The sequence below is a fragment of the Streptomyces sp. NPDC050806 genome, assembly GCF_055586425.1.
This window is the reverse complement of sequence record NZ_JBVJIF010000009.1, coordinates 57,672-115,342: the sequence shown is the minus strand read 5'-3', so window position 1 is coordinate 115,342 and position 57,671 is coordinate 57,672. Positions and strand designations below refer to the sequence as shown.

Sequence of the window (57,671 nt, the reverse complement as noted above, 5' to 3'; positions counted from 1 at the left end):
TGAACTCCTCGGGCGTGCCGACCAGATCGGCGTCACTGCCGTTCTTCACGGTCTGCTTCTGCATGTACAGGAAGAAGGCGTCCAGCGCCGTGCCGGGGTCGGTCATCGTCCCGTAGGAGCCCTGCAGCACCAGGCCGTTCTTCGGGTTGGCGCCGGGGGAGTAGACGCCCTGCACCGACGTCGGGTCCTTCATCGGCAGGCTCTTGGACATGCCGTCCTTGCCGGCGGAGGTCCGGCCCGAGCCCGGCACCAGCGTGTAACCGGCCGCCTGGCCCGGCGTCGAGAGCTTGTGCGGACCGTCGTTCTCCAGGCCGCCGCCCCCGCCGAAGACCGCGACGGCACCGCCCGCGATCGCGCCCACGACCACGACCGCGCCGATGATCAGCGCGATCTTCTTGCCGTTGCCGCCACCGCCGCTCTCGGGCTGCGGCGGCGGCACCTGGCCGTACTGCGGCTGCTGCTGGCCGTACGGGGCCTGCTGCGGGAACTGGCCGGGCTGCTGCCCATAAGGGGCCTGCTGCTGTCCGTACGGCGTCTGCGGCTGACCGTAGGGCTGCTGCTGTCCGTACGGCTGCTGCGGAGGCTGGCCGTACGGCGCCTGGGGCTGGCCGCCGTAACCCTGCTGCGGGGGCACCGGGCCGCCCTGCTGCGGGTAGCCGTAGCCCGGCTGCGGGCCCTGCGGCTGCTGCGGCTGCCCGTACGGGCCCGGTTGCGGGGGCTGCCCGTACGGGCCGGGTGGCGGCTGGTTGTAACTCATGGAGCGGTTTCCCCTCGTGACAACAGAACAACGGTGAGCTTTATGCGTTGCTCACATCCTGTACGACTCCGGACACCACCGGTGCCCCGGGGGCCAAACCGATTCGAGACTGCTACATCCGCGCCCGTACACTGAGCGACGTGACCGAGACGACTCACCAGAGCCCCCTTGCCGGGCCGAACAGCACCCCCACCGAACTGCCGACCCAGTACGCGCCGGCCGACGTAGAGGGGCCGCTGTACGAGCGCTGGGTAGAGCGCGGTTACTTCGAGGCCGACGCCAAGAGTGAGAAGCCTCCGTACACGATCGTGATCCCCCCGCCGAACGTCACGGGCTCCCTCCACCTCGGCCACGCCTTCGAGCACACGCTGATCGACGCCCTCACCCGCCGCAAGCGGATGCAGGGGTACGAGACGCTGTGGCAGCCCGGCATGGACCACGCCGGCATCGCCACCCAGAACGTCGTCGAGCGCGAGCTCGCCAAGGAGGGCAAGTCCCGCCACGACCTGGGCCGCGAGGCGTTCGTCGAGCGGGTCTGGCAGTGGAAGGCCGAGTCCGGCGGGCAGATCGCCGGGCAGATGAGCCGCCTCGGTGAGGGCCTGGCCTGGTCCCGCGACCGCTTCACCATGGACGAGGGGCTGTCCAAGGCCGTCCAGAACGTCTTCAAGAAGATGTACGACGACGGCCTGATCTACCGCGCCGAGCGCATCATCAACTGGTGCCCGCGCTGCCTGACGGCCATCTCCGACATCGAGGTCGACTACCAGGACGACGACGGCGAGCTCGTCTCCATGAAGTACGGCGAGGGCGACGAGACGATCGTCGTCGCCACCACCCGCGCCGAAACCATGCTCGGTGACACCGCTGTCGCCGTTCACCCCGAGGACGAGCGGTACGCGCACCTCATCGGCAAGCGGATCAAGCTGCCGCTGACCGACCGCACGATCCCGGTCGTCGCCGACGCGCACGTCGACCCCGAGTTCGGCACCGGCGCCGTCAAGGTGACGCCCGCCCATGACCCGAACGACTTCGCCATCGGGCAGCGCCACGACCTGGAGACCATCCAGGTCCTGGACGAGCGTGGCGTCATCACCACCCCCGGCCCCTTCCAGGGCCTGGACCGCTTCGAGGCCCGTGCCGCGATCGTCGCCGCCCTGCGCGCCGACGGCCGGATCGTCGCCGAGAAGCGCCCGTACGTGCACTCCGTCGGACACTGCTCCCGCTGCAAGACCACGCTGGAGCCGCGGCTGTCGATGCAGTGGTGGGTCAAGGTCGAGACGCTCGCCAAGGCCGCCGGTGACGCGGTCCGCGACGGCCGCGTCACCATCCACCCGGCCGACATGACCCAGCGCTACTTCGACTGGGTCGACAACCTCAACGACTGGTGCATCTCCCGCCAGCTGTGGTGGGGTCACCGCATCCCCGTCTGGCACGGCCCCGACGGGCAGATGGTCTGCGTCGGCCCGGACGACGAGGCGCCCACCGGCGAGGGCTGGCACCAGGACACCGACGTCCTCGACACCTGGTTCTCCTCGGGCCTGTGGCCGTTCTCCACGCTCGGCTGGCCGGAGCGTACCGAGTCGCTGGAGAAGTTCTATCCGAACTCCGTCCTGGTCACCGGCTACGACCTGATGTTCTTCTGGGTCGCCCGGATGATGATGTTCGGCCTGTACGCCATGGACGACGTCCCCTTCCGCACGATCGCGTTCCACGGCATGGTCCGGGACGAGAACGGCAAGAAGATGTCGAAGTCCTTCGGCAACGTCGTCAACCCGCTCGACTGGATGGACAAGTACGGCTCCGACGCCCTGCGCTTCACCCTGGCGCGCGGCGCGAACCCGGGAGTCGACGTGCCGATCGGCGAGGACTGGGTCCAGGCGTCCCGCAACTTCGCCAACAAGATCTGGAACGCCACCCGCTTCGCGCTGATGAACGGCGCCACGGTCGAGGGCCCGCTGCCGGACGCCGCCGCGATGTCCGCCACGGACCGCTGGATCCTCTCCCGCCTGAACTCGGTGGTCGCCGAGGTCGACGCGTACTACGAGGACTACCAGTTCGCCAAGCTCTCCGACGCCCTCTACCACTTCGCGTGGGACGAGGTCTTCGACTGGTACGTCGAACTGTCCAAGACCACCTTCATGGCGGGCGGCGAGGGCGCCAAGGTCTCGGCCCGTGTCCTCGGCGAGGTCCTGGACGTCACCCTGCGCCTCCTCCACCCGGTCGTGCCCTTCGTCACCGAAACGCTCTGGACCACGCTCACCGGCAAGGAGTCCGTCGTCATCGCCGACTGGCCCTCGGACAGCGGTTTCCGTGACCAGAGCGCCGAGAAGGAGATCGAGACGGTCCAGCAGGTCGTCACCGAGGTCCGCCGCTTCCGCTCCGACCAGGGCCTCCAGCCCGGCCAGCGGGTCCCGGCGCAGCTGGACCTGACCGGCACGGAGCTCGCGGCGCACGAGGCCGCGATGCGTTCCCTGCTCCGCCTCCAGCCCGCCGGCGAGGACTTCGCCGCCACCGCTTCGCTGCCGGTGGCCGGGGCGACCGTCGCGCTGGACCTCTCCGGCACGATCGACGTCGAGGCCGAGCGCAAGCGCCTGGCCAAGGACCTCGCCGCGGCCGAGAAGGAGAAGGCACAGGCGACCGGCAAGCTCGGCAACGAAGCGTTCCTCGCCAAGGCCCCGGAGAAGGTCGTGGACAAGATCCGCACCCGGCTGGAGACCGCCGAGGCGGACATCGTCCGCATCACCGCCCAGCTGGAGCGCCTGCCGAAGGCGTAACCGCACCGCTCCAACCGAGGCCCCCGGCCCCTGTCACAGGGACGGGGGCCTCGCGCATCGCCGACGAGCGGCAGGCGTGCCGTCTCGGTGCCTCGTGTAGCCGGCGAGTGGCACACAGTGTGCCGATTGTCGATATATGCGTACTGTTTTCTCATCCGCCTCTCATCGAGCGGAGTGACGCTGGGGGCCATGAACAAACCCCTGCGACGCGTCTCCGTCTTCTGCATCGCCTTGGTCCTCGCCCTGATGGGCTGGGTCACCTGGATCCAGGGCGCCAAGGCGGACTCCCTCGCGGACGACGAGCACAATCCGCGGGTCACCATCCAGAAGTACTCCCGCCCGCTGGGCAACATCCTCGTCGACGGCCGCCCGGTCACCGGCTCCGCACGGACCGACGGCCCCCTCGCCTACAAGCGGACCTACACCGACGGCCCGCTGTACGCGCCCCTCACCGGCTACTCCTCCCAGATCTACGGCTCCACCCAGCTCGAAGCCCTCTACGGCGACGTACTGGACGGCTCCGACACCCGGCTCCAGTCCCCGGAGAACCTCGTCTCCCGCGAACGCGCCAAGGGCGGCGACGTGGCCACCACCCTCGACACCAAGATCCAGAAGGCCGGCTACCGGGCACTCGGCAACAAGACCGGAGCCGCCGTCGCCCTCGACCCGGCCACCGGCCGCATCCTCGGCATGGTCTCCACCCCCTCCTACGACCCCGGCAAGTTCGCCGGCCAGTCCGGCACCGACCAGAAGGCATGGGCCGCCCTCACCGGCGACAAGGCGCAGCCGCACCTCAACCGCGCGCTCCGCCAGACCTATCCGCCCGGCTCCACCTTCAAGCTCGTCGTCGCCGCGGCCGCACTGGAGAACGGCCTCTACTCCTCCGTCGACGAACGCACCGACAGCCCCAACCCCTACCGGCTCCCCCACACCCGCACCGACCTCACCAACGAGAACCCCGCAGCGCCCTGCAAGGACGCCACCCTCCGCACCGCGCTCCAGTACTCCTGCAACAACGTCTTCGGCAAGCTGGCCGCCGACCTCGGCGAGAAGAAGGTCAAGGAACAGGCCGAGAAGTTCGGCTTCAACGACGCCAAGATCGACGTACCCGTCCGCGCGGGCAAGAGCATCTACCCCTCCGGCATGGACTCCGCGCAGACCGCCCTCTCCGGCATCGGCCAGTTCGACGACCAGGCCACCCCGCTGCAGATGGCCATGGTCGTCTCCGCCATCGCCAACGACGGCGACCTGAAGGCCCCGTACGAGGTCGACAAGATCACCGACGGCGGCGGCAACACCGTCCAGGAGTACGGCCCGAAGACGTACCGGACCGCGATGTCCCAGGAGAACGCCGAACAACTGCAGTCCGCCATGCAGACCGTCGTCGAGAAGGGCACCGGCTCCGGCGCGAAGATCGACGGACTCACCGTCGGCGGCAAGACCGGCACCGCCCAGCACGGCGTCGACAACAGCGGCACACCGTACGCCTGGTTCGTCTCCTACGCCGAGGACTCCCAGGGCCACCAGGTCGCCGTGGCCTCCGTCGTCGAGGACAGCGACGCCGCCCGCAACGAAATCTCCGGCGGCGGCCTGGCCGGCCCGGTCGCCAAGGCGATGATGGAGGCGGCGCTCAAGAAGTGAGCCGGGGGTGACGGGGGCGTCGGGCGGGACGGTGGCGTTGGGCGGGGCGGTGGCGTCGGGCGGGACCGGATCGGGGCTCCGGGTTCCGGGTTCCGGGTTCCGGGTTCCGGACGACGCGGCTCGCGGGCCGGGGGCCGGGGCCGGAGGCCTGAGGTCTGGGGCCCTGGACGTTACGTCCCCCGGCGGGCCGCTCAGGACGTGACGCCGCTCGCCGGGGCCCGGCCCGCATCCGCGCGGCCCGCCGGCGCCGCCGCACGGCCGCCGCTCAGCAGCTGCGCACCCACCGTCACCACCAGATTCGGCACCAGCGACAACAGCCCCGCATCCACCGTGCCCACGTCCACACCCCCGAACGTCAGCCAGGCCAGCGTCCCCACACCCGCGAGAATGCCGAGCAACGCCGGCACCGCCCGCAACCGCACCCGCCGCGCCAACCCCGCCACCGTCGCGGGCGCCAGCTGCGCCAGCCCGCCGTACGTGAGCAACAGCAGGTTGGCCAGCAGCGCCGGCCGGCTCAGCCCGAGCACCAGCGCAAGCCCCGAAGCGAGCACCACACAGCCGTGATTGATCCGCATCGTGGCCCGCTCGCTGCGCGCCGGCAGCAGGTTGCGCGAGATCAGCGTCGAGATGCCGAGCAGCAGCGCGGCGGACGGCACCATCGCGGTCGCCGCGGCGGCCACCGCCACCACACCGACCAGCCACCCCGGAAGCGCACCCCCGGCCACGGTGAGCAGCGCGGCCTTGCTGTCGGTACCGGGGGCGAGCGTCATCGCGCCGGCGAAGCCGATCACCACCGGTACGGCGATGGCGACCTGGTACAGCGGCAGCCAGATGTAGTTCCGGCGCAGCGCACGGGAACTGCTCGCCGAGAGGATCGCGGACCACAGATGCGGCATGGTGTTCAGCCCCGCACCGATCGAACTGATCAGCATCGCGGTGGTGAACCACGTCGCGTCCGTGCCACCGCCGTGCAGGGTGAGCAGATCCGGACGGCTCTCCCGTACGGCGCTGAACAGGCCACCGAGCCCGCCGTCGAGCGCCAACGGCACGGCGATCACCAGGATCAGCAGCGCGACGACCATCAGGACGTCCTTGAAGTACGCGGTACGGGCGATCCCGCGGATCCCGGACCACAGGACGAAACCGACGGTGAGCACCGTCGCCAGGATCATCGAGCCGGTGGCCCCCGTCTCGCTGCCCGTGGCCAGCTGCACGATCAGGCCCAGCCCGGTGATCTGCAGCTGGAGGTACGGCAGCAGGAAGACCGCGCCCACCACCGCGACGACCTTCCCCAGCAGCGGACTGCGGAACCGGTCCGCGAAGAAGTCGGCCTGCGTGAGGTACCCGTTCTCCTTGCCGAGCCGCCACAGCCGGGGCCCGGTCAGGTACTGCCCGATCAGACACAGCGACAGATAGCCCAGCGCGTAGGTCGCCGCCACCCCGTCACTGAAGGCGAGGCCCGCCAGCCCCAGGAAGCTGAACGTCGTGAACGACTCGCCGGCCTGCAGGAACCACATCGTCACGGCCCCGAAACGCCGCCCGCCCACGGCCCATTCACCGAGGTCATGGCCCGTGTTGCGACGCCCGGACAGACCGACGGCGGCAATCGCGAGGATGCCGGCCAGGGTGACCACCATGGTGATGCTCATGCCGCGGCCCCCTCTTCGGCGTCCTGGGCGTCTTGGGCGTCCTGGGCGTCTTGGGCGTCCTCGGGGTGCGGAGCACGCGCCTCGTACCACGCGAGCGCGACGGTCGTACCCACCGTCCACACCACGCTCCACACCAGAACGGCGGGCAGACCCAGCCACAACCGGGTCGTATTGACGAAGGGCAGGAAGGGCGTGGCGAAGAACCCGGCCGTGGGCACGGCAAGGAACGCCAGATGACGCTGGCTCATGACGTTCATGACGCTCATGACGAAGTCCCGTCGAAGGAGGGGAGGGGAGGGGAGCAGAACAGCAGAACAGCGGTGCGGAAGGGGGCGCGGTGGGCGCGGGGGAGGCCGACGTACGGGGAGCGGGGCCTTCGAGCCCGGAGGGAACCCTGGAGGGGACCCGCAGGGAACCTGGAGGCGACCTGGTGCCTTCGAAACCGAGGCCCTGGGAGGGCTCAGCCGCGGGGGAGTACGGGGCGGCGCAGACCGTGCCCGGTCGCGGCCTCGTACGCGGCTCCGGCCTGCAGAACGGTCAACTCGGCCCGCGGCGCGGCGACGACCTGCAGGCCGACCGGCAGGCCGCCGGGCGTGAACCCGGCCGGCACGGACAGCGCGGGCGCGCCGAGAACGGTGACGAAGTACGCCGAACGCATCCAGTCCAGATAGGTCCGCTGCGGCTGCCCGGCGATCGAGGCCGGGTACTCCAGGTCGATGTCGAACGGCACGACCTGGCTGACCGGCGCGAGCAGCACGTCGTACCGCGAGAAGAAGTCCACGGCGGCGAGGTGGATGCGGGCGTGCGCGGCGGTGGCACGCGCCAGGTCGGCACCGGTGAGCCGGCGCCCCTCCTCGATGTTCCACACCAGGCTGGGCTTGAGCGCGCCGGGATGCGCGTCGAGAAGCCCGCCGAGCCCCAGCGCGAACTCCTGCGCCCGCAGCGTACGGAAGACCTCCTCGGCCCCGTCCAGGTCCGGGCAGTCCTCGGTGACCCGGCAGCCCAGCTCCTCGAAGACCTGGACCTGCGGCTCCAGTACCGCCGTGACCTCCGGATCGACCGGCACCCGGCCGCCCAGATCGGGCGTCCACGCGACCCGCAGTCCGCTCAGGTCCCGCTCCAGCGGCGCGCGGAAGGCGGCGCCCGGCGTCTCCAGCGTGAGCGGACAGCGCGGATCGGGCCCGGCCATCACCGAGAGCAGCAGCGCCGTGTCCGCGACGGTACGTCCCAACGGCCCCGCGACGGCCATGGTGTCCCAGGGATTGCCCTTGGGCAGGGCCGGCACCCGCCCCGGCGTCGGCCGCAGCCCGACCACGTTGCAGAAGGAAGCGGGGTTGCGCAGCGAGCCGCCCATGTCGGAGCCGTCGGCGAGGGGGTGCAGCCCGGCGGCGAGCGCGGCCGCGGCGCCGCCGCTGCTGCCGCCGGCCGTGCGCGTCGGGTCGTACGGATTCCGGGTGGCGCCGAAGACCGGGTTGAAGGTGTGCGAACCGGCCGCGAACTCCGGCACGTTGGTCTTGCCGATCCGGATCGCACCGGCCGCCTGGATGCGCTCCACGAGAACTTCGTCCTCGTCGGGCACATGATCGGCGAAGAGCGGCGACCCGTGAGTCGTCCGCATACCGCGCGTCAGGTGCGTGTCCTTGAAAGCGATGGGCAGCCCGTGCAGGGGCCCCGGCTCGTCGCCCCGGGCGAGCCGGTCGTCGGCGTCGCGTGCGGCGGCCAGCGCACCGTCGGGGTCGACCGTGACGACGGCATTGACCTGCGGGTTGACGTGCTCGATCCGGTCCAGATGGGCCTGCACGACCTCCCGGGCCGACAGCTCGCGCTTACGGATCCGGGCAGCGAGTTCGGTGGCCGGGGCATACGTGATCTCGTCCGTCATGACCGTCCTAGACGTCCTGGAGCAGCGGCGTGGATGGTGGCTCATCCTGAAGTCACCTGCCGGAAACGGTCAAGAGTCATGCTGCAATGAACTTTCCAGACACAGCACCCGCCTTACTGACGCTTACAGTCGCCCCTCCACTGCCCACCACTGCCGCCGCCCCGGCGAAACGCCCACGCTCGCCTGTTCAACGGACGGGCAGGGCCTGCTCGGTGGACTGACCTGGCAGTGCCTGCCCGGCGGACTGGCAGCGGGATGAGCGAGGGGCATACGGGTGCAGTGGAGGGGCATACGGGTGCAGCGATCGCGACCGTGACCGCAACTGAGGAGGCGAGCCGCGCCCGAACCACTCGTTCCTCGCCAGCCCCGCCAGCCCCGCCAGCCCCGCTCGTCCGCAACTACGCGGACAACGACCGCATCAGCGGCTACGCGGACAACGACCGCATCAGCGGCGTGGGCGTGGCGCTCCGCTTCATGGCCGCCACCACCAGGTGCGAGCTGACCGCCTCGACGTGGCGTACCCACGGCTCCTCGGTGAGGAAGGCGTGCAGCGCCGTCATCGACGGCTGCGTGACGTCCACCAGCAGTTGGTGCTCGCCCATCACCACCGCCGCGTACCGCACCAGCGGCGACTCGGTCAGCAACCGGCCCACGGCCTCGACCGCGTCGGGCCGGGTCCGGATCCACAACAGCGCCTCGACCGGCAGCCCCAGCAGGGCCGGCTCCACGGCGGCCCTGATCGACACCGCGCCCGAGCGGGTCAGCGCCTCCACCCGGCGCCGCGCGGTCGCCTCGGACACCCCCGCGAGCGCCGCCAACTCCTCGTGGGTGCGCCGCCCGTCCTCGGCCAGCGCCTCCACGATGCGCCGCTCCTCGGGGCTCAGCTCCTCGGCCGGCGCCCCCGCCTCCTCGGGGCGGGCCGGGAACCGCGCCAGCGTCGCCACCTCCGCCTCGTCCAGGATCCCGGGGTGCCAGTCGTGGACCGTACGGAAGTACCGCAGTACGGGGGAGACGCGCTGGGCGAGCAGGCCCGGTACCGGCGGGGCCTCGTCCAGCATCAGCGCGGCGAGCCGGCCCGGCGGGCACTGCACCTCCGCCACGCAGTCCGGCGGCCCGGACAGTACGTAGCTGAAGATCGTGTCGGCCCGGCCCGCCATGGCCAGCGCCGCGTCCCGGGCCGTACCCGGCGGGCAGCCGAGGCGGACGATCGCGGTCTCGCCGCGTGCGACCAGGCCGGTGACCGTCACCTGTCCGCTGTCCAGCAGGTGCAGGCCGCGGCGTGCGACGGTGCGCTCGGGCTCGCCCAGCGCGGCGGCGATGCGGCGCCAGGAGGCCCGGCCGTCGATCTGCAGCGCGGCGATGATCCGGCGGTCCAGGGCGTCGGGCCCTTGGCCCGTGTCGGCAGCGGTCACGCGTTCACAGTAACGAGAGCGGTGATGACAGTAACGAGGACGGTGATCACAGTGACGGGGGCGGTGATGACAGTAACGAGGGCGGGGATGGGGGTGATGGCGGCGTCGGGGCGATGGGCGAAGCCCGAGCCGGCGATGCGGGATGGGGTGCTCTGCGGTCGGGGCGCGGGGCGGTCGGCGTGCGATTGCGATGTGGTCGGGGTGCGGGGTGCGTGGGGTGTGGGCCGCGTGGGTCCTCTTTTTACGGCAACGATTACCGAGGGTCAGATCGTGCCCCGAGTCAACTACGCATTGTGATTGTACGCCCTGTGAGGTAAATACGGCCTCTCTCCTAGACTGGTGGCGTGAGCGAGCGCCCCCAGAACGACGACCCCGACCCGATCCCGGACCCGGACGAGGTCTCCGACGCCTTCGAGGAGATGGTCGGAGCCGAGACCGACCGGGACCCCGACCTCGCGGTGATCGAGGCCGGCAGCCGCACGTTGCGGGCCCAGGCCGGACCGCCGACGAGCGACATCCCCGCGCGCCCCGAGGACCCCGAGGTGGACCGCGCGCTGCGCGCCGTGGAGACCGAGCTGGCGACCCGGTGGGGCGAGACCAAGCTCGACCCTTCGGTGCAGCGCATCGCGGCCCTGATGGACATCCTCGGGGAGCCGCAGCGTTCGTACCGTTCCATTCACATCACCGGGACGAACGGCAAGACCAGCACGGCCCGCATGGTCGAGGCGCTGCTGGCCGCCTTCGACCTGCGTACCGGGCGCTACACCAGCCCGCACGTGCAGTCGATCACCGAGCGGATCAGCCTGGACGGCGCCCCGATCTCCGCCGAGAAGTTCATCGAGACGTACGAGGACATCAAGCCGTACGTGGAGATGGTGGACCAGCGCGAGGACTACCGGCTGTCCTTCTTCGAGGTGATGACCGGCATGGCGTACGCCGCGTTCGCGGACGCGCCGGTGGACATCGCGGTCGTGGAGGTCGGGATGGGGGGCAAGTGGGATGCCACGAATGTGATCGATGGTGACGTCGCCGTCGTGACGCCCATTTCGCTGGACCACACCGACCGGCTGGGCGATACGCCGGAGGCGATCGCGGGCGAGAAGTCCGGGATCATCAAGAAGGACGCCACTGTTGTGCTCGCGCAGCAGCCGGTGGAGGCGGCGTCGGTGATGCTCAAGCACGCCGTCGAGGTGGATGCCACGGTGGCCCGCGAGGGCATGGAGTTCGGCGTGCTGCACCGCGAGGTCGCGGTCGGCGGGCAGATGCTGACGCTGCGCGGCCTGGGCGGCGAGTACACCGACATCTTCCTGCCGCTGTACGGCGCGCACCAGGCGCACAACGCGGCCGTCGCGCTCGCCGCGGTGGAGGCGTTCTTCGGGGTCGGTACGCAGCACTCCCGCACGCTGGACATCGACACCATCCGTACCGCGTTCGCCGCGGTGTCCTCGCCGGGCCGCATGGAGGTCGTGCGCCGGAGCCCCACGGTGGTGCTGGACGCGGCGCACAACCCCGCGGGCGCCCGCGTGACCGCCGAAGCGGTGACCGAGGCGTTCGGTTTCAGCCGTCTTGTGGGCGTGGTCGGCGCGAGCGCGGACAAGGACGTACGAGGGCTGCTGGAGGCGTTCGAGCCGGTCTTCGCGGAGATCGTGGTGACGCGGAACAGCACGCCCCGTTCGATGGACCCGGACGAGCTGGCCGGTATCGCGGTCGAGGTGTTCGGCGCCGAGCGGGTCCAGGTCGAGCCGCGGCTCGACGACGCCCTGGAGGCGGCCATCACGCTGGCCGAGGAAGAGGGCGAGTACAGCGGCGCCGGTGTGCTGGTCACCGGCTCCGTGATCACGGTCGGCGAGGCCCGGCTGCTCCTGGGGAGGAACTGACATGCGCACCTTGTGTGCGAGCACCCTGATCGGCGAGTTCTTCGTGATCGGCTTCGCGGCGCTGGTCGCGATGCAGACCTCGGATCTGTCCGCGGTCACGGTCTGGACGGTCAGCGGCATCGCCATGCTGGTGTCGCTGCTGCTGTGCGGCATGATCTCCCGGCCCGGCGGGGTGGCGCTCGGCTGGGTGCTGCAGATCGCGCTGATCGCCAGCGGTGTGGTCGTGCCGACGATGTACTTCCTCGGCGCGGTCTTCGCCGCCCTGTGGTGGGCCTCGGTCCACTTCGGCCGCAAGATCGACGAGGCGAAGGCCCGCTGGGCGGCCCAGGCGGACACCACGGCCCAAGCGGCCACCACGGACCGGGCGGCCGGCGCGGAGCCGGACCCCGCCTGAGCCCGGTAACCGCCCGAGGGCCGGGTCGGTTCCCTTCGGGCCCGGCTCCGGTTCCGGTTCGGTTCCGGACCTGAGTCCGTACGCGGTCTCTCACCTGAGTCCGTACGCGGCCTTCCCGCCTTGAGTCCACCCGAGTCCGTACGCGGTCTCTCCGCAGCCTCCCGACCCTGGCCCGCCCCCCCCGGCCGGCCCCGGGCCCGCCCCCCGGTCCGGGCGGGCGGCCCATGTAGCCTCCTCGGCACACCCGTAACTCTCTGTACTGCAAGGAGCCCCACCGATGAGCCAGCGCACCCTCGTCCTTCTCAAGCCGGACGCCGTCCGGCGTGGCCTGGTCGGCGAGATCCTGGGCCGCATCGAGCGGAAGGCGGGCTGGACGATCGGCGCGCTGGAGCTGCGCACCCTCGACCGCGCGGTGCTGGAGCAGCACTACGCCGAGCACGTCGGCCGGGATTTCTACGAGCCGCTGGTGGCCTTCATGTCCTCCGGTCCGGTCGTTTCTCTGGTCGTGGAAGGCGAGCGGGTGATTGAGGGCGTACGCCAGTTGGCTGGTCCTACCGACCCGATCAAGGCGCCGAGCGGGTCCATTCGGGGCGACTTCGGGACAATCACCCGGGAAAATCTCATTCACGCGTCCGATTCCGAAGAGTCGGCGGAGCGCGAGATCAAGATTTTCTTCCCCGGCCTGTCCTGACGGGGCGTCAGGGGGAAACCCGCTGCCACCTGGGGCGACCGAAGAAATTCGGTCGCCCTTCGGCATATGTACAGCCATCGGGGGAACGCATCACCCCGACACGACGTCACCATTAAGGGGGGCGGGTACGTGTTCCGCTGACAATGGCGGAGGAACCCCGCACCGCGTTCGAGCGGACGGGCCTTCCCGGACTACCATGAAGGCTTCCGCGCGTCAGCGCATCACCTCCTGCCGACCTCCAGTAAGCATTCGCTCCAGTTGGGAAGGCCAGACGTATCCTCATGGGGAACAACATGTCGTTCATCGGCCGTGACATGGCTGTCGACCTCGGCACCGCCAACACGCTGGTGTACGTCAGGGGTCGAGGGATCGTTCTCAACGAACCGTCGGTCGTGGCCATCAACACCAACACCGGCGGGATCCTCGCCGTGGGCGCCGAGGCCAAGAAGATGATCGGCCGCACCCCTGGCAACATCGTGGCCGTCCGCCCGCTCAAGGACGGCGTGATCGCCGACTTCGAGATCACCGAGCGGATGCTCCGCTACTTCATCCTCAAGATCCACAAGCGCCGGTACCTCGCCCGGCCGCGGGTCGTCGTCTGTGTGCCGTCCGGCATCACAGGTGTCGAGCGCCGTGCCGTCATCGAGGCGTCCACCCAGGCCGGCGCCCGACAGGTGCACATCATCGAGGAGCCCATGGCCGCGGCCATCGGTTCCGGGCTGCCGGTCCACGAGGCCACCGGCAACATGGTGGTGGACATCGGCGGCGGCACGACCGAGGTCGCCGTGATCTCGCTCGGCGGAATCGTCACGGCGCAGTCGATCCGGGTGGCCGGCGACGAGCTGGACAACGCGATCATCCAGCACATCAAGAAGGAGTACAGCCTCCTCCTCGGTGAGCGGACGGCCGAGAGCATCAAGATCACGATCGGTTCGGCGTACGACCTCGACCAGGACGAGCACACCGAGATCCGCGGCCGTGACCTGGTCTCGGGCCTGCCCAAGACCGTGGTGATCTCCGCGGCCGAGGTCCGCAAGGCCATCGAGGAGCCGGTCAACTCCATCGTCGATGCCGTGAAGACGACCCTCGACAAGTGCCCGCCGGAGCTGTCCGGCGATGTCATGGACCGCGGGATCGTGCTCACCGGCGGCGGGGCCCTGCTCCGCGGCCTGGACGAGCGGCTCCGCCGGGAGACCGGCATGCCGATCCACATCGCCGAGGACCCGCTGGACTCCGTGGCGCTCGGTTCGGGCAAGTGCGTGGAGGAGTTCGAGGCACTGCAGCAGGTGCTCGACTCGCAGCCGCGCAGATGACCACGATCGGCGATCCGCCGTACGGCCACCTGCCGGTCCCGTACGGCGGATCGCTGATATACAGACAGCACACACTCACCGCACTTCCGTAGCACCCCCCACCCCTCCGCTCCCGCCTCCCGCTTTTCCGCAGTACCGGTAGTACAGGCACCTTCGGTACCGCCCTCTCGCGGCGGTCCCGCGCACAACTGCAATACAGGCACAACCCAGATCCCCAGCGAGACCGGCGCGGGCCCGCAGCCGGCCGGTCCTACGAGGAAGGACACGGCCGCCGCACGTGAGGGACACACGAGAGAGCCGGCTCCTGCTGGTGCTGCTGGTCGCGATCGCGTTCGCACTGATCACGGTGGACATCCGCGGCGGCGAGCAGTCCCCGCTGCAGGGTGCCCGGCAGGTCGCGGCCTCTGCCTTCGGGCCGGTCGAGACCGGTGTCGCCTCGGTCGTGGACCCGGTCGGCAACGCCGTCGACGCGGTACGCGACTCGGACGGCCGGCACAGCCGAATCGCCGAACTGGAACGCCAGAACGCCGCCCTGAAGTCCAAATTGGGCTCCTCCGACCGCGACCGGGTGCGCGCCGCCGAGCTGGACAAGATGCTCAAGACCGCCGGCGCCGGCCAGTACGCCATCAAGGGCGCCCAGGTCATCGCCATAGGAGCCACGCAGGGCTTCTCCTGGACCGTCACCGTCGACGCCGGCACCAAGGACGGCATCGCCCGTGACATGACCGTGCTGAACGGCGACGGGCTGGTCGGCCGGGTCACCACCGTCGGCCCCAACACCGCCACGGTCCTGCTCGCCATCGACCCGGACTTCACCGTCGGCACCCGCATGGAGAAGACCAACGAGATCGGCTTCGCCAACGGCCAGGGCGGCGGACCGCTGCGCGTCCAGCTCCTCAACGGCAAGGCGAACGTGAAGAAGGGCGACCGGATGGTGACCTTCGGCTCCAGCGAGGGCAAGCCGTTCGTGCCCGGCGTGCCGGTCGGCACCATCACCCACGTCGGCAGCGCCAACGGCGACCTCACCCGCACGGTCCAGGTCGAGCCGTTCGCCGGCTTCTCCCGCCTGGACGTGGTCGGCGTCGTGGTGCAGCCGCCGCGCGACAACCCGCGTGACACGGTCCTGCCGCCCAAGCCCGCCAAGCCCAAGCCCACCCCGACGGTCACCGTGACCGCCAAGCCCAAGCCTTCCTCGAGCGGCGCCCCCAGGAGCTGAGCCCGATGCGCATCAACCGGATCCTCCTCTCCACCGTCCTCGTGGCCGTGGCCCTCGTCGTCCAGGTGGGTGTGCTCGCCCGGCTCCACCTGCCCGGAGCCGTGCCGGACCTGGTCCTGCTGGTCGTCCTCGGCCTGGCCATGGTCTACGGCCATGTCGCCGGGGCGTTCATCGGCTTCGGCGCCGGGCTCCTCGCCGACCTGGCGCCGCCCTCGGACCACGCGATCGGCCGGTACGCCCTCGTCCTGTGCGTCATCGGCTACGTCGCCGGGCTCACCAAGCCCGACAAGAGCCAGCACCGCTCCGCCTCGATGCCGCTCATCGTGGTGGTGTGCGCGGCCATCGGCTCGACGCTGCTCTACGCCGGTGTCGGCTCGCTGGCCGGCGACAACGCGGGGCACACCGTCGGCATCCCGATGCTGCTGTTCACCGCCACCCTCTACGACCTGGTGCTCGCGCCCTTCAGCGTCCCGCTGGTGATGGCGCTGGCCCGCCGCTCGGAGAAACCGCTGGCGGGCGAGAGTTCCGGCGGCACCCAGTCCGGGCCGATGGCGGGCGAGGCCGCGTACGGCTGGCTCTCCACCGGCAGCGGGCTGCGCATGAGCCGGTCCGGGCGGGGCGGCCGGACGCCGCGCATCGGCAGCCAGCGCGGCGGCCTGCTCGGCGGCCGGAAGCCGGCCCGCATCAAGGGGGTCAAGCGCCTGTGAGCCACACACCGTTCCGGGCCCGAGGGGGGGCGGCGCAAATGAGCAACGCCCACCCTCCCCCAGCTGACGCTGGGCGGTGCCCCCAGCCCGACCACCGCCCCTCAAGGAGGCGCTGCGCGCCGTGAGCAATATCCCTGAGACGGGCCGGACCTCCCGCGTCACCGTCCGCCTGGTCGCCATCCAGATCCTGGTGTTCTCGCTGCTGCTCACCCTCGGCGGCCGGCTCTGGTACCTCCAGATCCGCAACGGCGACGAGTACGCCGCCGAGGCCAGCGGCAACCACGTCCAGCAGGTCGTCGACCCGGCCGTGCGCGGCTCGATCCTCGACGCCCGCGGCGTGCCGCTCGCCGACAACGAGACCCGCCTGGTCGTCTCCGCCAGCCGTACCGCGCTGATGAAGATGGACGACGAGGGCAAGGCCGTGCTGACGCGCCTGGCGCACGTGCTGGGCATGTCGTACACGGACGTCAAGAACAAGGTCCGGCTGTGCGACGCCAAGACGCCGCAGCCGTGCTGGAACGGCTCGCCGTTCCAGCCCATCCCGATCACGGACGAGGCCACCACCCAGCAGGCCCTGAAGATCCGTGAGAGCAGCGAGGACTTCCCCGGCATCTCCGCCGAGCCGACCGCGGTGCGCCGCTACCCGGCCCCGGCCAAGGGGAAGACCTCCCAGGTGCTCGGCTATCTCTCGCCGGTCACCGACGAGGAGATCCAGAAGGCCGAGCACACGAACTCGCCGTTCCTGCGCTCGGACATGGTCGGCCGCTCGGGCCTGGAGCGTACGTACGACAGTGCGCTGCGCGGCAAGGCCGGCGTCACCCGTTACCAGGTCGACAACCTCGGTCGCGTCATGGGCAAGGCCAAGAGCGATCCGGCGCGGCCCGGGGACAACGTCGTCACCTCGATAGACGCCCGTGTGCAGGCCGTCGCCGAGAAGGAGCTCCACCAGGCGATGGTGGAGGCCCGCAAGCAGCACGACCGGAACACCGGCACGAACTACAAGGCGGACGCCGGTGCCGTGGTCGTCATGGAGAACAAGACCGGCCGGGTCGTCTCGATGGCCTCGCAGCCGGACTACGACCCGAACTCCTGGGTCGGCGGCATCTCCGCGAAGGACTACGCCGAGCTGACCGGGAAGAAGTCCAACTATCCGCTGCTGAACCGGGCGATCCAGGGCCAGGCGGCGCCCGGCTCGATCTTCAAGGTCATCTCGTCCTCGGCCGCGGTCAACGCCGGCTACCCGTTCAACGGCCGGTACAACTGCGCCAGCTCGTACAACGTGGGCGGGCAGGTCTTCAAGAACTTCGAGTCCGAGAGCCACGGCTCGATCACCCTCGGCCGGGCGCTGGAGGTCTCCTGCGACACGGTGTTCTACGACCTGGCGTACAAGCAGTGGGTCAAGGACGGCGGCAACAAGCCCAAGAAGGCCACCGCCGACTGGTTCTACAAGACCGCGCACCAGTTCGGTCTCGGCAAGGAGACCGGCATCGACCTGCCCAACGAGGTCAAGGGCCGGGTGCCGGACCGCCAGTGGAAGAAGGACTTCTGGAAGGCCAACAAGGACCAGTGGTGCAAGAACGGCAAGAAGGGCGGCAGCTACACCGAGCGCATCGCCTATGAGAGCTGTCTCGAAGGCATGAAAATGCGTGCCGGTGACTCGGTCAACTACTCCATCGGGCAGGGCGACACCCTGGTGACGCCGATCCAGATGGCGACGATCTACGCGGCCATCGCCAACGGCGGCACGCTGCACGACCCGACGATCGGCAAGGCGATCATCAGCGCCGACGGCAAGAAGGTCCGGGACATCGAGCCGCAGGCGCACGGGAAGCTGCCGGACACGCCGAAGACGCTGAAGCAGATCGACAAGGCGCTGGCCGGTGTGGCCACCCGCGGTACCGCCGCCTGGCGGTTCCAGAACTGGCCGCAGAAGCAGATCCCGATGCACGCCAAGACCGGTACCGCCGAGGTCTACGGCAAGCAGACGACGTCGTGGTTCGCCACGTACACCAAGGACTTCACGATCGTCATGACGATCTCCCAGGGTGGTACCGGCTCCGGCGCCTCGGGTCCGGCCGTGCGCAAGATCTACGACGCGCTGTACGGCGTGGACGCCAAGGGCGACATCCACAAGGACAAGGCGCTGCTGTCCGGGCCGCAGGCGGATCTGCCGCGGATCGACCGGGACGGCAACATCGAGTCCGGGAAGCTGACCAAGCCGATCGTCAACGACGAGAAGAAGCCGGAAGAGGCGGTCCAGTGACCAGCAGCAGCTACGCCATCCGGCGCTACGCCCCCGAGCGCGGTGTCTGGAGCAAGCTCACCGCGCGGGACTCCGTGATCTGGCGGCTGGACTGGATACTGCTCTTCTCCTGCCTGGCCCTCTCGCTCATCGGCGCGGTGCTGGTCTTCTCCGCCACCCGCAACCGCATCGAGCTGAACCACGGCGACCAGTATTCGTACGTCCTGAAGCACCTGCTCAACACCGGTATCGGCGTCGCGCTCGCGGCCGGCACGGTGTGGCTCGGCCACCGCACCCTGCGGGGCGCCGTGCCGATCCTGTACGGCCTCTCGCTGCTGCTGTCGGCGCTGGTGCTCACCCCGCTCGGCGCGACCATCAACGGCTCCCGGTCCTGGCTGGCCATCCCCGGCGGGCTCTCCCTGCAGCCCGCCGAGTTCGCGAAGATCACCATCACGCTCGGCATGGCGATGGTGCTCGCGGCCAAGGGCGACGCGGGCGACCGGGAACATCCGGGGCACCGCACCGTGCTGCAGGCGCTCGGCATCGCCCTGGTGCCGATGGCGGTCATCATGCTGATGCCGGACCTCGGCTCGGTCATGGTGCTCGGCACGATCGTGCTCGCCGTGCTGCTCGCCTCCGGCTCGTCCAACCGCTGGGTCATCGGGCTGGTCACGCTGGGCGTCGTGGGCTGTCTGGCCGTCTGGCAGCTGCACCTGCTGGACGACTACCAGATCGCCCGGTTCGCGGCCTTCGCCAACCCGAGCCTGGACCCGGCCGGCGTCGGCTACAACACCAACCAGGCCCGTATCGCCATCGGCTCCGGCGGCCTCTTCGGCGCGGGGCTGTTCCAGGGCTCCCAGACCACCGGGCAGTTCGTGCCGGAGCAGCAGACGGACTTCATCTTCACGGTCGCCGGTGAGGAGCTGGGCTTCCTCGGCGCCGGGCTGATCATCTTCCTGCTGGGTGTGGTGCTCTGGCGTGCCTGCCGGATCGCGCGGGAGTCCTCCGAGCTGTACAGCACGATCGTCGCGGCCGGCGTCATCGCCTGGTTCGCCTTCCAGGCCTTCGAGAACATCGGGATGACGCTGGGGATCATGCCGGTCACCGGTCTGCCGCTGCCCTTCGTGTCCTACGGCGGTACGTCGATGTTCGCGGTGTGGATCGCCATAGGACTACTGCAGTCGATCAAGGTGCAGCGGCCCGTCTCCGCCTGACCTCCCGTCAGCACGGCCCGTGGTCCGGTTCCCCTCCAGGGGGCCGGACCACAGACGTTCCGGGGCGTCTACCCAGTTCCCGCGGACACGGACTGTGACAGGTCTTACGTGGCGGTAACGCCGTCCGGGCGGCATGCTGTCGCGGAACAGCTTCAGCGAGACGACAGTCCGCATCCCGAGACAGAGTTCCGTATCCGCACGCAGGCGCCCCGCATGCCGCCCCGTCAGGAGAAGTCAGCTCCCATGTTCTCGAAGGTCCTGGTCGCCAACCGTGGCGAAATCGCTATTCGCGCCTTCCGCGCCGCCTATGAACTGGGCGCGCAGACCGTCGCGGTCTTTCCCTACGAGGATCGCAACTCCGGCCACCGTCTCAAGGCGGACGAGGCCTATCAGATCGGCGAGGCCGGCCATCCGGTGCGCGCGTACCTCTCGGTCGACGAGATCGTCCGCGCCGCGCGGCAGGCCGGCGCCGACGCCGTCTACCCCGGCTACGGGTTCCTCTCCGAGAACCCCGACCTGGCCGCCGCCTGCGCGGAGCAGGGCATCACCTTCGTCGGCCCCTCCACCGAGGTACTGGAGCTGACCGGCAACAAGGCGCGCGCCATCGCCGCCGCCAAGGCCGCCGGGCTGCCCGTCCTCGCCTCCTCCGCACCCTCCTCGGACGTCGAGGAGCTGATGGCGGCGGCCGAGACCATGGAGTTCCCGGTCTTCGTGAAGGCCGTGGCCGGCGGCGGCGGGCGCGGCATGCGCCGGGTCGCCGAGCGCGGCCAGCTGCGCGAGGCAGTCGAGGCGGCGGCGCGCGAGGCCGAGTCGGCCTTCGGCGACCCGACCGTCTTCCTGGAGCAGGCCGTCGTCGACCCGCGCCACATCGAGGTGCAGATCCTCGCCGACACCCACGGCGACGTGATCCACCTGTACGAGCGGGACTGCAGCGTGCAGCGCCGCCACCAGAAGGTCATCGAGCTGGCCCCGGCCCCGAACCTCGACCCCGAGCTGCGCGAACGCATCTGCGCCGACGCGGTCGCCTTCGCCCGGCAGATCGGCTACACCTGCGCCGGTACGGTCGAATTCCTCGTCGACGCGCGCGGCAACCACGTCTTCATCGAGATGAACCCCCGCATCCAGGTCGAGCACACCGTCACCGAAGAAGTGACCGACGTCGACCTCGTGCAGTCGCAGATGCGCATCGCCGCCGGTGAATCGCTGGCCGACCTCGGGCTCAGCCAGGACAAGATCGTGCTGCGCGGCTCGGCGCTGCAGTGCCGCATCACCACCGAGGACCCCGCCAACGGCTTCCGCCCCGACACCGGCCGGATCACCGCCTACCGCTCCCCGGGCGGCGCGGGCGTCCGCCTGGACGGTGGCACCAACCTGGGCGCCGAGGTCGGCGCCCACTTCGACTCGATGCTGGTCAAGCTGTCCTGCCGGGGCCGGGACTTCGCGACCGCGGTGGGCCGGGCACGGCGCGCCGTCACCGAGTTCCGTATCCGCGGCGTCGCCACCAACATCCCGTTCCTCCAGGCGGTGCTGGACACCCCGGACTTCCGCGAAGGCAGGGTCACCACCTCCTTCATCGAGCAGCACCCCGAACTGCTCACCCAGCGCGGCTCCGCCGACCGCGGCACCCGCATCCTCGAATACCTCGCCGACGTCACGGTCAACAAGCCGCACGGCGAACGCCCCCTGAGCATCGCGCCGCACGAGAAGCTGCCCGCGATCGACACCTCGGGCCCCGTCCCGGACGGCTCCCGGCAGCGGCTCCTGCAGCTCGGCCCCGAGGGCTTCGCCGCCGACCTGCGCGCCCGGCCCGCGCTCGGCGTCACCGACACCACCTTCCGCGACGCCCACCAGTCCCTGCTGGCCACCCGCGTCCGTACGAAGGACCTGCTGGAGGTCGCCGGGCACGTCGCCCGCACCACCCCCGAACTGCTGTCCCTCGAAGCGTGGGGCGGCGCGACGTACGACGTGGCGCTGCGCTTCCTGTACGAGGACCCGTGGGAGCGGCTGGCGGCGCTGCGCGAGGCGGTGCCCAACATCTGTCTGCAGATGCTGCTGCGCGGCCGCAACACCGTCGGCTACACCCCGTACCCCGAACAGGTCACCCGCTCCTTCGTGCAGGAGGCGGCGGACACCGGCATCGACATCTTCCGGATCTTCGACGCGCTCAACAACGTCGACCAGATGCGCCCGGCCATCGACGCGGTACGCGAGACCGGTACGGCCGTCGCCGAGGTCGCCCTGAGCTACACCGGCGACCTCGCCGACCCCGGCGAGAAGCTCTACACCCTCGACTACTACCTCCGCCTCGCCGAGCAGATCGTCGACGCCGGCGCGCACGTCCTCGCCATCAAGGACATGGCCGGCCTGCTCCGCGCGCCCGCCGCGAAGAAGCTGGTCACCGCCCTCCGCGAGAACTTCGACCTGCCCGTCCACATCCACACCCACGACACCCCGGGCGGCCAGCTCGCCACCTACCTCGCGGGCTGGGAGGCGGGCGCCGACGCGGTCGACGGCGCCTCCGCCGCACTGGCCGGTACGACCAGCCAGCCGGCCCTCTCCGCGATCGTGGCCGCCGCCGCGCACACCGACCGGGACACCGGCATCGACCTCGGCGCCGTCTGCGCCCTGGAGCCGTACTGGGAGGCCGTACGCAAGGTCTACGCGCCCTTCGAGGCGGGCCTGCCCGCCCCCACCGGACGCGTGTACGAGCACGAGATCCCCGGCGGGCAGCTCTCCAACCTCCGCCAGCAGGCCATCGCACTCGGCCTCGGCGACCGCTTCGAGGAGATCGAGAAGGCGTACGCGGGCGCCGACCGGCTCCTCGGCCGCCTGGTCAAGGTCACCCCCAGCTCCAAGGTCGTCGGCGACCTCGCGCTGTCGCTGGTGGGCGCGGGCGTGTCGACGGACGAGTTCGCCACCGACCCCGCCCGCTTCGACATCCCCGGCTCCGTCATCGGCTTCCTCCGCGGCGAACTGGGCGAACCGGCCGGCGGCTGGCCCGAGCCGCTCCGCAGCCGCGCCCTCGAAGGCCGCGCCGACGCCCCCGGCATCACCGAGCTGTCCGCCACCGAGAGCAAGCGGCTCTCCGGCACCTCCGCCGAACGCCAGGAAGTCCTCAACGAGCTGCTCTTCCCCGGCCCGGCCAAGGACTTCACCACCCACCGCGACCGCTACGGCGACACCTCCCCGCTCTCCAGCGACCTGTTCTTCTACGGGCTGCACCACGGCGAGGAGAACGTCGTACGGCTCGCCCCCGGCGTCCAGCTGCTCATCGGCCTGGAGGCCATCTCCGAGGCCGACGAGCGCGGCATGCGCACCGTGATGTGCATCCTCAACGGCCAGCTGCGGCCCATCCAGGTCCGCGACCGCGCCGTGGCCAGCGAGGTGCCCGCCGCCGAGAAGGCCGACCGCAACAACCCCGGCCACCTGCCGGCCCCGTTCGCCGGCGTGGTCACCCTCGCCGTCGAGGAGGGCCAGCAGGTCGAGGCGGGCGCCACCGTCGGCAGCATCGAGGCGATGAAGATGGAGGCCGCGATCACCGCGCCCACCGGCGGCACGGTCAGCCGCATCGCCATCTCCCCGATCGCCCAGGTCGAGGGCGGCGACCTGCTCATCGTCGTGGAGTAGCCCGGCCCTCCGCCGACACGGCACCGTCTCGCAGGCCCGGACCCGGGTCCGGGCCTGCGAGGCCGGTCAAGGGGTACACGTGGGGACGGCCGAACCCTACGTTCTACCCATGGCGGACATCGTGCGGGAGACCGAACGCAAGTACGAGGCCGACGGCGGGGGCGCACTCGCCGCCGGCCTCCCGGAACTGACCGGCGTGGGCCGGGTCGCGTCCGTGGTGGAACGGGACGCGGTCCACCTCGACGCCACCTACTACGACACCGCCGAGCGGCGGCTGGCCCGCGACGGCATCACACTGCGCCGCCGCACCGGCGGCGACGACGCGGGCTGGCACCTGAAGCTGCCCGTCGCCGACCACGTACGCGACGAGATCCGCGCACCGCTCGCCGGCACCGTGCCCCGCGCACTCCGCGGACTGGTGCGCTCCCGGGTGCGCGACGCCGAGCTGCTGCCCGTCGTGCGGATCGAGACCCGGCGCGCGCTGCGGCACCTCATGGACGAGGACGGCACGAAGATCGCCGAGCTCGCCGTCGACGAGGTCCGCGCGACCAGGCCGTCGGGCCCCGGCCGGGCGGCCTCGTGGACGGAGATCGAGGTCGAGCTGGCGCCGGGCGGCGACCCGGCGGTCCTGGACGCCGTGGACGCCGGCCTGCGGCGCGCCGGCCTCCGCCCCGCCGCCTCGGCCTCCAAGGCGGCCCGCGCCTGGACCGAGACGGCGCCCGAGGGCGAGGCGGAGCCCGTCGGGGACAAGCCCGCGGACCGGAAGAAACCGGCGTCCGGCGCCAAGGGCGGGAAGGCCGCGCCACCCGCCGCGCGCACGGCCCGGGAGGCGGTCCTGGCCTACCTCACCGAGCAGGTCCGCGCGATCGTCGAGCTGGACCCCGCCGTCCGGCGCGACCAGCCCGACTCCGTGCACCGCATGCGCGTGGCGACCCGGCGCCTGCGCAGCGCCTTCCGCTCGTACGCCAAGGTGCTGGACCGGGCCGTGACCGATCCGGTCGGCGACGAGCTGAAGTGGCTCGCGGGGGAGCTGGGCATCGACCGCGACCGCGAGGTGCTGACCGCGCGCCTCCACGAAGGGCTCACCGGCCTGCCCAGGACGCTGCAGCTCGGCCCCGTACGGGCCCGGCTGAAGATCTGGTCCCACGCGCGCCGCCAGGGCTCCCGCAAGCATCTGATCGCCGTGCTGGACGGCCCGCGCTACCTGGCGCTGCTGACCACCCTGGACGCCCTGCTCGCCGACCCGCCCACGGCGGCCTGGGCCGACCGCCCCGCCGCCAAGGTGCTCCCCAGGGTGATCGAGCGGGACTTCCGGCGGCTCGCGGGCCGCATCGACGCGGCGCTGGCCACTCCGCCGGGCACGGAGCGGGACGCCGCGCTGCACGCCGCGCGCAAGGCCGCCAAGCGCACGCGGTACGCGGCGGAGGCGGCCAGGCCGGAGCTGGGGAAGCCCGCGAAGAAGTTCGCCAAGAGGATGACCAAGGTGCAGGACCTGCTCGGTGACCACCAGGACAGCGTGGTGGCCCGCGGAGCCCTGCGCGAGCTGGGCATCCAGGCCCATGCCGCGGGGGAGACCAGCTTCACCTTCGGTCTCCTGTACGGCCGCGAGGAGTCGCGCGCGGCGGACCGGGAACGGGAGCTTCCTGATCTGTGGGCGAAGGCGGCGGCCCCGAAACACCGCAGGCCACTGCACCGGAAGTGAGGCCGTGCCGCGGGGCGCGGGGCCCGCCGCACCCGGTGCTCCGGCGTCCCGCGCCGCCATGATCGTAAGGCGTGCGTCGAGGTCCGCCTCCGGAGCGCGTTAGGCTTGAGGGTCACCCTTGCCAGCTCACACAGTGTCGACCCGAGAGAGTACGCCGCGATGCCTGTCGAGACGGTCTTCCCACGCCTGGAAGCGCTTCTCCCGCATGTCCAGAAGCCCATCCAGTACGTCGGTGGAGAGCTGAACTCCACCGTCAAGGACTGGGACGAGTGCGACGTGCGCTGGTCGCTGATGTACCCCGACGCCTACGAGGTCGGGCTGCCCAACCAGGGCGTCATGATCCTTTACGAGGTCCTCAACGAGCGCGAGGGCGTGCTCGCGGAGCGCACGTACAGCGTGTGGCCGGACCTCGAAGAGCTGATGCGCAAGCACGATGTGCCGCAGTTCACGGTCGACGCGCACCGCCCCGTCGGCGCCTTCGACGTGCTCGGCGTCTCCTTCTCCACCGAGCTGGGCTACACCAACCTGCTCACCGCGCTGGACCTGGCCGGCATCCCCATGTACGCCAAGGACCGGACCGAGGACCACCCGCTGATCCTCGCGGGCGGCCACGCCGCCTTCAATCCCGAGCCGATCGCGGACTTCCTGGACTGCGCGGTGGTCGGCGACGGCGAGCAGGCCGTCCTGGAGATCACCGAGATCATCCGGGCGTGGAAGAACGAGGGCCGCCCCGGCGGGCGCGACGAGCTCCTCTTCCGCCTCGCGAAGACCGGCAGCGTCTACGTCCCCAAGTTCTACGACGTGGAGTACCTCGCCGACGGCCGCATCAGCCGCGTCGTACCGAACCGCTCCGGCGTCCCGTGGCGCGTGTCCAAGCACACCGTCATGGACCTCGACGAGTGGCCCTACCCGAAGCAGCCGCTCGTCCCCCTTGCCGAGACCGTCCACGAACGGATGTCGGTCGAGATCTTCCGTGGCTGCACCCGCGGCTGCCGTTTCTGCCAGGCCGGCATGATCACGCGCCCCGTACGGGAGCGAAGCATCACCGGCATCGGCGACATGGTGGACAAGGGCCTGAAGGCCACGGGATTCGAGGAGGTCGGCCTGCTGTCGCTGTCCTCCGCGGACCACACCGAGATCGGCGACGTCGCCAAGGGCCTCGCCGACCGGTACGAGGAGGACAAGATCGGCTTGTCCCTCCCCTCCACCCGGGTCGACGCCTTCAACATCGACCTGGCCAACGAGCTGACCCGCAACGGCCGCCGCTCGGGCCTGACGTTCGCCCCCGAGGGCGGATCGGAACGCATCCGCAAGGTCATCAACAAGATGGTCTCGGAGGAGGACCTGATCCGTACGGTCTCCACGGCGTACGGCAACGGCTGGCGGCAGGTGAAGCTGTACTTCATGTGCGGCCTGCCGACCGAGACCGACGAGGACGTGCTGCAGATCGGCGACATGGCGGTCAACGTCATCGCCGAGGGCCGCAAGGTCTCCGGCCAGAACGACATCCGCTGCACGGTCTCCATCGGCGGCTTCGTCCCCAAGCCGCACACCCCGTTCCAGTGGGCCCCGCAGCTCTCTGCGGAGGAGACGGACGCCCGTCTCACCAAGCTCCGCGACAAGATCCGCGGCGACAAGAAGTACGGCCGCTCCATCGGCTTCCGCTACCACGACGGCAAGCCCGGCATCGTCGAGGGCCTGCTCTCCCGCGGCGACCGCCGCGTCGGCGCGGTCATCCGGGCCGTGTACGAGAACGGCGGCCGCTTCGACGGCTGGCGCGAGCACTTCTCGTACGACGCCTGGATGCAGGCCGCGGAGAAGACCCTCCCGGACTACGGCGTCGACGTCGCCTGGTACACCACCCGCGAGCGCACCTACGAAGAGGTCCTCCCCTGGGACCACCTGGACTCCGGCCTGGACAAGGACTGGCTCTGGGAGGACTGGCAGGACGCCCTCGACGAAACCGAGGTCGAGGACTGCCGCTGGACGCCTTGCTTCGACTGCGGGGTGTGTCCTGCGCTCGATACCGAGATCCAGATCGGCCCGACGGGCAAGAAGCTGCTGCCGCTGACCGTTGTGAAGTGACCTGAGCGGCACCCCCTTCGGCCCGGGCACCGTAAACCGGTGGCCGGGCCGATGCATGCCCCGCACACTGGTGCGATGGCTCAGTTGATCGCGCCGGCTCTCCGTGTCCAGGCGTCGTTTCTGGAGGCGATGGGGGAGTTGCGGGCCGAGGGGCGGGGTGGGGCCGATGACGGTTCCGCGGTGGGGCGGGAGATCCGGCAGTTCGCAGGGGAGTGGGAGGACCCGGTCGCCTTCTCCCGGTACACGGACTGGCTGCGCTCCATGACCAGCCCGGAGGTCACCCGTCCGCTGGGCTATGTGCCGTGCACCAACCTCTGGTACGTCGAGGGCGACACCTACCTCGGCCGTCTCGGCCTGCGGCACGAGCTGAACGACTTCCTGCGGGAGCTCGGCGGCCACATCGGCTACGACGTACGTCCCACGGCCCGCCGCCGTGGCCACGCCACCGCGATGCTGCGCGCGGCGCTGCCGCTGGCGCACGCGCTCGGGATCGGGTCCGCGCTGGTCACGTGTGACACCACCAATACCGCGTCGCGTAAGGTCATCGAGGCCTGCGGCGGGATCTTCGAGGACGAGCGCGGCGGAAAGCTGCGGTACTGGGTGCCGACGCGGGCGTAGCACATGATCGGCGGAACGCAGCAGTACCGGGGGAAGCAGCGCATGGCGTTCGAGAAGTTCGACAAGCATGCCCACAGTCAGCAGTACGCGGTGGGGGAGCGGGAGCCGGGCGGCGGTTGCTGCCTCGCCCAGTTGATCAAGATTCCGGTGCTGATCGTCGTCGTTCCGCTGCGGCTGTTGTGGGACGCGCTGTGCTGGATCGGGCGGCATGTGCTGGCGCCGGCGGGGCGCTGGGTGTACCGCTGGATCCTCGCGCCCGTGGGGCGCGCGGTCGCCTGGCTGATCAACCACCTGATCGTGGTGCCGCTGGTCTTCCTGATCAAGTATCTGCTCGTGATTCCCGCGGTGTGGCTCTACCGGTGGGTCCTCACGCCGATCGGGCACGCGCTGACCTGGCTCGCGTACTACCTGTTCGTGGTCCCGGTCCGCCGGCTCCACAGGTGGGTCCTCATCCCGGTCGGGCGTGCGCTGGCCTGGCTGGCGCACTATGTGCTGGTCGTCCCCGCCAAGGCGCTGTGGGAGTACCTGCTGTGGCCCGTGCTGCGGGCGGTCGGCGCGGCGGTCGCGTGGGCCTGGCGGATCGCCGGGTACGTTTCCCGGGCCGTCGGCCGGGGCATCGCCGCCCTGTGGCGGTGGCTGGTCGTCGCGCCGCTGCGCTGGGTGTACCGCTGGATCCTCACCCCGGTGGGGCATGCGATCCGTGCGGTCTTCTGGCCGCCGGTACGGGCCGCGCTGTCCGCTGCGCGCACCGCCGCCCGGGAAGTGCGGCAGGCGCTCTTCGGGTGACGGGGCACACCCCGGCGGGAACCGGCGGCCTTGCAGACACGTACTCTAGGTAGCAGTACGACCGCACTCACGAAGGACTGACGACACTGGGCAAGCGACAGCCCGAAGGCCCGCCGCCCGCACCGGCGGTGCAGCGCATCCGACTGCGCTACACCAAGCGCGGCCGCCTCCGGTTCACCAGCCACCGTGACTTCCAGCGCGCTTTCGAGCGGGCGCTGCGCCGTGCCGAGGTGCCCATGGCGTATTCGGCGGGCTTCACCCCGCACCCCAAGGTGTCGTACGCGAACGCCGCGCCGACGGGCACCGGCAGTGAGGCCGAGTACCTGGAGATCGCGGTCACCGAGCGCCGGGACCCGGCGGTGCTGCGCGCACTGCTGGACGAGTCCCTGCCGGACGGCCTCGACGTGATCGACGCGGTCGAGGCACACACCTCCGGCCTCGCCGACCGGCTCCAGGCCTCGGTGTGGGAGCTGCGTCTGGACGGCGTGTCCGTCGCGGACGCCGAGCGCGCCGTCGAGGCGTTCCTCGCGGCCGGTGAAGTGCCGGTCGAGCGGCAGACGAAGAAGGGCATCCGTACCTTCGACACACGTGCGGCGGTCGCGGATCTTCGTGCCGCGGCGTGCGAGGCCGATAGGCCGGGCGCTGATGCCTGTGCGATACTGCGGCTGGTTGTTCGGCATCTGACACCTGCCGTACGACCCGACGACGTCCTGTCCGGCCTCCGAGCTACGGCCGACCTGGCGCCGCCGGTCCCCGCTGCGGTGACCAGGCTGGCGCAGGGGCTGCTCGATGAGGAGACCGGAGCAGTGACCGACCCGCTCGCGCCCGACCGCGACGCAGCAGCCACGGCCGCCCCACCCACGGCCGCCGGGCTGACCGCCGCGACGCAGGCACCGCCTGCCGGCGGTGGAGCGGCGGACGGCGCAGCGTAGGACCGCCGTCGTCGCGTCGCCGATCAACCAGGGAGCCACCCCGGTCCGGCGAACGAACTGACCAGGAGACTTTCGCCGGTCCCGGACACAAGGGCCCGGCGAGCGAGACTAAAGCTCCCGTGTGGCGCCCGCGCCCCGGACCGCGGCACCGCGCTTGACACGCGGGCCGTGGCCGGAACCGGTCGCGGCGCCCGGGAGCGTGACGGGAGAACCGCCCGCATGCTCGAACCCATTGAGCCCAAGGAATCCACGGAGTCCGGGAACAGCCGCTCCGAGAACAGCACACCGAGCGACACCCTGCCGCCGCGCCGCCGGCGCCGCGCCGCCTCGCGTCCCGCGGGCCCGCCGGTCGCCGAGGCCGCCGGTGCCGAAACGCCCGCCGCACAGCCGGCCGAGGCCCCGCAGGAGGCCGTCACCTCCGTCGTGACCGGTGACGAGGCCGCGCCCGCGCGTCCCCGCCGCCGTGCCACCCGCCGTACTTCCGCGCCGGCCGGCGCCCCGGCCGCGACCGCCGCCGAGGCCGCGGAGTCGCCGGCCGAGGACGCCGCCGCGCTCGCCGCTTCCGCCGAGAGCCTCCCGCAGGCCGCTGCCGCCGAGGCCCCCGCCGTCGTGACCGGTGAGGAGGCGGCCCCCGCGCGTCCGCGCCGCCGTGCCACCCGCCGGGCTTCGGCCCCCGCCGGTGCGCCGCAGGCCGACGAGACCGCCGCGCCGGTGGCCGCGCAGGCCGTCGCCGTCGACCCCGAGCCGGTTGCGGTGGGCGCCGACGACGAGGCGCAGGCCGAGTCCGCCGCCGCTGCCGAGACCGCGGCCGCCGAGTCCGCGGCCGCGCGGCCCGCCACCGCCGCCGCCGAGGCGGGCCCCTCCCGTTCGCGCCGCCGGGTGACCCGCAAGGTCAGCGCTCCGGCCGGCAGCCCGGCCGCCGCCGAGGAGCCGCAGGCAGCCGAGTCCGTGCAGACGGCGCAGGAGGCCGAGGCCGAGCAGCCCGCCGAGGCCGCCGCCGAGGAGCCGCGCCCTGCCCGTACCCGCCGTCGGGCCACCCGCCGGGCTTCGGCCCCCGCCGGTGCGCCGCAGGCCGCCGAGGCCGTCCCGGCCCCCGCCGTGGCCGATGAGCCGGTCGCCGCGGAGGACGAGGACGAGGAGCAGGCCGCTGCCGCCGAGGCCGCCGCCGAGGAGGCGCGCGCCGAGGCCGAGCCGCAGTCCGCCAAGCCCGCGCGTACCCGCCGCCGTGCCACCCGTACGGTGACCTCCCCCCAGGGCGCGCCCGCCGAGCAGGCGGCCACCGCCACCCAGGCGCCCGTCGCCGAGCACGTCGAGGAGCAGCCGGTGGCCGCCGCGGCGAACGCGCTCGCCGCCGAGCAGGCCCCGCCGGCCCCGGACGCCGCGGCCCCGCGCCGCCGTACTCGCCGTCGTGCCGAGAGCCCGCAGGGCGAGGCCGCGCCGCAGGGCGAGGCCGCGCCGGAGGCCGCTGCCGAGCAGCCCGCCGCCGAGCAGGCCGAGGACGCGGCCGGTGAGGCGCCGCGCCGGCGTTCGCGCCGCCGTGCCGAGCGCCCGGCCGCCCCCGCCTTCGCGCAGCCCGCGCAGGACAAGGCCGCCGCCGGCCAGGACCGCGCCGCCGACGAGGGTGCGGCCGAGGAGGCCCCGGCCCGCGGCCGTCGCCGTGCCGCCCAGGCGCCGAGCGCGGTCTTCCAGGCCCCGGTCTTCACCGAGCCGATGTTCCAGACCCCGGAGACGGCCGCCGCGGCTGCCGCTGCCGCCGTCGTGGAGGAGCCCGAGGAGGAGGCCGCCGACGAGCGTCCGGCGCGCCGCCGCCGTCGCCGTGGTGGCGCGGCCGACGCCGAGCAGCAGCAGGCCGCTCCCGCGCCCGCCGCTGAGGAGACCACCGAGGCCGAGGCCGAGGAGGAGTCCGAGGGCGAGGCCGCGCAGGGCGACGACGAGCAGGGCGACCGGCCCTCGCGCCGCCGCCGTCGCGGTGGCCGCCGCCGTCGCCGTGGTGACGCCGCGGACGCCGAGGGTTCGGAGGAGTCCGGCGAGTCCGCCGAGGACGCGTCCGAGGGCGCCGAGGAGCAGCCCGCCGAGGAGCCGGCCGAGGGCGGCGAGCCGGAGGCGGCCAAGGACGGCGGCGAGGAGCAGTCGTCCGGCGGTTCCAGCAGCAGCCGTCGCCGTCGCCGGCGCCGCCGTCGCAGCGGTGACGGTGCCGAGTCCGCCGCGAACGGCGACGACCCGGAGCGTACGGTCGTGAAGGTCCGCGAGCCGCGGAAGAAGGAAGAGCGCGAGCCCGGTACGGGCTTCGACGAGGTCCAGTCCATCAAGGGCTCGACCCGTATGGAGGCCAAGAAGCAGCGCCGCCGCGAGGGCCGTGAGCAGGGCCGTCGCCGGGTGCCGATCATCACTGAGGCGGAGTTCCTGGCGCGCCGTGAGGCCGTCAACCGCGAGATGATCGTCCGCCAGAACGGCGACCGGACCCAGATCGGCGTCCTCGAGGACGACGTGCTCGTCGAGCACTACGTCAACAAGGAGCAGTCGACCTCGTACGTCGGCAACGTGTACCTGGGCAAGGTGCAGAACGTCCTGCCGTCGATGGAGGCCGCCTTCGTCGACATCGGCAAGGGCCGCAACGCCGTCCTGTACGCCGGTGAGGTCAACTTCGAGGCGCTCGGCATGGGCCACGGCCCGCGCCGCATCGAGACCGCCCTGAAGTCCGGCCAGTCCGTGCTCGTGCAGGTCACCAAGGACCCGATCGGCCACAAGGGCGCCCGGCTGACCAGCCAGGTCTCCCTTCCCGGCCGGTACCTGGTCTACGTGCCCGAGGGCTCGATGACCGGCATCAGCCGCAAGCTCCCCGACACCGAGCGGTCGCGCCTGAAGCAGATCCTCAAGAAGATCGTCCCCGAGGACGCGGGCGTCATCGTCCGTACGGCCGCCGAGGGCGCCAGCGAGGACGAGCTGCGCCGCGACGTGGAGCGCCTCCAGACGCAGTGGGAGGAGATCCAGAAGAAGGCGAAGAGCGGCAACGCTCCGACCCTGCTGTACGGCGAGCCGGACATGACCGTCCGCGTCGTGCGCGACATCTTCAACGAGGACTTCTCCAAGGTGATCGTCAGCGGTGACGAGGCCTGGGAGACCATCTCCGGCTACGTCTCGCACGTCGCCCCGGACCTCTCCGACCGGCTGCAGAAGTGGACGTCGGACGTCGACGTCTTCGCGACGTACCGGATCGACGAGCAGCTGATGAAGGCGCTGGACCGCAAGGTGTGGCTGCCGTCCGGCGGCTCGCTGGTGATCGACAAGACCGAGGCCATGGTCGTGATCGATGTCAACACCGGCAAGTTCACCGGCCAGGGCGGCAACCTGGAAGAGACGGTCACCAGAAACAACCTGGAGGCGGCCGAGGAGATCGTCCGGCAGCTGCGGCTGCGGGACCTCGGCGGCATCGTCGTCATCGACTTCATCGACATGGTGCTGGAGTCCAACCGGGACCTCGTGCTGCGGCGGATGCTGGAGTGCCTGGGCCGGGACCGTACGAAGCACCAGGTCGCCGAGGTCACCTCGCTGGGCCTGGTCCAGATGACCCGTAAGCGGGTCGGCCAGGGCCTGCTGGAGTCCTTCTCCGAGCCCTGCGTGCACTGCAACGGCCGCGGCGTGATCGTCCACATGGACCAGGCGACCGGCTCCGGCGGTGGCGGCAAGCGCAAGAAGAAGGGCAAGGGCGGCAACGGCGACAAGCACGCCGACCACCAGCACGACCACCAGCAGGAGAAGGCCGCCGAGGCGGCCGCTCCGGCGGAGGTGCTGGAGCCCGCGCCCGTCACGGAGGCGGAGCTGGCCCCCGCGGTCGCCGACTCCGACGAGTGGTTCTCCAGCCCGGCCGAGGCCGAGGCCGCCGCCGGCCGTGGCCGTGGCCGGCGCCGGGCGAGCCGGAAGGCGTCCGCGCCGGCGGGCTCCCCGAAGGCCGCCGACGACAGTGCCGCGATCGTGGTCCCTGCCGAGCAGCCGGCCGCCGAGGCCGCTCCGGAGGCCGCCGCGCAGGCGGTGTCCGGTACGCAGGAGGCTCCCGCGGCGCCGGCGCGGGCCGAGGAGCCGGTGGCCGAGCAGCCCGCCGAGCCGGAGCCGCAGCCCGCGGCCCGTCCGGCTCGCGCCCGCCGCCGGGCGACCCGCGCGGTGTCGGCTCCGGCCGGTGCCGAGGCGGAGACCCGGGCTGCCGAGGCCGTCCCCGCGGCGGCCGCTGAGGCACCGCAGGAGGCCCCGGCGGAGGCGGCGCCCGCCGTCGAGCCGGAGCCCGGGGTCCAGGAGGCGGCCACCGAGGAGGCGGCCCCCGCGAAGAAGACCGCGGCCAAGAAGAGCACCGCCAAGAAGACGGCGGCCAAGAAGACGACGACCAAGAAGGCCGCCGCGAAGAAGGCCCCCGCCAAGAAGACGGCTGCGAAGAAGGCCACGGAGAAGTCCGCGGAGGCCGAGGAGAAGCCCGCCAAGAAGACGGCGGCCAAGAAGACCACCGCGAAGAAGGCCACGGCCAAGAAGACGACGGCCAAGAAGGCCGCCGCCAAGAAGACCGCGGCCGCCGAGCAGCCCGCGCCCTCGTCGGTGTCGGCCGCGGCGGAGGACTGAGCGGTACCCGGGGCCCCGGGCCGTATCCCACGGCCCGGGGCCCGGTTTGACCCCCTGGTCAAGGCCCCGTAACCTTGACCGTCGGCGTCTGTATGGCGCCACACCATCTGAGCAAACACCTCCCGGTTCCACCGGGGGAGGCCGCTCGTCCAATGCGGATCGCGCCCCTCGCGGGCGCAGCGCGTCGGATAGCCGGGCCCTTGGGGCCCCGGGGCGGCTGGCATCAGTGGTCCCGTTTCTAGCGAGAGAGAGTTCCGCGTGTACGCGATCGTGCGCACCGGCGGCCGTCAGCAGAAGGTTGCTGTCGGCGACGTCATCGAGGTTGACCGCATTTCCACCAGCAAGGTCGGCGACTCCGTCGAGCTCTCCACGCTGCTGGTCGTCGACGGCGAGTCCGTCACGAGCGACCCGTGGGTGCTCGCCGGCGTGAAGGTCCAGGCCGAGGTCGTGGACCACCACAAGGGCGACAAGATCCGCATCCAGAAGTACAAGAACAAGACCGGTTACAAGAAGCGGATCGGCCACCGTCAGCTGCACACCGCGCTGAAGATCACCGGCATCGACGCTCCGGCGAAGTAAGGGACTGAGGAGACATGGCACACAAGAAGGGCGCATCGTCCACTCGGAACGGTCGCGATTCCAATGCTCAGCGGCTCGGCGTGAAGCGCTTCGGCGGCCAGGCCGTCCTCGCCGGTGAGATCATCGTCCGCCAGCGCGGTACCCACTTCCACCCGGGCACGGGCGTCGGCCGTGGCGGCGACGACACGCTGTTCGCGCTGCAGGAGGGTGCTGTGCAGTTCGGCACCCACCGTGGCCGCAAGGTCGTGAACATCGTTCCGGTCGCCTGAATCCCGTAACGGGTTTCCTGGCACCGTAGAACGGTTCCTCGCGAGGGCGGACCTCGACTTCCTCCACGGGAAGCGGGTCCGCCCTTCGCGTGTTACCGAAGAACCGAAGAGACACATCCCGTACGCGGCCGCCGCTCAGGACAGGGCACTCGCGTACGTACCCCCGTAGTTACTGGAGGCACCCCCATGACCACCTTCGTGGACCGCGTCGAGCTGCACGTCGCCGCGGGTAACGGAGGCCACGGCTGTGCCTCCGTCTTCCGGGAGAAGTTCCGGCCGCTCGGCGGCCCGGACGGCGGCAACGGCGGCCGCGGCGGCGACGTGATCCTCGTCGTCGACCAGGACGTCACCACCCTCCTGGACTACCACCACCACCCGCACCGCAAGGCCACCAACGGCCAGCCCGGCGCGGGCGACAACCGCGCCGGCAAGAACGGCCAGGACCTCGTCCTGCCCGTCCCGGACGGCACGGTCATCCTCGACGGCAAGGGCAACGTCCTCGCCGACCTGGTCGGCCAGGGCACCACCTTCGTCGCGGGCCAGGGCGGCCGCGGCGGCCTCGGCAACGCGGCGCTGGCCTCCGCCCGCCGCAAGGCCCCCGGCTTCGCGCTGCTGGGCGAGCCCGGCGAGGAGCGGGACATCGTCCTGGAGCTCAAGACCGTCGCGGACGTGGCGCTGGTCGGCTACCCGAGCGCCGGCAAGTCCTCGCTGATCTCGGTGCTCTCCGCGGCGCGGCCGAAGATCGCCGACTACCCGTTCACCACCCTGGTGCCCAACCTCGGTGTGGTGACGGCCGGTTCGACCGTCTACACCATCGCGGATGTGCCCGGCCTGATCCCCGGCGCCAGCCAGGGCAAGGGCCTCGGCCTGGAGTTCCTGCGCCACGTGGAGCGCTGCGAGGTGCTCGTGCACGTCCTGGACACCGCCACCCTCGAATCGGACCGCGACCCGCTCTCCGACCTCGACATCATCGAGGAGGAGCTGCGGCAGTACGGGGGCCTGGAGAACCGGCCCCGGGTGGTCGTCCTCAACAAGATCGACATCCCGGACGGCCAGGACCTGGCGGAGATGATCCGCCCCGACCTGGAGTCCCGCGGCTACCGCATCTTCGAGGTCTCGGCCGTCGCCCGCACGGGCCTGAAGGAGCTGAGCTACGCGCTCGCCGACATCGTGGCCAAGGCCCGCGCGGCGAAGCCGGTCCAGGAGGCGACCCGCGTCGTCATCCGCCCCCAGGCCGTCAACGACGCGGGCTTCACGGTCAAGCCCGAGGGCGAGGGCCTGTTCCGGGTGCGCGGCGAGAAGCCGGAGCGCTGGGTCCGCCAGACCGACTTCAACAACGACGAGGCCGTGGGCTACCTCGCCGACCGCCTCAACCGCCTCGGCGTCGAGGAGGAGCTGCTCAAGGCCGGTGCGCGCGCCGGTGACGGCGTGGCGATCGGCCCCGAGGACAACGCGGTCGTCTTCGACTGGGAGCCGACGATGATGGCCGGCGCCGAGATGCTGGGCCGCCGCGGTGAGGACCACCGCTTCGAGGCGCCCCGCCCGGCCGCACAGCGCCGCAGGGACCGCCAGGCGGAGCGCGACGACGCCGACTCGGAGTACGAGGGCTTCGACCCGCTGGCCTGACGTTTTCGCTCGCCGCTAGGCCCGCAGCTCGCACCACACGGTCTTTCCGCCGGTGCGCTGCGGGCCGTCCTCGTCCGGCGCCACGCCCCACTTGTCGGTGACCGCCGCGACGAGGGCGAGCCCCCGCCCGCCCTCCGCGTACGGGTCGGCGTCCCGGAGGCCGGGCAGTACGGGGTGCGCGTCGCGCACGCCGATCACCACGCCCGCCGTCCCGCCGCCCGCGTACCGCCGCACGGTCACGGTGCACCGCCGGTCCGGCACGTGCCGGTACACGTTGACCAGCAGCTCGGTCACGGCCAGCTCCGCCGACTCGGCGAGCCGCGCCAGGCCCCAGAGCCGCAGGAGCGCGCGAAGGACTCGCCGTACGTGCCGGGGGCTGTGATCACCGACGGTCAGCGTGAGCCGGTACTCCCGGGTCGGGAAGCCGTGGGTGTCGATGATGCGGGTGTCCGAAGTGTCATTCACGGGATAATCCTGCGCAGCGTCGATTACGCTCTGCGACGATTTGAATGCAACCCGGCGTCTGATTGTGTTGGTTGAGCGAGGGGGCCCCATGGTCAATTGCAAGGTGCTCGACCCGGGCGCTTCTCCGCTCGATTACTTCGGCTCGGAGCTGCGGAGGCTGCGCGAGGAAGCCGGCCTGACGCTCGAACAGCTGGGCAAGAAGGTCTACTTGACCGGCTCGATGATCGGCCAGGTCGAGACCGCCGCGAAGCTGCCGAAGGACGAACACATCCCACGGTTCGATGACGCGCTGGGCGCCGACGGTGCGCTGGTACGTCTCTGGGAGCTGGTGCGCAGGAGCAAGCTGCCGTACAGGCACCGGCGCGTGGCCGAACTCCAGTCGTCCGCCGCGCGCATCCTCGCCTTCCAGCCCCAGGTGGTCTACGGGCTGCTGCAGACACCGGAGTACGCGCGGGCCGTCCTGGGTGTCCTCGACGGGCAAGGCCTCGACGACCGCGTCGACGCGTGGCTCGCGCGGCAGCGCATCCTGGAGGGCGAGCGGCCGCCATTGCTGTGGGTCGTGCTGAGCGAGGCCGTGCTGCATCAGGAAATCGGCGGCCGAGAGGTGATGCGAAGGCAACTGACGCATCTGTTGAGTTATCGCGACTCCCGGCACGTGCACATTCAGGTTCTGCCGTTCTCGGCCGGTGCGCATGCGGGGCTGGTCGGTGCGTTCTCCCTGTTCTCCTACCGGAACCAGGCGGATATCGTCTACGCGGAGAGCTACGGCGGAGCCGAGCCGACCACTGATCCGGAATCAGCCGAGGATTGCTCGCTCCGATACGATCACCTGCAATCCGTTGCCCTGGCGCCGAATGTCTCGGCAGAGCTGATTGCCCGTGTGAGGGAGGAGCGCTATGGCCACGCTCGCGAATCCGGACCGCATCCGGTGGCGTAAGTCCAGCTACAGCACCAATGAGGGCGGCGAATGCGTCGAGGTCGCCGCGCTCTCCGCCGCCGTTGCCATCCGGGACTCGAAGGACCCCGGCGGGCCCGTGCTCACCGTCAGTCCCGGCGTGTTCGCCGACTTCATCGCGCACGTGCGCTGACCGGGGATACCCAGCCGCCGCCCAACTCGCCATACTCACACCTGTGTTGACCCACGGGGGTGGTGAGGATGGCGGGGCTGCGGAGTCCGGAGGACATGCTCGGGGCTGCCGTGCTGCGGGTCAGGGAGCCGGGCGAGGGTGGCGAGATCGCCGGGGCCGGCTTCCTCATCGCTCCGGACCTGGCGGTGACCTGCGCGCACGTCGTGTCGGACGCCCTGCGCGCCCCGCATCAGGACGCGCTGCCGGACGGGGCACGAGTCCGCGTCGACCTGCCGCTGAACGGCGGCGGAGCCGCAAACGCGGAGGTCGCGCACTGGCTGCCGTACGCCGATGACGGGAGCGGTGACATCGCCGTCCTGCGGTTGCGCGGCCCGATCGAAGGGGCGCGCCCGCTGCGCATGGCGGAGGCCACCAGCGTCTGGGAGCACGCCGCACGGGTCGCCGGCTTCCCCGCCACCTCCCCCGGAGGGGTCTGGCACATGGGGCGGCTGCGGGCCGGTACCGCCGAGGGGTGGGTGCAGTTCTCGCAGGGGGACGCCCACGGCACCCCGATAGAACGGGGCTTCAGCGGCGCGCCCGTGTGGGACGAGGAGCTGGGTGCCGTCGTCGGCATGGTGGTCAGGTCGCAGCTCTCCGGGCCGCGGCAGAGCTTCCTCATTCCGACCGGCGCGCTGCTCGCGGCCTTCCCCGAGCTCACCCCGGTCCTCCGTCCCGCTTCGCCGTTCCGGGGCCTGGCGGCGTTCCAGGAGACGGACGCGGACGTGTTCTTCGGGCGGGAGGCGGCGGCGGAGGAGGTCGCGGGGCTTGTCCGGGCGAACCCGTGCGTGACGCTGGTCGGCCCGTCCGGCAGCGGCAAGTCCTCGCTGGCGCTGGCCGGGGTGGTCCCGCGGCTGCGGACGGCGGGCTTCGCGGTCGTCGTGGTGCGCCCCGCGGCCGGGCGCTCCCTGCTCACCACCCTCGCCTCCGAACTGACGGCGCTGCTCCGCCCGGAGCTGCGTGGCGCCGAACGCGTCGCGCACGCGGGCGAGTTGGCTCCGATGCTCGCGGACGGCGGGCTGGCGGAGACCGTGCGGCTGGCGCTCGCCGAGGCCGGTGCGCGGCGGCTGCTGGTCGTGGTGGACCAGGGGGAGGAGCTGTTCGCGGGCACGGCGCAGGAGGCGGCGAGTGCGGCCGCTGTGCTCTTTCCGGCCGAGCCGCCCGAGGAGCTGCGCGTCCTGGTCACGCTGCGCGCCGACTTCCTGGAGGCGGCGCTCGCCCGTCCGGACACCGGGCCGGCCCTGAGCCGTACGGTCCACGCGCTCGCCCCCATGACCCGCGAGCAGCTGCGGGCGGTGATCGTCCGGCCGGTGGAGGCGATCGCGTCCGTCGCGTACGACCCGGGTCTGGTGGAGACCATGCTGGACGACGCGGGCGGCGAGCCGGGCGCGCTCCCGCTGCTCGGCTTCGTACTGGACCGGCTCTGGCGCGAGCAGGAACGCGGGCAGCTGCGCTTCGACGCGTACCTCGGGCTCGGGGGCGTACGGGGCGCGCTCGGGCAGCAGGCGGAGTCCCTCTGGCGCGAGTGCGTGCCGGCGGCGGACACGGAGACGGCGCTGCGGCTGCTGACCGGGCTGATACGGGTGCGGCCCGGTGGTGAGGGGCCGCTGCGCAACGTCCTGACCCGGGCGGAGGCGGGCGAGGACCAGTGGCGGATCGCGCGGGCGCTCGCACGGCGCCGCCTGCTGGTGCTCGGCAGCGACAGCGAGCGCCGGGAGACCGCCGAGCTGGCGCACGAGGCGCTGATCGGCGCCTGGCCGCGGCTGGCCGAGCGGGTACGGGCCGACCGGGAGTTCCTGCTGTGGCGTACGGGGCTCCGCCGCGACCTGGAGCGCTGGCGGGCCGGCGGCGAGCGCACCGACCGCCTGCCGGGCGGGGACGAGCTGCGGGCCGCGCAGCCGTGGCTCGCGGGCCGGAGCGCCGACCTCACCCCGGCCGAGCGGGACTACCTGGAGCGCGGGCTGCGGCACCGGCGGGCCCGCCGGGTCCGAAGACGGACCGGATGGACGGCGGGCGGCCTGGTACTGCTGCTGATCGTGACGCTGGGCACGGTCCTTGCCGTGCAGTCCCGGGCCAAGGCGGAGTCGGACCGGCAGTCCCGCTCCCGCGAGCTGGCCGACCTCTCCGCCGACCTGGTGGGGCAGGACCCGGGCCTCGCGGCCATGGTGGCGATGGCCGCGTACGACGCCGCTCCGACCCGCGAGGCCCGCAATCAACTGCTGCGCCGCTACGACGGGCTGCGGGGCGCGGAGTGGGAGCTGTCGGGCACCCAGGGATCGATCGATGCGATGTCGGTGAGCGGGGACGGCCGGGTGGTGCTGGTGACCACCGAGCTGGGGCGGTCGACGCTCTTCCTGCGGGGCGAGGGCGAGCCCACCCGGCGCCACCAGCTGCCGGTCACCCGGAACATCATCTTCCCGGTGGTCAGTCCGGACGGCCGACGCATCGCCTACCCGGTCGCCGGCGGCTCGCTGGTCTGGCACGAGGTGCGGCGGAACAGCGAAGACCCGATCGGCCCGGCGCACACGATCGCCGGCGACGAGGACGGGGGCGGCACGAAGGGAGCGCTGTCCAACCCCAAGGAGATCGCGGACCTCTCGCAGGACGGGCGGCACGCCGTCACCGTCGCCGAGGGGCGGGTGGCCCTCTGGGACCTGGAGGCGGACGAGCGCCGGCGGCTGCCCGGCAAGCTGCCGGGCGTGCCCAGCAAGGTGTGGTTCGGGCCCGACGCGCACACGGTGCTGGTCCAGTCCTCGGACGAGGACACCTTGGGCCTGCTCGACGACGAACAGACCCGGCTGCTGGCCGTCGACACCCGTACGGGCAAGAGCCGTGAGCTGGGCGGGAACGTGGCGCGGGCCGGAGTCTCGGGCGACGGCGCGACGGCCGTGCTGTGCTCCGAGGGCAGGGGGATGGACGACGTGCGCTACCGGTACCGGGCCGTACGGATCGCGGACGGCCGGAAGACCGGCAGCTACACCGACGACTCCTCGCTCTGCGACGACTTCGCGCTCGACCGCACCGGCGGGCGGATCGCCATCTCCAGCTCCTCCTGGGTGCTGGCAGACCTCAAGAGCGGGAAGAAGCTCGCGGAGACCGGAGCCGGGCAGGGGGGCGGGCTCGGGCTGGTCGGCCCGGACCTGCTCGGCACGCCCGAGGCCCCCGTTGCCGTCGTCGCCGGGACCGATGTCTCCGGCCGCCGGCTGAGCGTCAGCCGGCAGGAACCTCTCACCAGGCCCGCTCTGCTCGGTCGCGGCGACCGGATGGTGGTGCGCTCGGGTACGGGCGACCGGCGCCGGCTCGCGCTGCTCACCACGAGCGCGCCACTGCGGACCGTGGCGCGGGGCCCCCGCTACACGCAACAGGGCATCGACGAGCCGCTCCCACCGGACGACGACGCCTACTTCGGTGCGGCGGTCCGGCCCAACAGGGCGGAGACGCTGGTCGCCGACCTCGCCACGTACAACACGGTGCTCATCCACGCGCTGCCCTCGCTGCGCCCGGTCGCCCGGATCACCCTCCCCATGCCCCGCGCGAACGACTGGGGCGAACGCGAGGGTCCGAACTACTTCTTCCTCGGCGACGACGAACTGGTGACCCAGGTCGATGGGGTGGTGGACCGCTGGGACGCCAGGACAGGGCGCCGGCTGTCCCGGCTCGACCTGCGCGCCATGGACCTCACCGCGAAGGAGCCGCCCGCGTTTGACCCCAAGGAGTCCCCGCCCGCGACCCCGTTCGGGGTGACCGCGTACCGCCAGAAGCCGCACCACGTCCAGGTCAAGATCGACTACGAGCCCACGTTCCACGTCATCGACCTGCGCACCGGCCGGGAGGACAAGAAGCCGAGCTACCGGCTGGGCAGGGACGCCGCGACCGCCTTCCTGGATGCGGGCGGCGGCCACGCGGCCGTGCTCACCCGCGGCTCGCTGGTCGAGCTGTGGTCCGTACGACCGGGCGGCGGCACCTCGAAACGGCTGATGGGACCGATCGGCCCGGTGGGGGAACCGGCGGGCGGCGACTTCGCGATCGACTTCCTCGGTGACTCCTCGCGGTTCTTCCTCGCCGAGGGGGACTCGGCACGCATCTACGAGCCGGGCGGCGGAAAGTACGAGGACTCCTACGACTTCGGGGCACCGCAGGCCTTCCTCGGCGTCGCGGACGGCGGCAAGGCCCTGCTGCGCGGGGACCGCTCGACCGCCGGCGTCGACCTGATCCGGCTCGACCCCACCCTGTGGCGCAAGGAACTCTGCGCCCTGATGGGCCACCGCGACTTCACCCCCGAGGAACGCAGCGGCCTCCCGGGCGAACTGCCGGCCGAGGGGGTGTGCGAACACCCGGCGGCCCGGGACAACTGAGGAAGGTGCGCCTAGCATGTAACTGGGCATGATCCGGTGCGGAGTTGGCCGGATGAGGCGCAGGGAGCAAGAGGGGGGAATGGTGATGGCGGGGTTACGCAGCCCCGAAGAGGTACTGGGGGCTGCGGTCCTCCGGGTACGCGCAGCGGACGGCGCCATCGGCGGAGCGGGCTTCCTCGTCGCCCCCGAACTCGCGCTGACCTGCGCCCACGTCGTCTCCGACGCGCTGTCGCTGCCACGTGACGGGGCGCTGCCCGAGGGCGTACGCCTCACGGTGGACCTCCCGCTGGGCGGCGGCGGGAGCGCCGAGGCCGAGGTGGCGCACTGGCTTCCCGGCGCGGCCGACGGCACCGGCGACATCGCCGTACTGCGGCTCCGGTCGGAGATCCCCGGGGCGGGGCCGGTACGGCTGGCGGACGCCGGGAGCGTGTGGGAGCACCCCGTACGGGCGGCCGGCTTCCCGGTGTCCTCGCCGGGCGGGGTCTGGCACCGGGGACGGCTGCTCGGCGGGACCGCCGAGGGCTGGGTGCAGTTCTCCGCTGCCGACGGCGAGTCGGCCCCCGTCCTGGGCGGCTTCAGCGGCAGCCCGGTGTGGGACGAAGAGCTGGGCGCGGTCGTCGGCATGGTGGCGCGTGCCCAGGTCTCCGGCGACCGCCGGCAGAGCTTCCTCCTGCCGACGCACACGATCGCCGAGGCGCTGCCGGACCTCGCCGAGGTGCTGCGCCCCGCGTCACCGTTCCGGGGCCTCGCGGCCTTCCGGGAGGACGACGCCGACGTGTTCTTCGGGCGGGAGGACGAGGCGGCCGAGGTGGCCCGGCTCGTCCGGACCCGCCCCTGCGTGACGATGGTGGGCCCGTCGGGCAGCGGGAAGTCCTCGCTCGCCCTGGCCGGGGTGCTGCCGCTGCTGCGCGCGGACGGTTTCGAAGCCGTCGTGGTACGCCCCGCGGCCGGCCGCTCCCTGCTGACCACCCTCGCGTCCGAGCTGGTGGCGCTGCTCCACCCCGGGCTGCGGGGCACCGACCGGCTCGCCCGCGCCCGCGAACTGGAACCGCTGCTGACCGACCCCGGCGGCCTTGCGGAAACGATCCGACTGGCCCTGGCGGAGTCGGCCGGCGACGCCCGGCGGCTGCTGGTCGTCCTCGACCAGGGCGAGGAGCTGTTCGCCGGCGACGGTCAGGACGCCGGTACCGCGGCCGAGGTGCTGCTGTCCGCCGAACCGCCCGAGGAGCTGCGCGTCCTGGTCACCCTGCGCGCGGACTTCCTGGAAGCGGCGCTGTCCCACCCCGGCGCCGGGCCCGCCCTCGGCCGAACCGTCTACGCGCTCACGCCGATGACCCGCGAGCAGCTGCGCGCGGTGACCGTCCGGCCGGTCGAGGCCGTCGCGGCGGTGACGTACGACCCGGGGCTCGTCGACACCATGCTGGACGACGCGGGCGCCGAACCGGGCGCGCTGCCCCTGCTGGGCTTCGTGCTCGACCGGCTGTGGCAGACCCAGCAACGCGGTCGGCTGCGCTTCGAGGCGTACCAGGAACTGGGCGGCGTGCGGGGCGCCTTGGGACGCCAGGCGGAGAGCATCTGGCGGGAGTGCGTGCCGGAGGCGGACGCGTCGGCTGGGCGACGGCTGCTGACCGGCCTCGTACGGCTGCGCCCCGGCGGCGGAGGACCGTTGCGCAACGTCCTGCCCCGGGCGGAGGCGGGCGAGGAGCAGTGGCGGATCGCCCAGGCGCTCGCGCGCCGTCGCCTGCTCGTCCTGGCGAGCGACACCGAACGGCGGGAGACCGTCGAGCTCGCCCACGAGGCGCTGATCGGCGCCTGGCCCCGGCTCGCGGAACGCGTCGAGGACGACCGCGCGTTCCTGACCTGGCGGGCGGGGATGCGCCGGGACATCGAACGCTGGGAGGCCGCGGGGCAGCGCCCCGACCGGCTGCCGGGCGACGACGAACTCCGGGCCGCCCGTCCCTGGCTGGCCGCTCGGCGGCCGGAACTGACCTCGGCGGAGCTGGACTTCCTCGACCGCGGGCAGCGGCAACAGGAGCGGTCGACGAAGGTCAGACGCGTGGCGTGGGGCGCGGGCGCGCTGGTGATGGTGCTGCTCGCGACGTTCGGTACGGGGTTCGTGGTGCAGTCGAAGGCCAAGGCCGAGCGGGACGCGCAGGCACGCTCCCGCCGGCTGGCCGTCATCTCGGCCGATCTCGTGGAGCGGGATCCGACGCTGGCCGCCAGGGTGGCGATGGCCGCCTACCGGACGGCGCCGACGGAGGAGGCCCGCAACGAACTGCTGCGGCGCTACGACGCGTACGACGGCACGCAATGGGCAGTTTCCGGCACGGAGGGGAAGATCGACGCGGCGGCGACCAGCGCGGACGGCCGGGTCGTGCTCGCCACCACCGAACTGGGGCGGGCCACGCTCTTCGTCCGCAGCGAGGACGGGCGCGTCCGCCGGGCCCACATCGGCGCCGCGCCGTACGTCGTCTACCCGCTGATCAGCCCGGACGGGAAGCGGATCGTCTACACGACGTCCAAGAACTCGCTGGTCTGGCGCGAGGTGCGACCGGACACCGAGGGCCTGTTGGGCCCCGCGCACGTCGTCCCAGGCGGCGACGACCGGCCGAGCGGCGTCAAGGGAGCGGACATCATGCCGAGCCGTCTCGCCGCCATGTCGGAGGACGGCAGGCACGTCGCGGCCGTCACCCGGAGCGGGCGGATCGCGCTGTGGGACATGGAGACCCGCGAGTACCGGCGGCTGCCGGCCAAGACGCCCCGGGCCGCTTCCGTGTCGTTCGCTTCGGGGGGCGACACGCTGGTGATGGACGAGGAAGCCGATTTCGTCGACTTCGACGAGCCGCACCGTGTGCTGGCGGTGGACACCCGTACGGGGAAGGCCCGCAAGCTGGGTGAGGCGAACGGCACCAGCAGCGGCCCAGCCGTGGTGTCGGCCGACGGCTCGACGGCGGTGATGTGCAAGAAGGGCTCCGACGGCGTCGGCGTGTACCGCGCGGTGCGGGTCAGGGACGGCCGGGAGGTCGGCCGTTTCAGCGACACCAACATGTTCGGCTGCGGCCCGATAGCCGTCGACCGTACGGGCCGCCGGATGGCCCTGCCGTATGACGACGTACGGGTGCTGGTCGATGTGCGGAGCGGGAAGCTGCTGTCCGCCACCGGCGGGTTCCCCGAGGACGACGGGGTGACCGATCCGCGGCTGTACGGCGGGCCCGAGGAACCGACACTGGTCACGGTGCAGAACGACCAGGTCGCCGCGCGGACCCTGGACACGCGGCTGAGACCACGGCTCAAGAAACCCGTACTGCTCGGGGACGGACGGCGGCTGGTCGGCCGGGTGGGCACGGAGAAAGAGCAGCGCACCGTCCTCGTCGACACCACCCGGCGGATGCGGGTCCTCGCCAAGAGCCGGCCCTTGACCGGGAAGGACATCGGCAACGACCCGGTGTGGGCGGACGAGGAGGAGGAATTCCCGCTCATGACAGGGGACGGCGGGAAGCTGGTCGCCGAGGCTGTGACGTACGGCCGGATCCTCGTCCGCAGGCTGCCGTCACTCCGCGAGGTGTCGTCGATCAGCCTCCCACTGGCACGGGCCACCGAGCTCGGCGAGCGGGAGCAGCCCCAGTACTACTTCCTCAGCAGCGGCAAGCTGCTGACCCGGGTCGGCAGCCGGGTGGACACGTGGGACCCCCGGACCGGGCGGCGGCTGTCGACGCTCGACATCCGCGACCTGAAGTTCTCCGGTAACGCGCCCCAAGGGTTCGACCCGGAGGAGGACCTGCCCGGCTCCGGCTACCGGGTGAACTCGTACCCCCGGAAGGACCACATACTGGTCAAGGTCGGGGAGGATCCCGACATGCACGTGGTCGACCTCCGCACGGGACGGGAGGTGAAGGAGCTCGGCTTCCGGGTGGGTACGGACGCCATGACGGCTCAGATGGACGCGAAGGGCAGATACGCGGCCGTGTACACCAGCGGTTCGTTCGTCGAAATGTGGTCGGTCCCGCCCGGCGGGAAGGCGTGGCGGATCCTCGGGCCGCTCGGCCCCCTCGCGCAGAACAGCGAGGGCAGCGGATTCCTGACCCTCTTCCTCGGCGGCAGCCGGCGGTACCTCGTCGCCTACGGGGACTCCGTGCGCTTCTACGGGGCGGGCGAGCGGGACTCCACGACCGCGTACGACTTCGGTCAGCCCCGGAAGTTCGAGGAAGTGACCGAGGACGGGAAAACACTGCTGGTGTCGGGGCGCGAGGCCGACGCCGTCGGAGTGGCCGGTCCGCTCCGGCTCGACCTCCGCGTCGTCCACCTCGACCCGGAACGCTGGCGGCGGTCGCTCTGCCGGATCGTCGGTACCCAGGGGTTCGTCGCGGCGGAGCGGAGCACGGTCCCCGCCGACCTCCCCGACCAGGTCTGCACCGACTGAGACACCGGCCGGCGAACGGGAAAGGCCCCGCGAGGATCACCTCGCGGGGCCTTCCGTGCAGGTCGTGCCGGGCTCAGACCGTGGCCCGCGCCTCCGAGCCGTCCGTCGGCTGGTCGCCCTGCTCCGCCGCGTCGGCGGCCTCGGCGGCCTCGGCCGGCTCGGTCGTGGCGCCGACGGGGTCCGTGGACTCCGACGGGTCCAGCTCCATCTCCTCGGCGGCCTCCTGCGCCTCGTTGGCCTCCGTGCCCTCGTCGCGCTGGCCGGGGACGCCGGCGAGCCGGGCCTCCATCCGGATGCGGCGCTCCTCAGCGGCGGCGTACAGGGCGAGCGCGGCGCTGTCGAAGCGGGCCAGGGACGGCGGGTCCGACGGGCCGAGCAGGTGCTCCTTCAGCTCCGTACGGGCCTGGACGAGCGTGTCCCGCTCCGGGTTGCGCACGGTCTCCAGCAGGCCGGCGACGCCGTCCGCCTCGGGCGTGAGGATCGTCGCGGCCCGGACCGTCGGGAAGTTCGTCCGGAACTCGTCCTCGGTCATGCCGGCGGTGTTGGCGACCGCGTACGGCTTCTCGCTGCTCAGGTAGTCGGAGACCACGCTGGAGACGTCGCTGATCAGGACGTCGGCCTGGTTGAAGCAGGCGAAGATCGCCGGGCGGGAGGTGGTGATGATCAGGTGCTCCCACTCCGGGAAGGACGCCCAGTAGGCCTCCTCCCAGGCGGTGGTCGCGGCCGCGACGGCGGCGGCGCGGCCTTCCTCGGGGGCGCCCTGGACGAGCATGCGCTCCAGCTCGTCGGCGCTGCGGCGGAAGCCGGAGGTGGTCAGCGCGGACAGGTCGGCGGCGCGGGCCTCCAGCTCGGCGGCGGCCTCCGGGCCGGGCCGGGCGCCGGAACGCTTGGTGTTGGCCTCGGCGATCATCGCCTGGATGCGGCTGTTGGCGGCGCCGGCGCGCGGGTCGACCGAGCCGGTCATCGGGTGCGGCTTGTAGACCAGCCGGACCTTGTCGTCGGCGAGCAGCTCGCGGACGATGTTCTCGCCGGCCAGGATCACCGAGGTGTTGCCGGGGTTGCCGTCCCAGCCCTCCCAGGTGGGGGCGTACAGCACGGTGGTGTACTCGCCCTTGGGCGCGCCCTCGTACGCCTTGATCGGCGCCAGCTGCGGCCGGCCGACCTCGACGACGTCCTTGTCCTCCACGCCGATGTCGGCGAGCTGGTAGCGGTCGCGCGCGGCGGGACCGGCCACCCACACCTCGTCGTACGCCTTGGCGTAGGGGTTGCAGGAGGAGAGCTTGTCGCTCTCGCCGTGGTTGATGAAGGCGTGCTTGATGGAGGGGATGCGCAGGATCTGCGAGGTCTTGCCGGAGTTCGCCGGGTGCAGCAGCACCTTCAGGGCCGAGTGCTCCAGGCGCATCAGGTTGGCGACCTTGGGGATGCAGACGATCGGGATGTCGGTCGCGTCGATCTTCTGCACCATGAAGCGCTCACGGAGCACGATGATCGGCTTGCCGTCCAGCTCGGCGAGGGTGCTCAGCCACATGTTGGCCTGGTAGGCGGAGGTGGTGCCGCCGGAGAAGTACATGCCCACGGTCGGCTGGTACTCGGCGAGCCAGTTGTCCAGCCACTCCAGGGCGCGCTGCTCGTTCACGGCGCGCTTCTTCGGGAGCAGCCAGGTGGCGAGGTAGATCGTGCCGCCGATGGCGAGGACCAGGGAGACGATCACGCCGATGCCGCCCCACAGGGCGTCCCGGGTGATCGCGGTGGCCATCATGCCGAGCGTGGTCGGCACGGAGAAGCGCAGCAGGCGGCGGCCGGTCTGGCGGGCCAGGAGGCGCGGCGGGGCGTTGGTCAGGCGCAGCGCGGAGGCGTCGACGTTACGGGTGAGGAACGGCAGCGTACGGGTGCGGCGGACCATGACGGCGGCCGCCTGGCACGCGAAGTGCGCCACGTAGAAGACGAGCAGGCCGATCGTGAGGGGCGCCTGCTCCTTGAGCGGGTTGATACCCGGGATGTGCAGCAGCCCGACCAGGATCAGCATGTCCCGGATGAGCTGGCGGACCGTGATGTCCAGCCGGATCTTTCCCAGCAGGGAGAGCAGCCCGGGCTGCTTGTGCTGCAGATAGAGGTCGAGACCGAGGTTCACCACGGAAGCGGCGATGAACAGCGGTACGACGGGCAGCAGGGCACCGACGAGCTGGGCCACGAACGCGATGAGCATCGCGATCAGGGCCACGAGCTTGGGGGCTCGTCGGTTGGCGAATCCGGCGGAAGGCACGGGCGGGGCTCCTGGCGGCAAGTCGGTCAGGTGGGGGGCCGGTGGGGCGGCCGAGTCCCGGACATGGGGCGCCTTGGGGGCGGCGCACGGGACAGGTCGACAACCGACCGTATGACTTTGCGTGCCCCGGTGACAATCTGCTGTGGCTCGCATCACCGCGAATCAGGACGATTCGCTCGGAACCAAGGAGCGCCCTTTTCCGTCTTGCGTAGGTTGCCCGTACGCATGATCGCAGGCTTCCGCGGCGTGGGGCACGCGCCGTCCGGCTGACGATATGGGCAGGCGGGCGATGGGCCGTCTGCCGTAGATTTCGCCCGTACGGGCGTTCATGTCCGTACACCGCACGGCATCCATATGCCGTAAGGGGCCCGCACCCGAATGCGGGCACCGTCCGTATACGGGCGCCGTCCGTGTGCGGGCACGGACGGACAGCGAGACAGGGGTAATGGTGACAGGCGCAGGGCAGGCGGCAGGCGCACGGCAGGACGTGACGGAGGCCCGGCGGATCGTGGTGAAGGTCGGCTCGTCGTCGCTGACCACCGCGGCCGGCGGACTGGACGCGGACCGGGTGGACGCGCTCGTCGACGTGCTCGCCAAGCACCAGGACAAGGAGATAGTGCTGGTCTCCTCCGGTGCGATCGCGGCCGGCCTCGCCCCACTGGGCCTGGAGAAGCGGCCCCGCGACCTGGCCCGGCAGCAGGCCGCCGCCAGCGTCGGCCAGGGCCTGCTGGTCGCCCGGTACACGGCCTCCTTCGCGCGCTACGGCCGCCGCGTCGGGCAGGTCCTGCTGACCTCCGACGACACCAGCCGCCGCACCCACTACCGGAACGCCTACCGCACCCTCGACCAGCTGCTGGCCATGGGCGCCGTCCCGATCGTCAACGAGAACGACACGGTCGCCACCGACGAGATCCGGTTCGGCGACAACGACCGGCTGGCGGCCCTCGTCGCCCACCTGGTCCGGGCCGACCTGCTGGTCCTGCTCTCGGACGTCGACGGCCTGTACGACGGCGACCCCTCGACCCCCGGTACGTCCCGGATAGCGCAGGTCAGCGGGCCCGAGGACCTGGCGGGCATCTCCATCGGCAGCGCCGGCAAGGCGGGCGTCGGCACCGGCGGCATGGTCACCAAGGTCGAGGCGGCCCGGATCGCCGCCGCGGCCGGCATCCCGGTCGTCCTCACCTCCGCCGTGCACGCCTCCGAGGCGCTGGCCGGCGGCTCGACCGGCACCCACTTCCTGCGCACCGGGCGGCGCTCCGCCGACCGGCTGCTCTGGCTGGCCCACGCCTCGACCCCGCGCGGCGCGCTGACCTTGGACGACGGGGCCGTGGCGGCGATCGTCGAGCGGCACTCCTCGCTGCTGCCGGCCGGCATCGCGGCGGTCGAGGGGAGCTTCAGCGCGGGCGAGCCGGTCGAGCTGCGGAACGCGGCGGGGGAGCCCGTCGCACGCGGGCTCGTCAATTTCGACGCCCGCGAGATCCCCCGTCTGATCGGCAGGTCCACGCACGACCTCGCACGCGAGCTGGGCCCCGCGTACGAGCGCGAGGTCGTGCACCGTGACGACTTGGTCGTACTGCACCACTGACGGCCGTCACGAGAGGGAAACAGCACAGGAAAGGAGCCCCCCGAGCGGCCGAAAGACCAGCCTTTCAACGGAGACCTTCTCGAAAACGCCCCCGCGACGGGCCGCGGGCTGGTCAACTTTGTTGCGGGGACGCCGAAGGGGAGCGGCGCTTCCGGCGCAGTACCAGCGCGCTACGCCGATGTGAGACAGCACCGATCGGCTCCGCACGCGCGAGCGGAGCGACACGCAAACAGGAGGCCGCCGGTGAGACGAGGGCGCCCAGGGGCGCTGCCCCGAGGGACGGCGGAGCGGACGCTGACCAGCGTGGGGACCAGCACCCGGACCGGTGAGGAGACCATCGGCCCGGAGCGTGACGAACGTGCGCAGCCCGGCGGAAGGCTCAAGGAGGCACCGCTCCCACGGGAGCGGGAGGCCTCCCGGCTCTGGCACGTCACCCTCAGCGTCTCCGGTGCGGAAGCACCGCTGAAGGAGGTCCGGCGGGCTCTGGAGCAGCTGGCCCACGACCATCCCTTTCTGCTGACCAGCAGGTACGCCAACGACCACGCGGAGATCCGCTACTGGGAGGAGGCCCGGGACCTGCACGACGCGGCGGCGGTGGCCCTGCGGCTGTGGGGCGAGCACCGCTCCTCGGCGAAGCTGCCGCCCTGGGAGATCGTCGGGCTGGAGGTCATCGACCGCGAGACCTATCACCAACGCATCGCCGAGGGGTACGGCCCGCCACCGGCATCGCCGGTGGGAGTGCATCCGTACTGACGTGCTGACCGGGGCCCACACGTGTGCAGACGTGTGGGCCGCGCCCACGGGGGCGGCTGTCGGCGGGCGTACGTAGGCGGCGCGGGGCACGCGTCTACGTATGCGGCGAAGCTCACGTCTACGGGACGCTGAAGCTCACGTCTACGGGACGGCGCAGACCGCGCTTCTGCACGGGCGGCCGCGCAGGGCGTCCCGGAGTGCCGACCGGGGCGTCCCGCAGTGTGAAATACGGCATGGCCGGGGCCCGTGCCCCGGTTAGGCTGCGGGCCATGACCAGCGCATCCGACGCCGCCCAGTCCTCGCCCGTCCTCGACACCGCCCGCCGCGCCAGGGAGGCGGCCGCCGTGCTCGCCCCGCTGCCGCGCACGGCACGGGACGGCGCGCTGCTGGCCGTCGCCGACGCGCTGGTGGCCAGGACCGAGGAGATCGTCGCCGCCAACGAGGAGGACATCGCCAAGGCGCGGGCCGCCGGCACCAGCGACGCCATCGTGGACCGGCTCACGCTCACCCCGGAGCGGATCGCCGCCATCGCCGCCGACGTGCGGCACGTCGTCGCGCTGCCCGACCCGGTCGGCGAGGTCGTCCGCGGCTCGACCCTCCCGAACGGCCTGGACCTGCGCCAGGTCCGCGTCCCGCTCGGCGTCGTCGGCATCATCTACGAGGCCCGCCCGAACGTCACGGTGGACGCCGCCGCGCTCTGCCTGAAGTCCGGCAACGCCGTCCTGCTGCGCGGCTCGTCCTCCGCGTACTCCTCGAACACCGCCCTCGTGGCCGTGCTGCGCGACGCCGTGGAGTCGGCCGGGCTGCCCGCCGACGCCGTCCAGCTGGTGCCGGGCCAGAGCCGGGAGTCGGTGAAGGAGCTGATGCGCGCCCGCGGCCTGGTCGACGTGCTGATCCCGCGCGGCGGCGCCTCGCTCATCCGTACGGTCGTGGAGGAGTCCACCGTCCCGGTTATCGAGACCGGCACCGGCAACTGCCACGTGTACGTCGACAAGGACGCCGACATCGAGACGGCGCTCAAGATCCTCATCAACAGCAAGGCGCAGCGCCCGAGTGTCTGCAACGCCGCCGAGACCGTCCTCGTGCACGCCGGCATCGCGGACGCCTTCCTGCCGCGCGCGCTGGCCGCGCTCACGGAGGCGGGCGTGATGGTGCACGGCGACGAGACCTGGCAGAAGGCCGGGCCCGGGATGGTCGCGCCGGCCACCGACGAGGACTGGGCCACGGAGTACCTCTCGTACGACATCGCCGCCGCCGTGGTGCCCGACCTGGACGCCGCCGTCGCGCACATCCGGCGCTGGTCCTCCGGCCACACGGAGGCCGTCGTCACCACCTCGCAGGCCGCGGCCCGCCGCTTCACCCAGCTGGTGGACTCCACGACGGTCGCGGTCAACGCCTCGACCCGCTTCACCGACGGCAGCCAGTTCGGCTTCGGCGCCGAGATCGGCATCTCCACGCAGAAGCTGCACGCCCGCGGCCCGATGGGCCTGCCGGAGCTGACCTCGACCAAGTACATCGTCACCGGCGACGGCCACGTACGGGACTGACGCCCCTTCGGGAACGGCGGTACTCCCCGGGAACGGGTGTCTCCTCCGGAGTGCCGGCGGGAGCGGCCGGGAGCGCCCGCGGCTCGGCACGCCGCGGAGCGCTCCGGTCGGGGGCCCGCGTGACGCCCAGGCCGGAGGCCCTGTTCCGGCCCGTTTCCCGGCCGGTTTCCGCCCCGATCTCCCTGATCGAGGCGAATTCCCTTTCTCCCTGCCCAAATTGACCGTCCGCGGCTAATCTGGACGGGTGCCGGACGACGTGGGGGCCGGGCCGTTCCCGGACGGCGGCGAGCCCGACGAGCACCATCAGGGGAACCACGGAGAGGCGGACGCGCGCTCGTCCCGCGGGGACGAGGGTGACGAGTTCGCCGCCGTGGTCTTCGACGAGGAGTTCGTCCGGTCCGCCCTCATTCACGAGCCGACCGCGGTCGAGCGGATGGTCGCCGCCGCGCAGGCCCGCGCCGAGACCGAGGCCGGCCGGGGGCGCCCGCTTCCGGCCGGTGACCCGGCCGGCGGCCAGGAGGGCCGAGAAAGCCCTGGAGGGCCCGCAGGGGCGCCGGACGGACAGCGGAGCGGGGAATTCCTCCCGTACAGCCCCTACGGCCCGTACGGCGGCGCTCTTCGGCCGTACCGCGGCACGGCCCGCTGGCACCGCCCCATCGCCTGGGCGCTCGCCGTCCTGATGGGCATCGGCATGGTCGTCCTCGCCTTCACGGCCGTCTACCGCGGCGCGTCCGGCCGCACCCAGACCCCGGCCCCGCCGCCCGCGACCACCGGCGTCGACGGCAGACCGCCCACCGCGCACATCGGACAGGCGCCCGCCTCCAGCGCCGAACGGGGCGGCCCGGCCCCGCCCGTCGTACTGCCCTCGGCCTCCGCCGACTCCGGCCCGCCGTCGGCGTCCGCCGTGCCGCGCGTGCCCTGACCGGCCGCTCCCTTTCGCGCTGTCCGCGCGCCCTGCCTGACCTGCACGGGGAAGTTGGCGCGCACCTGGGCGTTTACCTCGGCCGCCGCCGACCTACTCTTGTTGTATGACCGGGCCAGGTGACCCTCCCGAAGGGACCCCAGAGGGAGCCCCGGGCGGAGGGGAGGACGAGTACCGATCCGTCGTGTTCGACGAATCGTTTGTACGCGCTGCGCGCTTGCAGGAGTTCTCCGCCCAGGAGCGGATGGTGGACCACGCACACGCGGTGCGCAGCCGCCATGCCTGGTCGCGTTTCGGCGGCTCCCGGCAGGCGCTGATCCTCGTCCTGCTGATAGCGCTGGCCTTCGGTACCGCGATCTACATGGGTGTCCGCCATCCGTACCGCGCGCCGAACCCCAGCCCCGCACCGCCGCTGCGCAGCACGGTCATTCCGCTCGCGCCCGTGGGCACGGTGCCCGGCGGGCGCCCCGGTGACCTGTACGGCCGCAGTCCGGCGGCCGGCTTCCGGACCGGCGCCGAGGGCGTCAACCTTCCCGTGGTGCGGCGCACCGGCGAGTTCTCCGAGAACCAGGTCATGACCGCGCTGACCACCGCGAAGGAGTACGTCGTACGGTCCTCGCTGGACCCGGACACGCTGGCCGGCGGGCCCGCGCGGGGCGTGCGGCTGCTGCTGGACACCTCGCAGCTCGACCAGTTCGACCGGAGCCTGGAGCGGCCGTCCGGCGACGGGCGGCACGCCGCGACCGGCTGGCTGGTGCGCTTCGACCCCTCGCGGGTCCGGCTCGCCGATCCGCGCGTACGGGTCGAGGGCACCCTCGCGGCCGAGCCGGCAGCGGGCGGCAACGCCCTGGAGGTCACCGCCGACTACACCTTCGTCTACGCGGTACGGCCGGCCGGCGACCGGGCCGGCGCCGGCGGGCCCGGGGGCACGGCACCGGCCGCTTCGGGCACGGCGACGGCGCCGTCCGGTTCGGGACGGGCGGCACCGGCCGCCGACGCGCGGCCCGCGGGGGACGCGAAGCCGGGTGACGGCACGGCACACGCCCTCGCGCAGCGGCGGGCCGACGGCGCGTCACTCTTCACCGTCCGCCGCGAGCTGCACTTCCGCTTCGACCGCGACGACCTGCGCGACCGCCGGCTGGAGGTCCAGTCGAGCTACCTCCAGGCGGGGCCGATGTCCTGCAACTCCGGCCCGGAGAGCGCGCTGCGGCCGCTGCTCGCGGGCGAACGGGCCGGGACCGGCCGCCCACAGGGCACCGACCCCTACGCCCACGGCAGCACCAACGCCTCGCTCTGCGGCGTCATGGCCCCGTCCGCGGAACCCAGCCCGCTGAACTAGCCGGATCGGGCCGGGACCGGCCGGACCGGGACGGTGGCGGGGCGGCCCCCGGGGCCCCGGGCAGCCGGCAGGCTCCCGGTCCTACTTGTCGGACGGGGCGTCAGGGCCGTCGGTCCCCTGGCGGCCCGAGCCCCCGCTCCGGCCGCTGCCGAACACCGTGTCACGCAGCTTGCCGCCCAGGTCGCCCGCGCCGCCCGCGATGTCCCGTACCAGGCCCATCAGCGGGTCCTTGCTGTGGCGCACCGAGTCGGCGTAGTGCGTAGCGGACTCCTTGAAGGAGTCGGACACCGAGGTGTCCTTGTCCTCGTCGCGGCGCGGGTAGTGCCCGTCCATGATGCGCTGGTGGTCCCGCGACGCGGCCCACTTCTTGAGCTCGGCGGCGCGCACGGTGGTGAACGGGTGGCTGCGCGGCAGCACGTTCAGGATCTTCAGCACGGAGTCGCGCAGGTCGCCGCCGCGCTCGTACTCCTCCGCCTGGGCGAGGAAGGAGTCGACGTTCATCTCGTGGAGGTGGTTGCCGCCCGCGAGCTTCATCAGGCCGCGCATCGAGGCCTGGAGGTCCTGGCCGACCAGCAGGCCCGCCCGGTCCGCCGACAGCTCGGACTTGCGGAACCACTCGCGCAGCCCGGTCACTATCGCCATGATCGCGACATTGCCCAGCGGGATCCACGCGACCTTCAGGGCCAGGTTCGTCAGGAAGAGCAGTATCGTCCGGTACACCGCGTGCCCGGACAGCGCGTGCCCGACCTCGTGGCCGACGACCGCGCGCATCTCCTCCTCGTCGAGCAGCTCGACGAGCCCCGTGGTCAGCACGATCACCGGCTCGTCCAGGCCGATGCACATGGCGTTGGGCTGCGGGTCCTGATTGACGTACATCGGCGGGACCTTCTCCAGGTCCAGGATGTAACAGGCGTCCCGCAGCATGTCGTTGAGGTGCGTGAACTGCTGGTCGCTGACCCGCACCGAATCCGAGAGATACATCAGCCGCAGGCTGCGCTCGGGCAGCAGGCCGCTGAGTGCCTTGAAGACGGTGTCGAACCCGCTCAGCTTGCGCAGGGCCACCAGAGCGGACCGGTCCGCAGGGTGCTCGTACGCCCGGGAGGAGATCCCCGGGAACCGCCTGCGGTCCCTGCTCGGTACGCGTTCGCTGCCGTTCGGGCCATCCGTCATTGGGGCCTCCCCCTGAATTCGACTGCGTGATTTCAGAGTAGAGGACGCCACTGACAGCGCTTTGGATGCCCGGCGTACGCTGGCGGAGGAACGAATCGCCGCAGATGCCCGCAAGGGACGGCCCGTGCGTGCGGATGCCCGGGGGCCGCCACGCGTGCGCGCCGCGGCGGAGGACGGCCGGACGACCGGCCCGGGTCCGTGCCGCGCACGAGCCCGCACAGACCCCCCACAAAGGAGCGCGACCCCCATGGTGGACCCGAGCGTGCTGCTCGCCGCACAGACCTCCAACGCCGACGGACCGGGCTGGATCCTGCGTTCCGTGATCATCGTCGGCGTGCTCGGCGCGGTCTTCCTGGCCTGGTTCCTGCTGCGCGGCTACGGCGGCGACCAGGAGTGAGGCGCGCCCGAGACGCCGGGCGAGCCGCCCGGTGCGCCGGGTAAGGCCCTCTGACGAGGGCGGATGGCGCGGGCGGACGATGAGGGTGGAAACCACCGGAAAGGTCCCCTCGTGGGCCGTTCCGGCGGAGTCGGCGTGAGGCCCGGGCCGGCCCACGCTTACGATGTGAGCGAAGTCCCTGCCCGCATCAGCCCGGATTGGTTCTGCCGACGATGAGCCTGCACCCCACCGCACACTCCGTCCTGGTCGCCCTCGCCGAGGGCGGCGAGCACGGCGGCAACCACAACAGCCTCAACCCCCTGATCACCGGTGGCGGCGCCCTCGTCGTGCTGCTGCTCCTGCTGTGGATCACCACGCGCTTCAACCGGGACCGCTGAGGCAGGGACCCGTATCCCTCGGCGAGCGGCGCCCAGTAGGGTCTGCACGCATGGGAGAGCAGACAGGGCCCGTGAAGCGGCGGCTCGGAGTGATGGGCGGGACTTTCGACCCGATCCACCATGGTCACCTGGTCGCCGCCAGCGAGGTGGCCAGCCAGTTCCACCTCGATGAGGTCATCTTCGTACCGACGGGGCAGCCGTGGCAGAAGAGCCACAAGGCGGTGTCCCCGGCCGAGGACCGGTATTTGATGACGGTCATCGCGACCGCGTCCAACCCCCAGTTCTCCGTCAGCCGTATCGACATCGACCGCGGCGGCAAGACGTACACGATCGACACCCTCCGGGATCTGCGCACC

General features: G+C 72.0%; 40 protein-coding genes (2 of these 40 cut by a window edge). 32 read left to right on the top strand and 8 right to left on the bottom strand.

Annotated features, from left to right (window positions below; all coding sequences use genetic code 11):
- Positions 1-757 carry the 5' portion of a hypothetical protein gene (locus tag ACZ6WH_RS27760; RefSeq protein ID WP_469731530.1) on the bottom strand. Its footprint begins 215 nt before the window's first position, so the window shows 757 of its 972 coding nt (coding positions 1-757); it begins with the start codon at positions 755-757; its stop codon lies off the left edge, out of view.
- Between the two features lie 140 nt (positions 758-897).
- On the opposite strand from ACZ6WH_RS27760, the gene ACZ6WH_RS27755 reads away from it, so the two are divergent.
- Both ACZ6WH_RS27755 and ACZ6WH_RS27750 read left to right on the top strand, forming a co-directional pair.
- Complete coding sequence (locus ACZ6WH_RS27755) at positions 898-3,531, top strand: valine--tRNA ligase (RefSeq protein ID WP_469731528.1); 2,634 nt, start codon at positions 898-900, stop codon at positions 3,529-3,531.
- A 189-nt stretch (positions 3,532-3,720) separates the two neighbouring features.
- Positions 3,721-5,172: a peptidoglycan D,D-transpeptidase FtsI family protein gene (locus tag ACZ6WH_RS27750; protein ID WP_469731527.1), complete on the top strand. Its 1,452-nt coding sequence runs from the start codon at positions 3,721-3,723 to the stop codon at positions 5,170-5,172.
- Between the two features lie 191 nt (positions 5,173-5,363).
- Here ACZ6WH_RS27750 and ACZ6WH_RS27745 read toward each other — a convergent pair whose 3' ends face one another.
- The 4 genes from ACZ6WH_RS27745 to ACZ6WH_RS27730 form a co-directional block, all read right to left on the bottom strand.
- Complete coding sequence (locus ACZ6WH_RS27745; RefSeq protein WP_469731525.1) at positions 5,364-6,821, bottom strand: sodium:solute symporter family protein; 1,458 nt, start codon at positions 6,819-6,821, stop codon at positions 5,364-5,366.
- Positions 6,818-7,087 (bottom strand): hypothetical protein, encoded by a 270-nt coding sequence (locus tag ACZ6WH_RS27740; RefSeq protein ID WP_469731523.1) that lies wholly within the window; start codon positions 7,085-7,087, stop codon positions 6,818-6,820. Before ACZ6WH_RS27740 ends, ACZ6WH_RS27745 begins: the two co-directional genes overlap by 4 nt.
- Positions 7,088-7,281: 194 nt before the next feature.
- Entirely contained in the window at positions 7,282-8,703 is a 1,422-nt protein-coding gene (locus ACZ6WH_RS27735; RefSeq protein WP_469731521.1) for an amidase, read from the bottom strand.
- Positions 8,704-9,128: 425 nt separating this feature from the next.
- Positions 9,129-10,115, bottom strand: coding sequence for an Lrp/AsnC family transcriptional regulator (locus tag ACZ6WH_RS27730; protein WP_469731519.1), 987 nt, complete (start codon positions 10,113-10,115; stop codon positions 9,129-9,131).
- A gap of 344 nt (positions 10,116-10,459) precedes the next feature.
- Here ACZ6WH_RS27730 and folC point away from each other — a divergent pair, with 344 nt between their 5' ends.
- The 18 genes from folC to obgE all read left to right on the top strand — a co-directional run bounded on the left by folC (position 10,460) and on the right by obgE (position 36,598).
- Positions 10,460-11,992 carry a bifunctional tetrahydrofolate synthase/dihydrofolate synthase gene (gene folC / locus ACZ6WH_RS27725; RefSeq protein ID WP_432854357.1) on the top strand — a complete coding sequence of 511 codons (1,533 nt, stop codon included), beginning with the start codon at positions 10,460-10,462 and terminating at the stop codon, positions 11,990-11,992.
- A gap of 1 nt (position 11,993) precedes the next feature.
- On the top strand, positions 11,994-12,386 hold the full coding sequence (locus tag ACZ6WH_RS27720; protein WP_469731516.1) for a DUF4233 domain-containing protein: 393 nt from the start codon (positions 11,994-11,996) through the stop codon (positions 12,384-12,386).
- Between the two features lie 277 nt (positions 12,387-12,663).
- Complete coding sequence (gene ndk / locus ACZ6WH_RS27715) at positions 12,664-13,077, top strand: nucleoside-diphosphate kinase (RefSeq protein WP_052866890.1); 414 nt, start codon at positions 12,664-12,666, stop codon at positions 13,075-13,077.
- 293 nt (positions 13,078-13,370) lie between these two features.
- The gene (locus ACZ6WH_RS27710) at positions 13,371-14,390 is read left to right on the top strand and encodes a rod shape-determining protein (RefSeq protein ID WP_030249658.1); all 1,020 of its coding nucleotides are present in this window, start codon (positions 13,371-13,373) and stop codon (positions 14,388-14,390) included.
- 277 nt (positions 14,391-14,667) lie between these two features.
- On the top strand, positions 14,668-15,606 hold the full coding sequence (gene mreC, locus ACZ6WH_RS27705; protein ID WP_469731514.1) for a rod shape-determining protein MreC: 939 nt from the start codon (positions 14,668-14,670) through the stop codon (positions 15,604-15,606).
- A gap of 5 nt (positions 15,607-15,611) precedes the next feature.
- Positions 15,612-16,313 (top strand): rod shape-determining protein MreD, encoded by a 702-nt coding sequence (gene mreD, locus ACZ6WH_RS27700; RefSeq protein WP_432854350.1) that lies wholly within the window; start codon positions 15,612-15,614, stop codon positions 16,311-16,313.
- A 121-nt stretch (positions 16,314-16,434) separates the two neighbouring features.
- Positions 16,435-18,576: a penicillin-binding protein 2 gene (mrdA, locus tag ACZ6WH_RS27695; RefSeq protein ID WP_469731512.1), complete on the top strand. Its 2,142-nt coding sequence runs from the start codon at positions 16,435-16,437 to the stop codon at positions 18,574-18,576.
- A complete protein-coding gene (gene rodA / locus ACZ6WH_RS27690; protein WP_469731510.1) occupies positions 18,573-19,769 on the top strand; it encodes a rod shape-determining protein RodA in 1,197 nt (398 codons plus the stop codon). The genes mrdA and rodA overlap by 4 nt, the downstream gene beginning before the upstream one ends.
- A 243-nt stretch (positions 19,770-20,012) precedes the next feature.
- Positions 20,013-23,396 carry a pyruvate carboxylase gene (locus tag ACZ6WH_RS27685; protein WP_469731508.1) on the top strand — a complete coding sequence of 1,128 codons (3,384 nt, stop codon included), beginning with the start codon at positions 20,013-20,015 and terminating at the stop codon, positions 23,394-23,396.
- Between the two features lie 109 nt (positions 23,397-23,505).
- A complete protein-coding gene (locus ACZ6WH_RS27680; RefSeq protein ID WP_469731506.1) occupies positions 23,506-25,098 on the top strand; it encodes a CYTH and CHAD domain-containing protein in 1,593 nt (530 codons plus the stop codon).
- A gap of 159 nt (positions 25,099-25,257) precedes the next feature.
- Positions 25,258-27,183, top strand: a complete 1,926-nt coding sequence (locus ACZ6WH_RS27675; protein WP_469731504.1) for a TIGR03960 family B12-binding radical SAM protein — start codon at positions 25,258-25,260, stop codon at positions 27,181-27,183.
- Between the two features lie 75 nt (positions 27,184-27,258).
- Positions 27,259-27,801, top strand: coding sequence for a GNAT family N-acetyltransferase (locus ACZ6WH_RS27670; protein WP_469731502.1), 543 nt, complete (start codon positions 27,259-27,261; stop codon positions 27,799-27,801).
- Between the two features lie 3 nt (positions 27,802-27,804).
- Positions 27,805-28,587, top strand: a complete 783-nt coding sequence (locus ACZ6WH_RS27665) for a hypothetical protein (protein ID WP_469731500.1) — start codon at positions 27,805-27,807, stop codon at positions 28,585-28,587.
- A 128-nt stretch (positions 28,588-28,715) separates the two neighbouring features.
- The gene (locus tag ACZ6WH_RS27660; RefSeq protein WP_361557621.1) at positions 28,716-29,519 is read left to right on the top strand and encodes a TIGR03936 family radical SAM-associated protein; all 804 of its coding nucleotides are present in this window, start codon (positions 28,716-28,718) and stop codon (positions 29,517-29,519) included.
- A gap of 219 nt (positions 29,520-29,738) precedes the next feature.
- Positions 29,739-34,124, top strand: coding sequence for an Rne/Rng family ribonuclease (locus ACZ6WH_RS27655; protein WP_469731498.1), 4,386 nt, complete (start codon positions 29,739-29,741; stop codon positions 34,122-34,124).
- Positions 34,125-34,382: 258 nt separating this feature from the next.
- The gene (gene rplU, locus ACZ6WH_RS27650; RefSeq protein WP_030249628.1) at positions 34,383-34,703 is read left to right on the top strand and encodes a 50S ribosomal protein L21; all 321 of its coding nucleotides are present in this window, start codon (positions 34,383-34,385) and stop codon (positions 34,701-34,703) included.
- A 14-nt stretch (positions 34,704-34,717) separates the two neighbouring features.
- The gene (gene rpmA / locus ACZ6WH_RS27645) at positions 34,718-34,972 is read left to right on the top strand and encodes a 50S ribosomal protein L27 (protein ID WP_052866878.1); all 255 of its coding nucleotides are present in this window, start codon (positions 34,718-34,720) and stop codon (positions 34,970-34,972) included.
- A gap of 186 nt (positions 34,973-35,158) precedes the next feature.
- Positions 35,159-36,598 carry a GTPase ObgE gene (obgE, locus tag ACZ6WH_RS27640; protein WP_432854323.1) on the top strand — a complete coding sequence of 480 codons (1,440 nt, stop codon included), beginning with the start codon at positions 35,159-35,161 and terminating at the stop codon, positions 36,596-36,598.
- 15 nt (positions 36,599-36,613) lie between these two features.
- Here the strand turns inward: obgE and ACZ6WH_RS27635 are convergent, their stop codons facing one another.
- Entirely contained in the window at positions 36,614-37,063 is a 450-nt protein-coding gene (locus tag ACZ6WH_RS27635; RefSeq protein ID WP_469731496.1) for an ATP-binding protein, read from the bottom strand.
- An 88-nt stretch (positions 37,064-37,151) separates the two neighbouring features.
- Here ACZ6WH_RS27635 and ACZ6WH_RS27630 point away from each other — a divergent pair, with 88 nt between their 5' ends.
- The 4 genes from ACZ6WH_RS27630 to ACZ6WH_RS27615 all read left to right on the top strand — a co-directional run bounded on the left by ACZ6WH_RS27630 (position 37,152) and on the right by ACZ6WH_RS27615 (position 46,962).
- On the top strand, positions 37,152-38,000 hold the full coding sequence (locus ACZ6WH_RS27630; protein ID WP_469731494.1) for a helix-turn-helix domain-containing protein: 849 nt from the start codon (positions 37,152-37,154) through the stop codon (positions 37,998-38,000).
- Positions 37,960-38,151 carry a DUF397 domain-containing protein gene (locus tag ACZ6WH_RS27625; RefSeq protein WP_469731492.1) on the top strand — a complete coding sequence of 64 codons (192 nt, stop codon included), beginning with the start codon at positions 37,960-37,962 and terminating at the stop codon, positions 38,149-38,151. The genes ACZ6WH_RS27630 and ACZ6WH_RS27625 overlap by 41 nt, the downstream gene beginning before the upstream one ends.
- A gap of 95 nt (positions 38,152-38,246) precedes the next feature.
- Positions 38,247-42,542, top strand: a complete 4,296-nt coding sequence (locus ACZ6WH_RS27620; RefSeq protein WP_469731490.1) for an nSTAND1 domain-containing NTPase — start codon at positions 38,247-38,249, stop codon at positions 42,540-42,542.
- 85 nt (positions 42,543-42,627) lie between these two features.
- Positions 42,628-46,962 (top strand): nSTAND1 domain-containing NTPase, encoded by a 4,335-nt coding sequence (locus ACZ6WH_RS27615; RefSeq protein WP_469731488.1) that lies wholly within the window; start codon positions 42,628-42,630, stop codon positions 46,960-46,962.
- 73 nt (positions 46,963-47,035) lie between these two features.
- Here the strand turns inward: ACZ6WH_RS27615 and ACZ6WH_RS27610 are convergent, their stop codons facing one another.
- A complete protein-coding gene (locus tag ACZ6WH_RS27610) occupies positions 47,036-49,225 on the bottom strand; it encodes a hypothetical protein (protein ID WP_469731486.1) in 2,190 nt (729 codons plus the stop codon).
- Positions 49,226-49,733: 508 nt separating this feature from the next.
- Here ACZ6WH_RS27610 and proB point away from each other — a divergent pair.
- The 5 genes from proB to ACZ6WH_RS27585 all read left to right on the top strand — a co-directional run bounded on the left by proB (position 49,734) and on the right by ACZ6WH_RS27585 (position 55,371).
- A complete protein-coding gene (gene proB / locus ACZ6WH_RS27605) occupies positions 49,734-50,810 on the top strand; it encodes a glutamate 5-kinase (RefSeq protein WP_469731952.1) in 1,077 nt (358 codons plus the stop codon).
- 243 nt (positions 50,811-51,053) lie between these two features.
- Positions 51,054-51,563 (top strand): hypothetical protein, encoded by a 510-nt coding sequence (locus tag ACZ6WH_RS27600; protein WP_361557602.1) that lies wholly within the window; start codon positions 51,054-51,056, stop codon positions 51,561-51,563.
- Between the two features lie 269 nt (positions 51,564-51,832).
- Positions 51,833-53,110, top strand: a complete 1,278-nt coding sequence (locus tag ACZ6WH_RS27595; RefSeq protein WP_432854302.1) for a glutamate-5-semialdehyde dehydrogenase — start codon at positions 51,833-51,835, stop codon at positions 53,108-53,110.
- Positions 53,111-53,354: 244 nt separating this feature from the next.
- Positions 53,355-54,032 carry an SCO2584 family spore wall biosynthesis protein gene (locus ACZ6WH_RS27590; protein WP_469731483.1) on the top strand — a complete coding sequence of 226 codons (678 nt, stop codon included), beginning with the start codon at positions 53,355-53,357 and terminating at the stop codon, positions 54,030-54,032.
- 106 nt (positions 54,033-54,138) lie between these two features.
- On the top strand, positions 54,139-55,371 hold the full coding sequence (locus ACZ6WH_RS27585) for an SCO2583 family membrane protein (protein ID WP_469731481.1): 1,233 nt from the start codon (positions 54,139-54,141) through the stop codon (positions 55,369-55,371).
- Between the two features lie 81 nt (positions 55,372-55,452).
- On the opposite strand, the gene ACZ6WH_RS27580 is transcribed toward ACZ6WH_RS27585, so the two are convergent.
- Positions 55,453-56,541, bottom strand: a complete 1,089-nt coding sequence (locus ACZ6WH_RS27580) for a M48 family metallopeptidase (protein WP_432854293.1) — start codon at positions 56,539-56,541, stop codon at positions 55,453-55,455.
- A 247-nt stretch (positions 56,542-56,788) separates the two neighbouring features.
- Between ACZ6WH_RS27580 and ACZ6WH_RS27575 the strand changes: the two genes are divergently transcribed.
- From ACZ6WH_RS27575 to nadD, 3 genes are all read left to right on the top strand, one after another.
- On the top strand, positions 56,789-56,938 hold the full coding sequence (locus ACZ6WH_RS27575; protein ID WP_399711586.1) for a hypothetical protein: 150 nt from the start codon (positions 56,789-56,791) through the stop codon (positions 56,936-56,938).
- A 212-nt stretch (positions 56,939-57,150) separates the two neighbouring features.
- Positions 57,151-57,315 carry a hypothetical protein gene (locus ACZ6WH_RS27570; protein ID WP_432854287.1) on the top strand — a complete coding sequence of 55 codons (165 nt, stop codon included), beginning with the start codon at positions 57,151-57,153 and terminating at the stop codon, positions 57,313-57,315.
- 50 nt (positions 57,316-57,365) lie between these two features.
- On the top strand, positions 57,366-57,671 hold the 5' end (the start) of the coding sequence (nadD, locus tag ACZ6WH_RS27565; RefSeq protein ID WP_361557582.1) for a nicotinate-nucleotide adenylyltransferase. Its footprint extends 318 nt past the window's final position; 306 of the gene's 624 nt are visible here — the first part of the coding sequence; it begins with the start codon at positions 57,366-57,368; its stop codon lies beyond the right edge, outside the window.

What these genes read in the sequence shown, in the direction of transcription:
- ACZ6WH_RS27750 (WP_469731527.1), top strand. Translation starts at nt 3,721, where the DNA reads ATGAACAAACCCCTGCGACGCGTCTCCGTCTTCTGCATCGCCTTGGTC.
- ACZ6WH_RS27665 (WP_469731500.1), top strand. Translation starts at nt 27,805, where the DNA reads ATGATCGGCGGAACGCAGCAGTACCGGGGGAAGCAGCGCATGGCGTTC.
- ACZ6WH_RS27580 (WP_432854293.1), bottom strand. Translation starts at nt 56,541, where the DNA reads ATGACGGATGGCCCGAACGGCAGCGAACGCGTACCGAGCAGGGACCGC.
- ndk (WP_052866890.1), top strand. Translation starts at nt 12,664, where the DNA reads ATGAGCCAGCGCACCCTCGTCCTTCTCAAGCCGGACGCCGTCCGGCGT.
- obgE (WP_432854323.1), top strand. Translation starts at nt 35,159, where the DNA reads ATGACCACCTTCGTGGACCGCGTCGAGCTGCACGTCGCCGCGGGTAAC.
- ACZ6WH_RS27575 (WP_399711586.1), top strand. Translation starts at nt 56,789, where the DNA reads ATGGTGGACCCGAGCGTGCTGCTCGCCGCACAGACCTCCAACGCCGAC.
- ACZ6WH_RS27670 (WP_469731502.1), top strand. Translation starts at nt 27,259, where the DNA reads ATGGCTCAGTTGATCGCGCCGGCTCTCCGTGTCCAGGCGTCGTTTCTG.
- ACZ6WH_RS27655 (WP_469731498.1), top strand. Translation starts at nt 29,739, where the DNA reads ATGCTCGAACCCATTGAGCCCAAGGAATCCACGGAGTCCGGGAACAGC.
- ACZ6WH_RS27740 (WP_469731523.1), bottom strand. Translation starts at nt 7,087, where the DNA reads ATGAGCGTCATGAACGTCATGAGCCAGCGTCATCTGGCGTTCCTTGCC.
- ACZ6WH_RS27735 (WP_469731521.1), bottom strand. Translation starts at nt 8,703, where the DNA reads ATGACGGACGAGATCACGTATGCCCCGGCCACCGAACTCGCTGCCCGG.
- ACZ6WH_RS27615 (WP_469731488.1), top strand. Translation starts at nt 42,628, where the DNA reads ATGGCGGGGTTACGCAGCCCCGAAGAGGTACTGGGGGCTGCGGTCCTC.
- ACZ6WH_RS27745 (WP_469731525.1), bottom strand. Translation starts at nt 6,821, where the DNA reads ATGAGCATCACCATGGTGGTCACCCTGGCCGGCATCCTCGCGATTGCC.
- ACZ6WH_RS27680 (WP_469731506.1), top strand. Translation starts at nt 23,506, where the DNA reads ATGGCGGACATCGTGCGGGAGACCGAACGCAAGTACGAGGCCGACGGC.
- ACZ6WH_RS27620 (WP_469731490.1), top strand. Translation starts at nt 38,247, where the DNA reads ATGCTCGGGGCTGCCGTGCTGCGGGTCAGGGAGCCGGGCGAGGGTGGC.
- rpmA (WP_052866878.1), top strand. Translation starts at nt 34,718, where the DNA reads ATGGCACACAAGAAGGGCGCATCGTCCACTCGGAACGGTCGCGATTCC.
- ACZ6WH_RS27570 (WP_432854287.1), top strand. Translation starts at nt 57,151, where the DNA reads ATGAGCCTGCACCCCACCGCACACTCCGTCCTGGTCGCCCTCGCCGAG.
- ACZ6WH_RS27720 (WP_469731516.1), top strand. Translation starts at nt 11,994, where the DNA reads ATGCGCACCTTGTGTGCGAGCACCCTGATCGGCGAGTTCTTCGTGATC.
- ACZ6WH_RS27685 (WP_469731508.1), top strand. Translation starts at nt 20,013, where the DNA reads ATGTTCTCGAAGGTCCTGGTCGCCAACCGTGGCGAAATCGCTATTCGC.
- ACZ6WH_RS27710 (WP_030249658.1), top strand. Translation starts at nt 13,371, where the DNA reads ATGTCGTTCATCGGCCGTGACATGGCTGTCGACCTCGGCACCGCCAAC.
- ACZ6WH_RS27630 (WP_469731494.1), top strand. Translation starts at nt 37,152, where the DNA reads ATGGTCAATTGCAAGGTGCTCGACCCGGGCGCTTCTCCGCTCGATTAC.
- ACZ6WH_RS27675 (WP_469731504.1), top strand. Translation starts at nt 25,258, where the DNA reads ATGCCTGTCGAGACGGTCTTCCCACGCCTGGAAGCGCTTCTCCCGCAT.
- ACZ6WH_RS27585 (WP_469731481.1), top strand. Translation starts at nt 54,139, where the DNA reads ATGACCGGGCCAGGTGACCCTCCCGAAGGGACCCCAGAGGGAGCCCCG.
- ACZ6WH_RS27595 (WP_432854302.1), top strand. Translation starts at nt 51,833, where the DNA reads ATGACCAGCGCATCCGACGCCGCCCAGTCCTCGCCCGTCCTCGACACC.
- mreD (WP_432854350.1), top strand. Translation starts at nt 15,612, where the DNA reads ATGCGCATCAACCGGATCCTCCTCTCCACCGTCCTCGTGGCCGTGGCC.
- ACZ6WH_RS27625 (WP_469731492.1), top strand. Translation starts at nt 37,960, where the DNA reads ATGGCCACGCTCGCGAATCCGGACCGCATCCGGTGGCGTAAGTCCAGC.